Below are 56724 nucleotides of genomic sequence, written 5' to 3' on the forward strand. Positions count from 1 at the left end.
TGAAGAGGGACTTAGAGTGCCAATTTTCGGAAAGAGAACGGGTCATCTACCCCTCGAAGGTGAGCTTACCCCCAGGTTAGTTAGAAACGCCCTCCTTAAGCTTTTGGGCAAAGAAGAGGAGGAACTAAAACTCCCTAAAGAGGTCGAAGATGCCCAAGCTTTAGCTCCTAAAAGGCCCCCAGTTATGTGTCCAGGATGTCCGCACAGAGGAAGCTACAGAGCGTTACTCGACGCTCTCAGGGAATTAGGCTATGGGAAGTTTGACATCCCAATCCATGGGGATATAGGATGCTATGCTCTGTCCTTACTTCCCCCATTAGAGGCCATATGGACAGAGTTCGTTATGGGAGCAAGCATAAGTTTGGCCAATGGCCAAAGCGTCGCCCTTGGAAAGAAAGTAGTAGCTACAATTGGAGATTCCACATTCTTCCATAATGGAATACAGCCTCTTATCGATGCAGTTTACAAGAACTTAGATGTTCTCGTTCTAATATTAGACAACAGAACAACGGCAATGACTGGCCATCAGCCACATCCAGGAACAGGTGGAAGCGAAACAGGAAGGAATTTTACTGAAATTGACATAGAGGCTCTTGTTAGAGCTATTGGGGTCAAGTACGTTAAAACAGTAGATCCATATAATCTAAAGGAGACAAAGGAGGCAATAAAAGAGGCAATGAGGGTTAAAGGACCTGCGGTGATAATAGCAAGAAGAGAATGTGTAATTCCAGTTATAAGGAGAGGTGAAATTGGAGAAATCCCAGTGGTAATTGAAGATAAGTGTACTGGATGCAAAGCGTGCATACTCCTAACCGGATGTCCAGCATTGGTATACGACCCAGAAACTCGGAAGGTCAAGATTGACAACTTAATATGTACAGGGTGTGGCCTGTGTAATCAAACCTGTCCATTCGATGCAATTAAATTCCCAAGTGAACTCTAAATTTTTTCGGTTTTTGGTGTTTTGGGTTGTTTTTGGTTTTACTCTTCTCTAAGCCCTTCACTTCAAAATTAACTCCTCGAGAGTGGATTGGAGGGCTTTAGTAATCAATCGTTAGAATATTACAATCCGTAATAATTAATCCCAAAAACCATCACGAAATTTTTTCAAAATTTTTAGAGGAACCACTAGAACCCTCCAAAAACCCTAAACATTATGGAAACCTAGAGTTTTGGAAAGTACTATACTCCCGTGCCTTGATTTTGAGTTTACTCTTATGATTGACCATTGGAGTTTAACACTGTTCAAAACTTACTTGAGGGTAGAGGATTCACAAGGCGTTGTTTTGGATGATAGAACTGTTTAGAGTTCTCTTCTCTAGGCATTCATCCAACCCTAAAAAGCCCCCTCCAGCAAAAACCTTATAAAAAATCAAGAGAATAATGTAAAAACAAAAAACACCAAAAAAGCCCCCTGTTCCAATAAGACTAAAAAAGAATTGAAAGGGAGTCAATGTTGCACTCAATACGTGACATTAGACACGGGTTCCAATAAGACTAAAAAAGAATTGAAAGGGTATCCAAATAGCTTGAAAAACCGACAAGCCATCCTGTTCCAATAAGACTAAAAAAGAATTGAAAGTACATCGACACGAGCGAATACTACCACATCGAGGCAAGTTCCAATAAGACTAAAAAAGAATTGAAAGCCGTGTCCTCTGTAGTAGTATAATAAACCTGGGCGTCGTTCCAATAAGACTAAAAAAAGAATTGAAAGATGAGCCCTCCTTTTGACGGCTTGGTACTTTGGTACGCCCCGTTCCAATAAGACTAAAAAAGAATTGAAAGTCTTCAATCATGTTCTCAATGGAATAGACGTCTATAAGTTCCAATAAGACTAAAAAAGAATTGAAAGGAGGAGGTAGCAAATGCGATTTGGAATGTGAAACTGAGTTCCAATAAGACTAAAAAAGAATTGAAAGCGTGGTTCTGGAGTATCTTACCCTCGAGCTGCGGGTTTGGTTCCAATAAGACTAAAAAAGAATTGAAAGGCCGATTCAGTTCGAGACTGTGAGGCAGTCAGGAACTGTTCCAATAAGACTAAAAAAGAATTGAAAGGAATAAAAGGGCTACAAAAGGGGGAAGGTTTCAACAAGGCTAAAGGAATTGATTGAGTTAAAAAGCATCTTGATAGTAAACTTTATAAATCCAGACCAAAGAAGAAAATGACGGACGGTGGGCCGGTAGCTCAGCCTGGTATGAGCGCCGCCTTGGCAAGGCGGAGGCCCCGGGTTCAAATCCCGGCCGGTCCACCACAAATTTGGGCGGGCCCGTGGTCTAGACTGGTTATGACGCCACCCTGACAAGGTGGAGGTCCGGGGTTCAAATCCCCGCGGGCCCACCATTCAACTTAAAAATATTCCCCAAATTCTGAAATATAAGGCGAACCTTAAATAACATGAAAGAATACAAAATTGGGAATTATCAGCTTTTGGATAGTGTATGCTATCTTATTTTGTCAGAGGAAGTGTTATGAATGAGCCCAGCTACCCTCCATACTGAGTTACAAAATGAGCTTGTCCAATTGGGAAACAAATTCGGGTTTTTAGCTACAAAGGAGTATCCTCTAGAAAACCTCTATCCTGGATATTCACCAATAATCGATGTAGTATGGTTCTATCCGCTCTCAGAAGCACAATCCTCAGCTATATACAGAGTATATGACTTGTGGCCTTACTGGAAAGGTTCAAAAGCATTGTATCCATATGCAGCTTTTGAAATCACCTCTCTGGATGCCACTTCGAAAACAATCATGAGCGAAATCTGGAATCTAAAGCTTGCTGGATTTAGATACTCCTTTAACGTTGTTCCTAGTAAAAACCCAAAACATCCAGATTACATGCATAAAGAAAGAGCCGAAAGAATAGCAAGAACTTTAAAACATTTCTCTGGAGTGAGTGATGCTTTTGTTATCTCAATTAAAGAGCTTCAAAAAGTCATTTATAACATGAAAAACTCTCATAGTGATGTGTCCCATATCAAGGAACCATTACTGTTCAAAACTCCACGTTTGAGGGATAATCTCCACAATAATGTAATGCAGAAGTTGACAGAATTCGGGAAGAAACATGGTTTTATTTCTGTGATTGAATACACTCCAAAATGGCTGAAAAGGTTTGAGAGGAGGGTAACTTTTATTCGTCACGATGTTGTATGGCTTCTAGAATTGCCTGCTAATACTGAGATCCAGTTTAAGGAGTTTTTGAACTCCTTAGGAGTTACCCCGATTAGAGACATTAGCCCAATTGAAGTGTTGGCTTTTGAAGTTGAATTGGGAACTTTTGATAAGCACAGTATTGGTAGTGTCCTTAATCTCGCTAAAATTACTGGAAGAGGAGTTTTAGTTATAGAAAACAAAAAACCTAATCTTGTAGAGACTGTAAGACTTATCTCCTCTAACAGAGTGGATGTAAAGAGTATTGCTGAATGTGAAGAGTTGTTCAGAAAATTAAAGTGACAAAGCTTTATCTCAGAGTTATCAAGTCCTGTCTGTAAACATAATTTAATTTATTTCATATAATGGTCAGATACTACCGATAATTATAAAAGGCCTATGCTAGGCAGACATTATTCTGGAGATAGCAATGTTCTCTATAAAGTATATTACACAAAAGATCGTAAAATTCAGAGATGAGAGAGATTGGAAGAAATATCATACCCCAAAGAACCTAGCTATTTCATTGATAATTGAAATTGGAGAGCTTTTTGAACACTTTCAGTGGAAAACTGACGATGAAATTCTCCAAGATGTTAAAAATCCTGAGAAAAAAGAGCAAATTGCAGATGAACTTGCCGATGTTGCCATCTATACTTTTCTGCTTGCTAATGAGTTAGGCATTGATCTGGAAGATGCCATATTGAGAAAGCTAGAGAAGAATAAGAGAAAATATCCTGTTGAGCTCGTAAAGGGGAAATTCATGAAATACACGGAGTTGAGGGAAAATGAGTATAGAGGTTGAAAAAATTCTTTCAAAACTTAAGAATGGAAAAGTTGAGAAAGTTCACGTCTTCCAGGGCACAAAGGTTCATTGGAGTTGGAGCCTGATCGACTGGATGTATGATATTAGTGGAAAAACCAGTAAAAAATGGGTGATATGGGGACTAAATGACTCTCATAGAAATTACTGGAGTACCCTAAAAGAGGGCGACGTTGTTCTGTTTAAGACAAACAAAAATGGTGGAGAGTATTATGGCGTCTTCATGATCGGGGTTGTGAGTGACACCTTCCAAGAAAACCAAGAATACTGGCCAGGCGAAATGCCCCAGAAAGGGGGTTCCATAGCGGGAATATGGAGATATCGTCTGAAAGTAACACCTATAGCTGTAGTTCCAGACGTTCTAAACCGACTTAAAAGCGTTTCTACAGAGCAACTCGCAGAATTAAAAAACGCATATAACTCCAAAGATGGCAGGAAGATGACGTTGATTATCTCAAATCTAGGGATTTTAGAGAGTCCAGACATAATTAAATATGACTTTGGGCGGGGGAGTGTTATGAGCAAAAAATATGAAGATATAAAACAGATAGTGGATTTAATGCTTTCTCAAACTTCGAAGCTAACTTTCCCTGCAAACTCCTCTGAGGGTTCAACTAAAGTTCCAGTTGATGAGTACCAAGCAATAACTAAGCTTCTTGAAAATAAAGGACAGGTAATCTTATATGGACCACCTGGTACTGGAAAGACGTGGTTTGCTCTTAATTATGTTAAAACAGTTACGGGGGATGAAAAACCTGGAGACAAATGGGAGATTATTACTTTCCATCAGTCCTATAGCTATGAAGAATTCATCGAGGGGTATAGGCCAGTTAGCAAAGGAGAGAATATTACTTATGTTGTTGAAGATGGGATCTTCAAGAAGATAGCTCTTAGAGCTGTAGTTGAAGCCCTCAAAGAAGCCCTCAAAAATGCCAACAAAAATGACGAGGGATCGCTTCCAGAGTTTGTCGAGGAGCTCTCTGCCTATTTAAAGCCAAATGCTAAAATTGAGGATTACACAAAATATCATGAACTTAAAGAGAAGTTGTGGGAATTCTTGCTGTCAAAAGAAAATAGAAAAGGTCTTTTCAAAGGAGCTCCAAAGTTCTATCTCATTATTGACGAAATTAACCGTGGCAATATAAGCAAGATCTTTGGTGAACTAATAACACTTCTTGAGAAAGACAAGCGTATTGGAGGAGAAAATGAATTGATCGTAACGCTACCGTACTCTAGAGAGCCGTTTGGCGTGCCTCCCAATCTTTATATCATAGGAACGATGAACACTGCTGATAGAAGCATAGCTCTTCTCGATGTGGCACTGAGAAGGAGATTTGCTTTCTTTGAATTTGAGCCAAAACCAAAGCTTTTGTCTAAGGACAAATTGTTAGAGCTATGGGAAAAGTCCGTCTCGAAAGAGGAGTTTGAAAAAATCAATGCCTCAATAGATGAGTTATTTAAAATATTAGGAGACAATGAGATTCTTAAGGGTCTGCTAGAAGAGTTAAATCTCCGTATTGCTGCTCTCAAGGACAGGGATCATAGGATCGGCCACAGCTATTTCTTGAAAGTCAAAAGCCTAGATGATCTCCGCTTTGTCTGGTATAATGAGATTATCCCACTACTTCAAGAGTACTTCTACAACGACTGGGACAGTCTAAAAGAGATCATTTCACCGTTTATTCAGGAAGTGGGTTCATTTAACGGGACACGTATTTACGACATAAAGAAAAACCTCAGTAATAAAGAGTTTGTCGAGGCTCTAAAAGAAATAGCAGACCGAGGACAGTCTAAGCGAGGTAGTGAGGGAGGTTAATGGAGCCGTTGACTATTTTTGAGCACGACAGGGTTTATTATTCTACAAGAAAAGAACTCCAGGATCCGCGTGTAATTCAGAGAATAAGGGAGCTAAATAGAAGCTATAATTTCAAAAATGAAGATGATGGGATTTTTACCCTTTATGCAGATTATTTAAAGGCAAAAAGCTATGTTGGGTTTGCATTTCTGGATTCGCTACAAATTCAGGTACTACCCAAGATATACCGGAATGAACAGGAGCTAGAGGAGAAAAAGAAGGCAGAGGCTCTTGCAGTATTCTTGAAAATGCTGGATATAAGTTATAATCTTGGAATTAAAGAAAAAGAACTAACAAAGCTCCTCCAGATGGGTCTTCAAAATGGTCTTCATGAAGTTTTTATCTATCTTTTTGCCAAAACTCTCTGGAAGGAAATAGAGAGAGGGTATTATCGCGAATACGTGGAGGTACAAAGCGAGGAAAAGTTCTTTAGGGGAAAACTTCTACTCACACGCCAAATTAGAAAACTTCCACATCAGATACATACGTTTAGTGTTGAATATTATGATTTCACAGAAGATAACCTTCTGAATCGGATTTTCTATGCTACTACCCTACTAGCCTTACGAAAGACTAGGCTTAACATTAACAAAAAGTTACTAAGCCAGTTAATTTTAATATTTAGTGACGTCATTCCAACGAAAATATTGAAATCTCATGTGGAGAGAATTCATTTCACCCGCCTTAATGAGAGATTTAAGGTGCCTTTTAACTTGGCTGTTATTTTATTATTTGGATTTGGTGGAATTTTTGGGGAAGAAAAAACTTTTGGATTCTTTGTAGACATGAACCATTTATTCCAGAAATATGTTTACGAAGCTATTAAAAAGGAATTTTCACAATATGAGGTCAAGGAAGAGGAGTACATTGGGAACTTAGTACCAAACAAAGGTATTTCTGTAAGGCCGGATATCGTGATTAAGAAGGATAATAAGATAAAACTAATAGTTGAAGTGAAGTATAAGGAAATTTCAGAAGATGAGTTAATCAAAAGTTGCGACTTATATCAAATTTATGCATATTCTCGGAGGGCAGATACAGATGTTGTTCTTATATATCCTAAGAGAGAGAATTTCAATGAATGGCTAACCAAGGAAGAGCTTGAATTTTTTGATAATCATAAAATCGTTATTCTGCCATTTGATCTCTCAGAAATTCCCAAACAAAAAGATAGGGTAGTTCTGCCTAGGGAGATAAAAGATACAATAGAAGAAATTCTGAAAACATTTTCATAAAGCCAACTTTAAAAACTAAGATCATCCAGTGAAATAGTCCGGCTCCTTCACGCCTTCACCACTCACTTTCTTTCTTGTCTCTTCAAACTGTCTATAGTATTCCATCATATATTTCGTAACGCTTGGTTTAACTTTCTTGAGGGCTTCTTCAAAGTCCTTCTTGGTAACAACTAATTTGTTGAGGAACTCCTCTTTCTCTTCTTCCACGATTTCTTTAGGGAGGGTACTCACTGCTCTCTTCAGAGCGTTCATTGCAGCTTCTCTAACTAGTGCAGCTATATCAGCTCCTGTGTATCCCTCTGTTCTCTTGGCAAGTTCTTTGAGATCGACATCCTTTGCGAGGGGCATTCCTCTCGTGTGGACCTTGAATATCTCTAGTCTTGCCTTCTCGTCCGGTGCAGGCACAAGTATCAGCCTGTCAAACCTGCCCGGTCTCAGCAATGCCGGATCTAGTATATCAGGCCTATTAGTGGCTGCAATAACAACAACCCCGCTATTTTCTTGAATTCCATCCATTTCAGTTAGAAGTTGATTAATTAACCTATCTGTAACTCTTTCGCCTTCTGTTGTTCCTCTAGCTGGAGCTATCGCGTCAATTTCATCTATGAATATTATGGATGGAGCAGCTTGCCTAGCTTTTCTGAAGATCTCCCTTATTCTCTTCTCGCTCTCGCCGACCCACTTGCTCAGCACTTCTGGACCCCTTATCGCGATGAAGTTTGCTTGGCTTTCTGTTGCTATTGCTTTGGCCAACAGTGTTTTTCCTGTTCCCGGTGGACCATAGAGTAAGATACCTTTAGGCGGGCTGATACCAAGCTTTTTGAACGCCTTGGGAAACTTTAATGGCCATTCTACTGCTTCTCTTAGTTCTTGTTTTACGTCTTCTAGGCCGCCAATGTCATCCCAGTGGACATTAGGCACCTCAATAAGCACCTCCCTCAAAGCAGAAGGCTCAACCATCTTCAAAGCCTCATAAAAGTCCTGCTTCGTGACCTTAAGTTCTTCAAGAACTTCTCTTGGTATTGTCTCGGCTTCTGGGTTTATCTTTCCTTCTTTGATTAATCTCCTTAAAACCACCATTGCTGCCTCTCTTGCGAGGGCGGCAAGATCAGCACCCACGAAACCATGAGTGACCTCAGCGAGCTCGTCGAGTAATTTATCTATCAACTTGGCTTTAACATCAACGTATATCTTCCCCTCCTCTTTGAGGATCTGCCTTATTTCATCCTCACTTGAAGCTTTTGAGATCTTCTCGATTATCCGTGATATTAAGCTTTTATCGTATCTCTCTTCTTTTTCAAGCTCTCTTAAAACTTTTATAACACTATCCTTGTCGAAATCGGGCTCTATTGGCATTCCTCTTGTGTGGATTTGTAGGATTTCTTTTCTTCCTTGCTTGTCTGGAACACCGACCTCAATCTCCCTATCAAACCTACCCGGCCTCCTCAAAGCCGGATCAATAGCATCAGGCCTGTTCGTCGCTGCTATTACTATTACTTTTCCTCTACTCTTCAATCCATCCATTAGGGTCAATAGCTGTGAGACTACGCGTTTCTCAACCTCTCCCACAACTTCCTCTCTTTTTGGTGCTATTGCATCGATTTCGTCAATGAATATTATTGCTGGGGCATTCTCCTCAGCCTCCTTGAATATCTCTCTCAGTCTTTCTTCACTCTCCCCATAGTATTTGCTCATTATTTCTGGACCGTTGATCGCTATGAAGTAGGCGTTAGCCTCATTAGCAACGGCTTTGGCCAGTAACGTTTTCCCAGTTCCCGGCGGACCATACAACAAAACACCCTTAGGAGGCTCAATACCCAATCTTTCAAAGAGCTCTGGGTGTTTTAATGGAAGCTCAACCATTTCTCTTATCTTCTCGATAGCATCTTTGAGACCACCTATGTCTTCGTATGTAACTTCTGGTACTTTCTCTTCTCTTACCTCAACAGCCTGTGGCAGTACTTCAACTTCGGTATTGTAAGTTATTTGAACTATCCCTTTGGGAACCGTGTTCACGACTACGAACTTGAGCTCTCCAAACCCTACTGACATCGCCTCGAAGAATCCCCGGAATATCTCATCTAAGGGATTTCCAGAATAGAGCTCGCTCCTTCCGCTTGCAACTATGATGTCTCCCTTGACAACGGGTCTCCCGAGAAGGTTGCCTTTTATAACATCTCCTGGGATTTGAATAATTACTCCTCTTTGTGCCGGTGCGAGGACTACTTTCTTGGCCTCTTTAACCTGGGCCCTCCTTATGGTTACATAGTCTCCTATGCTTACTCCAGCGTTCTTTCTTATGTATCCGTCCATTCTAACTATGTCCAGTCCTCTGTCATCTGGATGAGCATTCGCAACTATTGCTGCAGTAACTCTTTCACCTTCTATCTCAACTATATCTCCAGAACTTACTCCAAGTTTTCTTTGATATGATCTATCAAATCTTACTATCCCTCTACCAACATCCCACTTCAAAGCTTCAGCAACTCTTAACTTTATTTCGTCTACCCTTTCATCTCCTCTTCCTAGGATCATTTTCCCACCTCATTCTTTTCTTCTGTATTTCAATAGCTTCTTCTATTGTAATATTTCCGAGGGCAACTTCTCTCGCTAGTTCGGATGATATCGTTATTTTACCCCCACTTAATATTCTACTCCTTGCCTTTATATTCTCTATCTCTCCTTTGGTAACTTTGTCTCCCTTTATTAGCTCTCTGATCTTAACCTCTCTTCCTTCTCTTAGCCCTATGTTTATCGATGCCACTATGTCTTGGATTGCCCAGCTCTCAACTCCACCAACTCTGGGTGTTGTTCCCTTCTCGTTGACCAGTATTATCGGATAGTCTTCTCCTAGGATTTTTGCAAGGCTTTTGAGCATCATTACTCTATGTCTCTTTGCTCCGTGCCCAATTTTGATTTTGGCTCCTGGGTATTTTTCTAATAGTTGAATTATTACGTCGATGTCTTTAGGACTTTTCAGATGATATACTTCTAGAACCCGGTTATCAGCCACGACGCTAACTCCGGGTCTTTCTCCAGGATCTATTGCGATAAAAACTGTCTTGAATTTCTTTTTTCCTTCTAATTTGAGAAGAAGTTCGTCGATAAATGTCTCGTCCCTAACTATTATCTTAACTGGAAAGTCTATTTCTTTGCTATCTTTTTCACTGGTTACTATAACTTCAACATCGAAGGGAATTTTGTCAGTGATCTTTAGGCTGTAAAATGGGATCTTGTTCTCTTTCAAAACTCTCGAAGCTATATAATACACCCTTGGGTCACTTGTCATTATTGCTACTCGCATCGATAGGAAAATGAAAAGAAGAGAATAAAAATGTTAAGGGAGAAGTCACTCCTCAGGCTTTGGAAGGATTGCTTCAACTCCAAGAACTTTCCACATGGCCTTAATTTGATTTCTGAGTTCCTCTATGGCTTCGGGTCTCTTGAACAAGTGCTTGAATCTTCCCTGTAGCTTAAGATACTCCTCAATGGGCTTCTTGAATTCTATTCTAACTACCCTTCCACCTTCTTTGTGAACCTTTGCGCCTCCTCCTGGTGGTTGGATCTTTATGTTCCAGATGTCACCGTTTTCGATCTCAAAGAGCGGCCACATTCCGGTTTCAATAGCTAATCTAGCAATCTCAATACCTTTCTCGAGTGGGGTTCTCCATCCTGTTGGGCAGGTACAGTGAACCTGCACAAATGCTGGGCCATCTACTTTTGCTGCCTTCTTAACTTTCTTTATAAAGTCAAACGGATTACCTATGCTTGCGGTAGCAACGTAGGGTATCTGGTGTGCGGCTGCAATTAGGGCTACCCACTTCTTCGGCTTGTCTTCACCAACTGAGTACTTTCCAGGTGGTGAAGTGGTAGTCCATGCTCCGTAGGGGGTCGAGCTTGACCTCTGAATACCAGTATTCATGTAAGCCTCATTATCATACATCAGATATACAACGTTATGCCATCTTTCAAGCATTCCAGAGAGAGCTTGAAGACCTATATCTGCAGTTCCACCGTCTCCACCTATTGCAAGTATTTTGCCCTTAATCCCCTTTTTCTTCCATGCTGCTTCAATACCACTGGCTACTGCGGCAGCATTTTCGAATGCTACATGCACCCATGGAACCTTCCAAGCAGTGTATGGGAAGACCGCACTAACAACCTCCATACATCCAGTAGCCTGGGCTATTGCGAAGGCATTAGGATCTCCATATTTCTCCTCCATTGCCTCACTAAATGCCTTTGTTGCAAGCCTTAATGCTGTTGCACATCCACATCCAGCACATGCAGCGTGACCGGGAGCCCAATACTCACGAAGTGTGACAGGAGGTTTCCTAGCTGCCATTTTTACCACCTCACTCCAAAAGTTCCTTTCTCAATCCGATCCAACTAATTGGCTTCTCAACCTTACCCTCTTTGAGAGCCTTCTCCGCTATGCTGAGAGCCTCATCAAGCTGGGCAAAGGTCACGTCCCTTCCACCAAGACCAGCTATGAAGTCGAGAAGAATTGGTTTCTCGGTTTCGTTAATTAGGGCGGCTGAGGCGTCGATAAATACAGCTCCATAAAGCCCCATACTAATATCCTTTTCTATGAATGCGAGGACTTTGGTCTTCTTTGCAAGTTCTCTTATCTCCTCAATTGGGAACGGTCTGTAAACTGTCATTTTTGCGGCTCCAACCTTGTAGCCTTCTTCCCTCTTCTTGTCAACCCATTCTTTGAGTGTTCCTGCGAGTGACCCCATTGTTACAAAGATAATATCTGCGTCCTCGGTCTTGTACTCTTCAATCTTCTGATACCTCCTTCCAAATGTTTTTTCAAATTCTGCGAACACTTCATCAATGACTTTTCTGGCTCTTTCCATGGCCTCCCATACTAAGTACCTTGCCTCCATGTAGTGAGCTGGGAATGCTAGGCTTCCCTGAGTTATTGGCCTCTGTGGGTCGAGATACGCATGTTTGGGCTCGTATTCTCCCAAGAACTCGTCAACTACCTCTTGGTCAGGAATCTCAACTGGTTCAACTGTGTGAGTTAGTATAAATGCATCGAATCCAACCATGGCTGGGAGAAGAACTCTCTCATCTTCTGCAACTTTGTAAGCTGCTAAGATTAAATCTAAGGCTTCTTGGTTGTTTTCTGCATAGAATTGTATCCATCCTGTGTCTCTCTGGCTTATGGTATCCTGCCAGTCGTTCCATATGTTAATTGGGGCTGAAAGTGCTCTGTTTCCAATTGCCATAACTATTGGCAGTCTCATTCCAGCCGCAATGAAAAGAATTTCATGCATTAACGCCAAACCTTGTGAAGCTGTTGCTGTGAACGTTCTAACTCCCGCTGCGGCGGCTCCAACAAGAGCTGAGATTGCTGAATGCTCGCTCTCAACTTTGATAAATTCTGCGTCCAGTTCTCCGTTTGCTACGAATTCACTAATTTTCTCAGGGACGAGAGTTGAAGGTGTGATTGGAAATGCTGCTATAACCTTAGGCTTAGCAAGCTTGGCAGCCCAAGCGGCTGCTTCATTAGCCTTCATAACAGTTCTAATCGGCATCACACACCACCCCACATCACTTCACTTCTCTAACCATTTCAATAGCATTGGTTGGGCACTCATTTGCGCAGATTCCACAACCCTTACAATAGTCGTAGTCAAAAACTGGGTACCCTTCTTCATCGAGGTATATTGCGGGCTCTGGACAGTAGATGTAACAGAGGAAGCACCTTACACACTTGTCTTTGTTAAATTCGGGCTTAAAAACTCTCCAGGAACCAGTCTTGTTAATGACGCTACTCCCAGGAAGATAGACTATTGCTCCCGGCGTCATTTTTTCTGTTAGCTCTTTTTGTGCCCTTTCTATATCCGCCTTAAACGGACTCTCAGCCATACCTACCACCTCAAGTGAGTTATCCCACGAGACTTAAATATATTAAGGAGGAATCAACCAAACACTTCGGCCAGTTTCTTTAACCTTTCCCACTCTTCAAGAACCCACTTTTGAAGTATTTCAATGTCCTCCTTAGTCATGTACTTAAATCTGCCCTGAAGCTTTAGGAATTCTTCGATTGGTTTCGGTTCCTTCTTTGGATTTGGCATATTGATCTTGTACTTTCCGTTCTCGTATTCAAAGAGTGGGAAGTATGCAGTCTGAACCGCGAGTCTCGCTATTTCTATTGTCTTGTCTGTTGGGGATCTCCATCCAGTTGGACAGGGAGCAAAGAGCTGGATGAAGCTTGGGCCTGGAATCTTCTGAGCTTTTTTCAGCTTCCTTATGAAATCTTCAGGATATGCAACGCTTGCAGTGGCTGCATATGGAATTCTGTGTGCTATAACTATGTCAATAACCTTCTTCTTGTGCCTCTTTTCAAGGAAGTGTCTCTTCCCTCCAGGTGTATTTGTAGTCCATGCTCCGTAGGGGGTCGAGCTTGACCTCTGAATACCAGTATTCATGTAAGCCTCATTATCATACATTATATAGACTGCATCGTGACCCCTCTCGAGGAATCCGCTTAGTGCTTGAAGGCCTATATCTGCAGTTCCACCGTCCCCGGCCCATCCTACAACCATAATCCCGTCTTCTCCTTTGACCTTGTAACCTAGTGCCTTCAAAGCCGCCTCGATTCCACTTATAACAGCTCCCGTAGTTTCGAATGCTGTATGGAAGAGATTAGCGTCTAAGGCTGAGTATGGCCAAGGACCAGCAATAATTGTTGAACAACATGCAGGAATTGCAACTATGGTCTTCCTTCCATAGGCCTTTAGGACATATCTAAGCCCCAGGGAAGCACCACATCCTTGACATGCAGTGTGACCAGCGTAAAAATGCTCTTCAAATGGAATGGTGAGCCTCTTTTTAATATTCTCAGGAACCTCCATCTTTCTCACCTCTTAAGATGATACCACTCAACTTCCTCCTCAACTTTACCCTTTTCAATAATCTTCTTCATGTCCTCGGCTATTGCCTTAACATCCTTTACCGTGAAGTCTCTTCCTCCTAGCCCGACTATATAGTTCTTCATGAGCGGGTGAGCAGAGGCGTTATAGAGCGAACCCTTTGCCTCATTGAAGAGTATGCCTTCCTGGCCAAAGGAGTAGTTTCTGTCTAGAACAGCTATACCTTTCACGCTCTCGGCAATTTCAATTAGTTCCTCCTTTGGGAATGGCCTGAACCACCTAACTTTAGCGTACCCAACTTTGTAGCCCTCCTTCCTAAGCATGTCGACGGCTTCCTTTACCGTTCCCATTAGGGATCCCATTCCCATGAAGACAAAGTCAGCGTCATCTATGTAGGCCTTCTCAATCATCTCACTATAGTCTCTGCCAAACTTTTCTCCAAATTCCTTACCGACTCTCTTTATAACGTCCTTAGCCTCCTCCATTGCCTTTGCTATCTTATACCTGAACTCGTAGTAGTCGTTTGGAGTTGCTAGGCCACCAACTGCAAATGGTTCCTCAAAGTTCGCTAAGCTGTAAAGGGGCTTTCTGGGTGGTAAGAACTCATCAACGAGTTCTTGTGGTATCATCTCAACTATATCGTAGGTGTGACTCAAAATGAAGGCACTCTCGACGATCATTGCAGGAAGGTTTACTGTTTCTGCAATTTTGTATGCCATGAGAACACCATCGTAAACTTCCTGGTTATTTTCCGCATAGAATTGCATCCACCCAGTATCTCTTTGAGCAAGGCTGTCAGTTTGGTCATCCCAAACGCTCCAAGGAGGAGCCATCGCCCTGTTAACATCGACCATGACTATTGGTAACCTAGCACCACTTGCCCAGTGAAGCATCTCATGCATGAGGGCCAAACCTTGGGCGGAAGTAGCCGTGAAGACCCTTGCTCCCGTTGCTGATGCTCCTATACATGCGGCCATTGCGGAGTGCTCACTCTCCACGGGAATATATTGGATGTCAGCCAGACCATTAGCTATGAACTCTGCTATCTTCTCAATAATGCTCGTTTGAGGTGTGATGGGATAAGCTGCAACTACCTGAACTCTTGCATGAAGGGCTGCATAGGCAGCCGCATAATTACCGCTTACAACTTTCTTAATCGGCTTATACTCCATGTCCTTACACCTCACTTCTCTTCTCTCACCATAGCTATTGCCTTCGTTGGACATTCATTTGCGCAAATTCCACAACCCTTACAATAATCATAGTCTATTGCAACCATACCATCTGGTTTTATGAATATTGCAGGCTCAGGACAGAATTTCCAACATATATAACACTTCACACACTTAGATTCATCGATTACAGGCATAAAAGTTCTCCAATCTCCAGTAAAGTTCACTAAGGTTGTTCCCAAACTAATGGGAGCTTCTGGATATTCTTCTACAGACTTAGGAGAAATCGGTTTTGCTTCCTCTTTTGTCTTCCCGAAGAGTGTATTTACGTCTACCACTTTCCAAACCTCCCGGAAGAGGGTTATAAGAGAGCAAAAACTAAAGGACGTTAAAGCTCAAACACTTGTGTCTTCTCAAAAGCTTCTTGGGCTGCTCTAGCGTTCTTTTCACCAAGCTCTCCGGAGAATGTGTCCTTGATTGCCTCCTTGATGCTCTCAATCTTAACTAGTCCAGTAGCCTTTGCAATTGCACCAAGAATTGCCGTGTTTGTAATTGGGAGGCCAAGAACTTCTAGAGCTATTGTTGTTGCATCCACTAGTGCAAGCTTCTTTGGCTTCTTTTTGAGCTTTTCAAGGACTTCTTCCTTGCTTTTCTCGGTGTTTATGATAACAATTCCATCATCCTTAAGGCCAGCTGTCACGTCTACAGTTTCGAGAAGAGAAGGATCAAGGACTACAACAACATCTGGTTCATAGATTTGGGTCTTAATCCTGATTGGTTTGTCATCAATTCTTGTGAATGCTGTAACAGGAGCACCTCTCCTTTCGACTCCAAAGAAGGGGAATGCTTGAACATACTTCCCTTCTAGAAATGCAGCCTCTGCGAGAATGTTTGCGGCTGTAACTGCACCTTGTCCTCCTCTACCGTGAAAACGTATCTCTATCATCTTCAATGCCTCCTTAAAATTTTTCAATTGATCTGGCTCATTTTTGGTTTGACCGAGTCCTATTTATTTAGTTTTCGGTGTATAGTGAAAACCTTCACGTCAATTGTCAAACCTTTCGTTGAAAAATGTTTATTTAACATTTCGATAATTAACGAAGGTCGATTTGGCTTTCACCGAAAGCCTTTTATAATTTTCAAGCCCTCCACATACGAAAGTTAATTCTAATGAAAGTTTGCGAAGGTGGTGGTCAATGAGCAAACTGCTAAAGCCAGCTAAAGAGATTGGCATCGTTGGTTATGGAGCCTATGTCCCCATGTACAGAATAAGGAATGAGGAGATAGGGAGAGTTTGGGGAGTTTCTAACTTTCCTATTGAAGAAAAAGCTGTACCAGGTCTTGATGAAGATGCTGTGACAATTGGGATCGAAGCAGCTAGGAATGCTTTAAAGAGAGCTAGAATCGATCCAAGAAAAATTAGGGCTATTTGGTTTGGAAGTGAGAGCAAACCGTATGCGGTGAAGCCTTCCTCAACCATTATAGCAGAAGCAATTGGGGCAACACCAGACCTCGAGGCGGCAGATTTTGAGTTTGCATGTAAAGCCGGAACCGAGGCGTTACAAGCTGCTATAGGTTTCGTAGCCTCGGGAATGGCAGAATATGCAATGGCCATAGGAGCTGATACAGCCCAAGGAAGGCCTGGGGACCATTTGGAGTTTACAGCTGGTGCTGGAGGTGCTGCATTCATAATTGGGGAGAAGAGTTCAGAAACTGTTGCTTACTTTGAGGGAAGCTATTCATATGTTACAGACACCCCTGACTTTTGGAGGAGGCAACATGAACACTATCCAAGACACGGAAACAGGTTTACTGGAGAACCCGCATATTTCCACCATGTAATTACCGCAGCAAAAACACTGATGGATGAACTAGGACTAACCCCCAACGACTTCGATTATGCAGTCTTCCACCAACCAAACGTCAAATTCCCCCTTACAGCTGCAAAAATACTTGGAATACCGAAGGAGAAAGTCCTACCTGGACTTCTAACTGGAAAGATAGGAAACACTTACAGCGGGGCAACGATGGTTGGCATTTCTGCAGTCTTAGACATAGCCAAGCCAGGAGATAGGATTCTCTGGGTGAGTTTTGGCTCTGGGGCAGGAAGTGACGCCTTTAGTATAGTTGTCCAAGATGCAATAGAGGAAAAGAGAGATCTTGCTCCAAAAGTTCAGGACTATGTAAAGAGGAGGAAAGTAATAGACTACGCACTGTATGCGAAGGCGAGGAGAAAGTATATCCTATGAGGTGGTTGAAATGAGAAAGGCCATAATAATTGGCGTTGGAATGACCCCCGTTGGAGAGCATTGGAAGCTTGCCTTAAGGGATCTTGCCGTCGAGGCAATTTTGAATGCAATGGATGATGCGGGTATAGATAAGGTAGATTCATTATACGTCGGGAATATGGCCTCTGGACCATTCATTGAACAAGAAAATCTAGGTGCTTTAATAGCTGATTGGGCAGGACTTGGAAACATTCCAGCAGTAAAAATCGAGGCGGCTTGTGCTTCTGGTGGGGCAGCCGTCCAAGAAGGTGTTAAGGCAGTACTTAGTGGATTGGAGGATGTAGTTCTTGTAGTTGGAGTTGAAAAAATGACCGATGCTTGGCCAAGCGATGCAACTAGGTATTTGGCATATGCTAGCGATGCAGAGTGGGAACTCTTCCACGGAGCAAGCTTCGTTGCTCTTAATGCCCTAATAATGAGGCACTACATGAATACATATGGCTATACCGAGGAGGATCTTGCATTATTCGCAGTAAATGCACATGCAAATGCAGCGAAAAATCCCTATGCAATGTTTAAGAGGCCAATAACAGTTGAAACTGTTATGAAGAGTCCGTACGTAGCTGATCCGCTTAAGTTATTCGATGCTTCTCCCGTATGTGACGGTGCTGCGGCCGTTATAATAACAACTCCAGAAAAAGCAAAGGAGCTTGGAGTTCCAAAGGATAAATGGGTTGAAGTGGCAGGAATGGGTAGAGCTGTTGACACAATTAACTTGGCAAATAGAGAGGATCTCCTAACTCTGAAAGCTGCTAAAATAGCTGCAGAAAAGGCATACAAGATGGCAAACATTACTCCAGAGGAAGTAGATTTCTTTGAGGTTCACGATGCCTTTACAGTAATGGCCGCATTAAGCTTAGAGGCTCTCGGAGCTGCAAAGAAGGGAGAAGGTGCTAAATTAGCCAAAGAAGGACAAATAGCAATTGATGGAGACTATCCAATCCAGACCATGGGCGGTCTTAAGGCCAGAGGACACCCTGTTGGTGCGACGGGGGTATACCAAACAGTAGAAGCTGTTCTTCAGCTAAGAGGTGAAGCTCCAAACGGAATACAAGTTCCAGACGCTGAGATTGGTATAACTCAAAATATAGGAGGTACGGGATCGAATATAACTGTCACAGTTTTAAGGAGGGTCTGAAATGGGAAGGCCAATGCAGGTTTCCCGATACTGGAGACACTTCAAAGAGAAGTACAGGCTTATAGGTGGAAAATGTGAAAATGGACATGTTTTCTTCCCTAAAAGACCTGTATGTCCTGTATGTGGCAGTAGGAATGTTGAGGATTTTGAATTCAGTGGAAAAGGTAAGGTAATATCTTGGACATTGGTCAGGAACCCCCCAAGTGGTTTTGAATACTATAAGCCCTATCCAATTGCCCTTATTCAGCTTGAAGAAGGGCCAGTTATACTAGCCCAGCTAACTGATGTAGACCCTGAGGAAATAAAAGAGGGTATGGAAGTTGAAATGGTTACCAGGAAAATAAGGGAGTTTGAGGAAGATGGCTTGATTTTGTATGGCTACAAGTTCAGACCTGTTCTTAAATGACCTTTTTTAATTTTTAAAACGCAAGTATTTAGGAGGAAGGTCAGCTTTTTAATACCTTTTATTCAGTACTTTTTGATGACCATCTTAATAGTCTCCCTAGGAAATGAAGTTATGGGAGATGATGGGGTGGGAATTAGAGTTGGCAGAGAGCTCAAAAAATTAGGATACAGAGTAGAAGAACTTGGAACGGATATATTTTCACTTCAGCGAGTCTATAGAGGAGAAAGGAAGATAATAATCATCGATGCAATTTTGTCTGATACCCCTGGGGAGATAATTCACTTAAAAGGAAAGGAAATATTTGAGAAGCTTAAGGCAGAAATTAGAAGTGCTCATTTTATGGGAGCCATTGAAGGTCTTAAACTTCTCATGTCAATTGATGAAAGGCTAAAAAATGCTGAACTTCATTTTGTAGGGATAACAATTAGAGAAATAAAACTTGGACTTAACCTCAGCCCTGAGGTGGAGAGAGCTGTTCCAGAGGCAATAAAGGTCATAAGGAGGATAGCAGAATGAACTTTTTAGTGCCCTTAATTTTTGGGATTCTCATTGGTTACATACTAAGGGATAGGGGAAGGTTAAATACTGAAATGCTGATGTCAATTGCAGTAATAGTTCTAGTGTTCTTAATGGGCATTAAAGCTGGGAATGTTAAAATAAATGCAATAAATGCACTTTTGATTTCCATGGTTTTGGCGATGTTTACAATTGCTGGTAGCTTAAGTCTTGCACTAGTGCTTTGGAGGGAACGTCAATGAAGTTCATGATAGCTGTTATAATAGCCTTAATATCTGGATACATAGCTGGCAAGTTTGGAATAAATGCTGGTAACCTGTATGAAATTGCTCTCTACATCCTGGTCTTCATAATAGGGCTTGACATTGGAATGAACGGAAAGCTAAAAGAATTGCAGAAAAATTTATCCTGGAGAGGACTCCTCCTCCCCATAGCTACTCTGATAGGGTCAATATTTGGGGGAGTGCTAGCATCTCTCATCCTCAACCTCGACATAAAATGGGTGATTGTTGCGAGTGCTGGAGTTGGGTGGTATTCTTTTACTGGCCCATTCATTGGGCAGTATTCAGCCTTTTACGGAGTTGTTGGATTCCTTTCAAATTTTCTCAGGGAAGTGGCCACAGTTGTACTATATCCAACCTTATCAACAAAACTTGGTAGAGAGGTCACGATATCAATCGGTGGGGCAACAACGATGGATACAACACTTCCAATTATCGTAAAATTTGGAGGAAAGGACATCACAATGCTAGCTTTTATCCATGGGTTCATACTTAGCCTATTAGTCCCATTTCTAGTTCCCCTTCTCGCAACACTAGCGGCAGGTGGGTAGAGTGAATAAGATTTTGGCATTCATTGTTGTGATCATTGTACTTTCCTCCGGATGTTTGGGCATAATAAGTCCTCCAACTAACTCTCCCGTAACAAAAGTAGTAGCCCCTGAAGAATGTACAACATCCAACCTAACACAGGCGTTGGAATGCTATATAAAGCAAGATTGGCCAATACTCCTAAACCTTTCTGAAAAGTTCAACAGTTCTAGCAAAGCTCAGGTAATCTGGGATTTGTTAAAGTGGGAAGGAGAATATTTTGAATATGATAACGAAAAGAAGTCTTCGATTATATTGAGACCATCAGAATTTCTAAAAAGGAGAAAGGGTGTATGCACGGACTATACTGTCTTAACAGCTGGAATACTGTTGGCATTAAATATAACCCCAGTATATGTTCTCCTTATTCACTTCGCAGAGACCCCAATAATGCACTCAGCCGTCGCCGTGAAAATTGATAATACCACCTTTGTTCTTGACCAAAGATTGCCACCTAAAGATTTGGGAAGTTACTGGGTTGAATTTGCGAAAGAGGGAAAAATAATCACCGAAGCTGAGGTATATGAAGTTCAAAAACCAGGAAATGTTCTATATACAGGTTTGCTTACTGTGCCAGATTTTAGAAATGAAGATTATAACCCCACATATTTTGATGCATATAAACTGAGCAAGATACTAGTTGGAATGTTCAAAAATAAAACCCTTCTATTTCCAAGAGAAGAACTCAGAATATCTATTCCTCCAGGATTCAAAGAAAGAAAAGTATGGATATTCAGATTTAATGACCTTAAGGTTGTTTATCACCCAACTTTTAGCAAACAATATGCTGAGATGATATTGGAGGAAATATTATCTGAAGAAGATGTTAAGGAAGACGTTAAAAAACATAGAATATTTTGGATATACACTTACTGGGAAGACCAAGATCTTGTAGTTAAGCTTTTCTTAGGAAGATGAAACTTAATCTTGGCGATGGGACATGAAAGTCACGACAAAAGTTGGGGATAAAGGAACAACAAGGCTTTTTGGTGGAGATGAAGTTTGGAAAGACTCTCCAATAACGGAAGCTAATGGGACACTCGACGAACTCACGAGCTTCTTGGGAGAAGCCAGGCACTACGTTGATGAGAATATTAGGGAAATAATAGACACTATCCAAATTCATATCTACAAGATAATGGGTGAGCTTGGAAGTAAGGGAAAAATAAAAGGGATAACAGAAGAAGAAGTAAAATGGCTTGAGAAGCTAATAGAAGAGTACGAACATAAAGTCGAACTAAAAAGCTTCGTACTCCCTGGAGGGTCTTTAGCAAGCGCCAAGCTCGATGTATGCAGAGCAATAACAAGGAGAGCAGAGAGAAAAATTGCCACAGTTCTTAGAGAATTTGGTATTGGTAAGAAAAGCTTAGTATATCTCAACCGCCTAAGTGATCTCCTATTCCTCTTGGCTAGAGAGATTGAAATAAGAGAAGGAAAACTGAGGGAGGTAAAATGAAGATCATCGGAATATTAGGTGGAATGGGACCCCTAGCTACTGTGGAGCTTTTTAAAAGAATAGTGGAGAAAACCCCCGCGAAAAGAGACCAAGATCACCCAAAGATAGTGATATACAACAATCCACAAATTCCTGACAGAACTGCATTTATACTTGGCAAAGGCGAGGATCCAAGACCCTACCTTATTTGGACTGCTAAAGAACTCGAGGAATGTGGAGTTGACTTTATAATAATGCCGTGTAATACTGCCCACGCTTTTATTGAGGATATTCAAAGAGAGATAAAGGTCCCGATTATTAGCATGGTTGAGGAGACAGCAAAGAAGCTCAGAGAAATTGGCTGTAACAAGGCTGGCCTCCTAGCTACTACTGGAACCATAGTCAGTGGAGTTTATCACAAAGCCCTCAAGAAATTTGGAATATCCCTTTTAATTCCAAGTGAAAAAGAGCAAGAAATCGTTATGAAAGGCATTTATGATGGAGTAAAGGCAGGCAACTTGGAGCTTGGGAGAGAACTTCTCTTGGGAATTGCAAAGACTTTAGAGAAGAGAGGAGCGGACTGTATAATTGCTGGATGTACTGAGGTTAGTGTTGTTCTAAAACCAGAAGACTTAGATGTTCCTCTTATAGACCCGATGGATGTAATTGCTGAAGTTGCAGTCAAAAAGGCTCTAGAAGAATGAGGTGGTGGGGGCGCGGGGATTTGAACCCCGGTCCGCGGGTTTCTCCGGCCCTCGGGGCTCCAAAGGTTCATCACGCCCCGAGGTCAGCAAACCCGCCTGTCCTCATGGCCTCTGGAGCCCGCGATGATGGACCAGGCTACACCACGCCCCCACTCGATTAACCTTTACCCTCCGATGAACTTATAAGCTTTACCCCCATTATGGTCATTAGCTAAACGTTTAGAGGGTGAGCTAAATGAAAGCAAGAGAGGCAGTGGCGCTACAGGGAATCAGAGAAAAAGCCAGGAAAATCAAAAAGAAAAACATCACAAGACGAAATATAATATTCTTTGCGATAGCCATGTTTTTTGCGAACTTATCTTGGGGAATAGCGTTTCCTTACTTAACTGTGTACATGAAGATAATAGGGGGCACGGTTTTTCTTGTAGGGATGCTGAGCGTGGTGTTTAACTTAACCTCCACAGTGTTCCAGTACCCTTTTGGATATCTATCTGATAGCGTTGGAAAGAGAAAGCCCTTTATAGCCCTTGGAATCTTGTCATCTGCAACAACCTACATCATAGTATCTTTCATAACAACCCCACTCCTTCTCCTTGGATTTAGGGCTCTTCAAGGTGCTTTAAGTGCTTCTCTAGCCCCTGCTCATTCAGCGTTGATATCAGAGCTCTCAACGAAGGTTGGTTCTGCTTTTGGGTTCTTCAGTTTCATTGAGAACATGGGATATATGGTAGGGAATTTTATAGGGAGTTACGTTGTCAAGAAGATGGATGTAAGAAGTGCATTCTTTGTTGCATCAATATTCTCAATAATAGCGATTTTATTTCTGATCCCCCTAAAGGAAAGAGAAAGACCAAGACGTAAAATTGAGAGGCTCATAATTGTGCAAGAAGCTCGGGAATCTGAGAGAGTTGAACTAACAAAGCTGGCTTTTAGAGAGCTTATGAAAGGTGAGTTAGGCCTCTTTTATATTTCTGTGTTCTTAGCTATGATAGCATCTGGTGAAGTTTACTCCACCGTTTCTGTATATTTCCAGGAAAAGTTTGGAGAAGAATTTGTGGGCCTTTTCTTTGGCGTTGACTCTCTAGCAGCAGCCTTGAGCTCCCTAATCATCGGGAAGTTAATAGATAGGTATGGAGAATCACTATTCTACAAAATATCCCTGGTAGGTTATATATTCACTTTCATAGGCTATGCTCTTGCCAAAAGTGTTCTAGTAATGACATTAGTGTGCATAGTTTCTGGGGTAAAATGGGCAATGATAATAAGCTCATCATCAACATACATAGCCAAAAGAACTCCCTCTACCCAGAGAGGCCAAGGAATGGGGTTATTAAATACCATGATGAGTCTCGGATGGGTTATAGGGCCTCTACTGGGAGGATATCTTGCTGATATAAGTTTCGAACTTATGTTATATTCGACGACTCTGCCTCTAATCCTAGCCTTATTACTAGTTCTAAAGGCTTAGTGTTATTCTATCGGCTACTTCTCTCTTTACAAGAACGTTCCCTATTGATCTGGGAAGAGTTACGAGGTCTCCCGCCTTAAATGGTCCATATTCTCTGAGTTTTTCATCAAGAATTTTTGGAATGTCGATTCTTATTAGATACAAGTCAACAATGCCATGTCTCCTTTTCACTTCTTCCTCAGAAGGTTCCTGTATTTCAAGTTCTTTGCTTTCTAAGGGTAGGGGTTCTCCATTTATAAAAGCCGAGATTATGGCAAATATCTTCTTTTCTTCACCAACGAGATTGCGAGGAACTCCCTCAAAGGCCATATCAACTATCTTGTGCAACCTTATTTTCAAGATTTCTCGTATAAGGTTTTGAAGGAGCGACAGTTGGGCCAGATATAGCCTTCTTTCTATTTCTTCTCCTCTTTCTTCATGCCTCTCTGCACTAATTTCCAACGCCTTCTTGAAACTCACTATGTCCCTATAAAAGTCCTCATCAATCTCTGTTAATTCCAGGGAAGAAAGCTCCTTTTCAAGAAGCTTTCTTAAAACTTCAATATCCATTCTAAACACCTAAAAAGGGGATAGAAAGGAGATATCACTCCTCAACTCTTGGAGCAAGTAGGAATGTTAGCCTACCCTCGTCCCTGATATAGTACTCCATCTGCATGGGCATCTCATTTCCGAACTTTATAGTTACCTCGTCTGCCTTTCCAATTCCCTTAACCATATCCGCAAGGTAGCTGACTCCATATGCACTCTTTGTTTCCTCTTCAACTTCTAAATCAAGCAAACCCTCGTCCTCTAGAGTCAGCTTTATTTCAACTTCCTGCGTCTCTCCCTCTGCCCTCATTGTGAACTCATTCTCCTTGGCTATGAACTTAAGGCTGTCACTTACAAGGGATGCATCTTTTACTGCCTCTTTAAGAACGTCACCAAGAACTACGACTTTGGCCGTGAATGGAAGCTCGGGAAGATCTACTTCGACTTCTTCCACATCAATCAAAGGAAGTCTAAACGTTCTGGTGGCTGTTCCCTGAAGGCTTATTTCAAGAAAGTTCTCCTCTCCCTTCTTTAATATAAGAGTATCTTTAGCCTTTCCTCTTTTGAGGACTTTCTTTAAGTGATCCATATTCACTCCAATAGTTTCCTCTCCATCAACCTCGTACTTAGAGAATATACTTGCAGGGAGGTTAAGATCTATTAGAACGACCCTGCTTGGATCCATTGCCCTCATGCTTATTCCTTCTTCAGTAACTCTGAAAGCAGCCTCGTCTATTAGCCTGCTTGCTGTTTCTATAAGCTGAGCGAATTCTTTTGCTCCCTCAAAGACTATTTCAAATGGCATTCCATTACACCTCCTTTAGAATATTGAGCATGAGTCTAACCCTTTCTTTACCTCTCCATAAATAAGTCTTTCCGTTGTTGGTGTCGGGTATCCTTTTATAAGCCTCCTCCAATTCCTTCAGAGCTCGTTCAGCCAGTCTCCTTAGCACTTCTACTCGTAGCTCCTCCATACATAACCACACTTCTTGCACTTGTAGAATATTGTACTTGGCTCATCTCCGGCTCTTGTCTGCAACTCCCACCACCATGCTTCGTTGTGACCACATCTGGGGCATGTAACCTTGGCTGTTGGGAGAGTTGAGAAATCTTGTTCAACTACTATAACTCCCTCATCTGGCTTGTGTTTAACTTCCTCCGTTCTTCTATAAGCCTTGGCATCTTCTGGGTTTATTGGTTCCTCGTAACCGCACTTTCTGCACACGAAAACTCCTCTCTTTTTATCGGGGATCATGATACTCCCACACTTAGGACAAAACTTCACCATTTTCTCACCCCCACACTAGCCGAGGGCAAGGTTAGACCGTTCAGGATAAAAACTTTTGCCCAGATACATCTTGGGGGAAGAAGATGAGGATAGAAGATATAATTGGGGCAATTAAGAAAGAACTCGACGAGAAAGATACGCTAAGGGAAGAGGCCCTTCAAATTAGCAGGGAAATTGTAAGATTAAGCGGAGATTCAATAAAAGCGATGCACAGAGGGGATATGGAACTCGCCAAGGAAAGGCTTACAAAAGCTGGCATCCTTGTGAAGCAGTTAAAAGAGAAACTTGTTAATCATCCAGATTTGTATTACACAGGCCATGTGCAAACTGCAAATCAGGAATTTGTTGAAGCCACTCTGATGTATCACTATCTTACAGATAGAGACTTTCCAAGCCATGAAGAACTTGGCATACCTCCTCAGGACTACATCCTTGGCGTCGGGGACTTTATTGGCGAGCTTAGAAGATACTTTCTAATAAACTTAATGCAGGGAAACATTGAAGTCGCAGAGAGCACTTACAGATTCATGGAAGAGGTTTATGAAGAACTAATGACCCTGGAATATCCTAAAGGGCTTGTGAACGTCAGGCAAAAACAAGATCAAGCGAGATACATTCTTGAAAGAACTCTAGAAGATATAACTAGGGCAAAGCTCAATATGAAGCTTCAACAGAAGATGGAGGAAGTTCTCAATGCTAGAAAAGATAGCGGAAGCTCAGATGAAGCTAAGTAAAAGGATAGTGGAGCAGAAGCTTAAAACGGTCAAAACGGTAGCCGCCGTTGACGTCTCTTATAGGGGAGAGAAGGCACGAGCAGCTTACGTACTAGCTTCATTTCCTTCGGGTAATATTTTGAAAACAAAGGTTGTTGAGTGCACCGTTTCTTTTCCCTACATTCCAACATTTTTCTTTTTGAGAGAAACAAGGCCTATCTTACTCTCAATAAGAGGAGAATCGTTTGACGTCTTACTCGTTGAGGGGCACGGAAAAGCACATCCAAGAGGATATGGGCTGGCTTCGCACATTGGAATTCTAATAAAGAAGCCCACTATAGGCGTTGCAAAAAAGCCCTTAAAAGGTGTTCCTAGAGAGCTTTACAGAAAGGTGGGGAAGGTTTATGTAAGTGTCGGAAATTTGATAACTCTAGATGATGCTGTTAGGATAGTCAGAGAATTATTAGATGAAAAAGGTTATCCGAAACCATTAAAATTTGCCGATAAACTTTCAAAGGGGAAGATAAAATGAAAGTTAAAGCCCTTTATTTACTCATAAGTCTCGCTAAGAGAGGGGGGATAGGGAAACAAGTCTTCATAACCCTAAGAGAGCTTGGAAATGAACTTGGTGTATCCCCTCAAACAGTATTAAGATGGCTCGAGGAGCTTGCTGATCGCGGCTATATACTCAAGCAGGAATCAAGGAAAGGAACTTTGATAGAGATAACTGATAAGGGCATTAAACTTCTTGAAAGTTTATACGAAGAGTTGTCCTCTGCCCTTTATAGCGGGGTTATAGTGGGGGAGGTGGTCTCTGGTATTGGTGAAGGAGCTTACTATGTTCAGCAGTATGCCCCTCTAATTAAAGAATATCTCGGCTTTGACCCGTATCCCGGAACATTAAATGTTAAAGTCATATTTCCTAAGACGATATTCGATGCTCTTTGCAACTCAAGACCCATAATAATTCCTGGTTTTGTGAAAGATGGACGAACATTTGGAGATGTGAGGGCTTATAGAGTTAAAATAGATGGAATTGAAGGAGCTATAGTCATACCCTCGAGAACAATCCACCCACCAAAAATAGCAGAAGTCATAGCTCCAGTAAACTTGAGGATGGTTTTAAACCTTAAAGATGGGGATAGAGTAAGGATTGAAGTAATATAGGCCCGGATTATCCGCCCGCCCTCATTGTCCGCCATTCTCGGCTTCCTCAGGCGGCCCCGGAGACCGGGCCCTGTCCGCCCGGCGACGTCGCCTCGTTCATTGCGCGCCATTCCCGGCGCGCTCCCTCGGTCGGGCCACCCGGGCGGGGTCGGACAGTAATAACTAACCAAAAAGCATTTTTAAATATATGACCCTTACACCACGGGGTGTGAGTGGGAATGCTAGGTTATAACGAAAAGCTTGTCCTTCTAAAACTTGGCGAATTAAAAAAGGCATCAATTGAAGACCTTACAAAAGCAACTGGTTTGGAGCAAGTAGCCGTTATGAGGGCTATATTGACACTCCAAAAGGAAGGACTCGCAAAGCTTCATGAGAGAAGGATAAAGGTTGTTAAATTAACAAATGTGGGAGAGAAGTATGCTGAAATAGGCCTCCCAGAGATAAGAGCTCTTAAGGTTTTACAAAAGAAGAAAAGAATCAAACTTGAGGATTTAAAAGAAGTTCTTACAGAAGACGAAATAAAGCCAATTGTTGGTCTTTTAAGGAGAGAAGGATGGGTAAAAGTTGAGAAAACTCCAGAAGGTCTGATACTAGAGATAACAGAAAAAGGGGAAAAACCAGAGAAGAGGCCAATAGACCAAGCACTCGAACTTCTCGCTAGAGAAAAAGAACTGCCTCTTGAAGATGTTGAAAAGGTCATAAGCATAAAGGAACTCAAAAGGAGAAAAGTCGCCCAAGAAGAAGAAGTTACTGAGAGAGAAGTTGAAATAACAGAGAAGGGGCTTGAGATAATAAGGAAAGGAATAGAGCTTAAAAGAGAGGTAAGCATTCTAACTCCAGAACTAATTACCTCAGGAAAGTGGAGAGAAGTTGAATTTAAGCCATTTAACATAAAAGCTCCGGTAAAAAGAATATATCCTGGCAAAAAGCAACCATACAGGGTTTTCTTGGATAAAATAAGAAGAAGGTTAATTGAAATGGGATTCATTGAGATGACCGTGGAAAGCCTAATAGAAACACAATTCTGGAACTTTGATGCACTGTTCCAGCCTCAAAACCATCCCGCCAGAGAGTGGACAGACACATATCAACTTAAGTACCCTGAGAAGGGCTTTCTCCCAGATGAAGAGCTAGTTAAGAAAGTAAGAACTGCCCATGAGAGAGGGCTTGCTGGATCTAGGGGATGGGGCTATGTATGGTCACCAGAGAGAGCCATGCTTTTAATGCCAAGAGCCCATGCAACGGCCCTAAGTGCAAGACAGCTCGCAAAAGGGGTTGAAATTCCCGGAAAGTACTTCACAATTCAAAGGGTATTCAGGCCCGATGTCTTGGATAGAACACACCTGATAGAATTTAACCAAATAGACGGATTCGTTGTTAGTGAAGATTTAACATTCAGACATCTCCTCGGAATACTTAAGAGGTTCGCCATAGAAATAGCCGGAGCAAAGAAGGTAAAGTTCTTCCCAGATTACTATCCCTTCACAGAACCTAGTGTTCAACTTAGCGCATACCATCCGGAACTCGGATGGGTAGAATTTGGTGGGGCGGGAGTATTCAGGGAGGAAATGACTGAGGCTTTAGGAATTAAAGAGCCAGTTATAGCTTGGGGGATTGGAATAGATAGGCTCGCAATGTTTAAGCTCGGAATAGATGACATAAGATACCTCTTCAGCTACGACCTAAAATGGCTTAGAGAGGCAAAGCTGATCTGGTGAGGTGATAACATGCCAAAGTTTGATGTTTCGAAGTCAGATTTGGAAAGGCTCATCGGAAAGTCTTTCACCATTGAAGAATGGGAAGACTTGGTACTCTATGCAAAATGTGAACTTGATGACGTGTGGGAGGAAGATGGAAAGGTATACTTCAAGCTGGATTCCAAGGACACCAACAGACCTGATCTCTGGAGTGCGGAGGGTGTTGCAAGGCAGATAAAGTGGGCACTTGGAATAAAAAAAGGATTACCAAGATATGAAATTGAAAAGAGTGATGTCGTTGTATATGTGGACGAGAAGCTCAAGGACGTAAGGCCTTACGGAGTTTATGCTATAGTCGAAGGACTGAGGCTTGACGAGGATTCATTAAGCCAAATGATACAGCTTCAGGAAAAAGTAGCCCTAACATTTGGAAGGAGGAGAAGAGAGGTAGCCATAGGAATTTTCGACTTCGATAAAGTTAAGCCCCCAATCTACTATAGGGCCGCCAGGAAGGATGAGAAGTTTGTTCCTCTAGGCTTCAACGAAGAGATGACGCTTGAAGAGATACTTGAGAAGCATGAGAAAGGAAAGGAATATGGTCATCTAATAAAAGACAAGCCCTATTATCCACTTTTAGTTGATAGTGAAGGTAATGTCCTTTCAATGCCTCCGATAATAAACTCCGAATTCACTGGGAGAGTTACCGAGGAAACTAGAAACGTCTTCATAGATGTCACGGGATGGGATCTAAGGAAGGTCATGCTAGCCTTAAACGTCATGGTTACAGCATTAGCCGAGAGAGGTGGAAAAATAAAGAGTGTTAGGGTTGTCTACAAGGATTTTGAGATAGAAACGCCAGATTTAACTCCCAGAGAATTTGAGGTGGAGGCAGAGTACATAAAGAGGCTCTCTGGTCTTACCCTGAGTGAAGAGGAAATCAAAGAGCTACTTGAGAGAATGATGTACGAAGTAAAAATCTATGATGGCAAGATTAAGCTTAAGTATCCAGCGTTTAGAGATGATATAATGCACGCTAGGGATGTCCTTGAAGACGTTCTAATAGCGTACGGATATAACAACATAGAACCTGAAGAGCCTCAGTTGGCTGTCCAGGGGAGAGGAGATCCATTTAAAGATTTCGAGGATGCGATTAGGGATTTGATGGTAGGATTTGGCCTGCAAGAGGTAATGACATTTAACTTAACCAATAAAGAGGCTCAGTTCAAGAAGATGAACATTCCAGAAGAGGACATCGTAGAAATTGCGAATCCAATAAGTCAGAGATGGAGCGCTCTGAGAAAGTGGCTCCTTCCAAGTCTAATGGAGTTCTTAAGCAATAACACTCATGAAGAGTATCCTCAAAGGATATTTGAGGTCGGTTTAGCAACCTTGATAGATGAATCTAAGGAAACCAAAACTGTAAGCGAACCCAAGCTTGCAGTTGCACTGGCGGGCACGGGATATACCTTTACAAACGCAAAGGAAATTCTTGACTCTCTAATGAGGCACCTGGGAATTAAATACGAAATAGAAGAGACAGAGCATGGAAGCTTTATACCCGGAAGAGTAGGAAAAATCCTTGTAGATGGGAAAGAGATAGGTATCATAGGAGAGATTCATCCACAAGTCCTTGAAAACTGGAATATTGAAGTTCCTGTAGTTGCCTTCGAGTTGTTTTTGAAACCTCTTTACCGCTAACCTCTTTTACATATTTTCTCATGATTGTGATCATAATATCAAAGTTTTCTAGATTAATAATCAACTCAATGTCCATTTTTCTCTCCCGCCAATATGTTACAATAGTAATATCCTATAAACATTTGGCAAAGAATATTGAAAAAGAGCCAAAAAACTTTACAAAAGTAAATGTACTACTTTAGCATGAAAACAACTTTTCCAGTTTTGCCAGCCCTCATAAGCTCAAAGGCTTCTTCATACTTATCGAATCCCTTATACTTGTGGGTTATTATTGGGTCAATGTTAAGCTTTCCACTCTGGAGAAGTCTGGAAACAGTATACCAAGTCTCCCAAAGGTGTCTTCCAGTTATGCCGTACACAGTCAGAGCCTTGAAGATTATTAGGTTGTTGAAGTCTATACTAACCTTACCTGGGAAGAGACCTAGTAAGGAAACCCTACCAGCGGGGGTAACAGCTTGTAGTCCCTGTTCTAATGCTTTTGGAGCCCCACTAAATTCTAAGAAGACATCAACTCCATTTCCGTCAGTTATATCCATTACCTCTTTGACAACATCTTCTTCAAATGGATTAATAACATAATCAGCGCCAACTTTCTTTGCTAAGTTTCTCCTGAACTCACTGGGTTCTGAGACTATTACTGGATATGCACCGGACGCCTTCGCAACGGCTATTCCTAGAAGTCCCAGGGGGCCAGCCCCTGTTATTAAAACGCTCTTACCAGCTATTGGTCCTGCAAGAACAGTGTCTACAGCGTTTCCTAGGGGTTCTTGGAGGGTGGCATATTCGGGTGGTATGCTCTTTGGATTCTTCCAAACATTCTGAGCAGGAATTATTGCGTACTCAGCAAATACTCCATCTGTGTCAACACCAAATATCTTCGTGTTCTGACAGACGTGATACTGTCCCCTCCTACAAGCATAACACTTACCACAGACTATGTGAGTTTCAGCGGAGACGTAGTCACCGACTTCTATTCCCTCAACCCCTGGGCCAACTTCCACAACTTCGCCGGCAACTTCATGACCCATTATCTGAGGAGGCTTTATCCTGCTTTGTGCCCATTCGTTCCACTCATATATGTGCAAGTCAGTTCCACAAATGCTGGTTGCTAGAACTTTTATCAAAACTTCTCCCGGCCCTGGCTTTGGAACATCAACTTCGACAAGTTCAGCCCCGTACTCTGGCTTTGTCTTCATGATAGCTACCATTTTTTCTGACATCGAATTCACCCCATTAATATTTGACAATTTTACATATTAAATATAGATTTAAACGCTTTATGGGGATAAAATTAGACTAGAATCCAATCTTAACCTGCATTCCTGCCCAAAATACTGCCCCTGCCATCATTGAAACAAGGATTCCATACTTTGCACCAGCTGAAAATTTTCCCTCTCTTATTATTCCAATTCCCAGTCCTGTTATAAATCCTTGGATAATTGAGAATAGCCATAAGATTATTCTCAGTTCATTAACTGGTATTTGAACCTCCATTCCAGAGTACGTCATCATAGTTGCTATGTTCGAAATTACAGCAACAATAAATGGACCGACAAACCCTCCAGAAGTTATGAAGAACATCATTTGCATTCCGGTAGACGCCTTTCTCTCTTTCTTTATCCTTAGGACTTCCCTGACATCATTACCCACGGCTACAAGAACGTCTGCCATTGGGGCACCTCTTTCAAGGGCTTCAATTATTATCATCATTGCCCTGTATATAACCTCGGATTTTTTATTCCTCAGTGCAAATGCCCTTAAGGCATCTATAGTTGGTCTACCCCTCTTAATTTCTGCTACGGTTCTTCTAAATTCTTGGGTTAGAGCTCCGAATTTTGCGTTTGTTAACTCTTCAAGAGCTTCGGAAAAAGATACACCTGCTCTCAAAGAGCCTGCAAGGTAAAAAAGAGCATCCGGAAGAGCTTTTTCCATTTCATCAATTCTTCTTGAAATTCTAAGGTGAGGATAGGCGTATCCTATTCCAAGGCTCCCAAATAAAAATCCAAGTGCCAGGAGAGTGATATTATTACTAAAAATGAATAGTATCGCACCAATGATGATCCCTATTATTAGTGACAATACTATATATTCAGATGCCTTGAAGTCAATACCAGCTGAATATAACAGAATATCATATCTTTTAAGTGCCCTCCTTGGCACGATTCTTTCTATGATTCTCGTTAATATTGGAGTTATTACTCCTTTCTTTGCCTCACCACGTCTTTCCAATAATATCACCTCGGCTCAGCTCTCTTTATCATAATTATCATTATTACAGAAAGCATCGGAAATGCAAATAGCATTAGAACTACAAGGCCAGATATTGTAATTACGAGCCTTTTAGCTAGTAAAGATCCTGCCAAAATTGCCACTATCAAAAGTGTAGGCATGACGACAGACATGAACATATATACGAACGATAAGCCATTTATTTTCTGCACATAGTCCATTAGCTTGATTCTATACTCAAATGCAAACTCATCTGCCATTTTATATAGGATATCTGCAAGATTTCCTCCAAACTTTATTGCTCTTAATATCTGTTTAGTTACCTTAACTACGTTATCAGAAGCCATTCTCTCCTCGAATCTTGAGAGAGCATCCTCAAAACTTGCACCTTTATGCATGTCCTGGACTATCATTTGAAACTCCTCTGAGATAACCCCATAATCAGCCTTCGCAACGGAAACCATTGCCTCTGCTATTCCAACACCAGCACTTAATAGAGAGGCCATATGCCTAAGGACATATGGAAGGGCCCTCTCAACCTCTTCAACTCTTCTCCTCCAAACGAGCTTTGGATATATCCTCATGTAGAAAAAGCCCAGGATAAAGCCAAGAAAGGCCAATAAAATAGCTAAATCCCAAGGAAGATATATTATTATTGCAAAAGCTAGGCTCATTAGGGAGACTATTATACCAACAGCCAACATAAGGGCTACGTACTTTTCTTTGGACATTGTTATATTAGCTCTGTATAGATCAATTTCAAGACCCTTGATTGACTTACTTAACGATTCAACGGGACCTCGGAAGTATTTAAGAAATCCCTCAGCAATTCTCTCTGAGAGAGGTGTCTTCTCAATAACTTTCTCACGCCATTCAATTGTCTCCTCTATTAACTTCTCTTCCTCTTTGGCCTTCTCCTCCTCTATTTGCTCCCTCATCTGTTTAAGATATTCGAGCCTCTCCTTTATTGATACTCCCCTCTCTGGGATTTTTCTTACTGGAACTTCAGCTACCTCTAGGGTTTTTCCCCCAAGCTTTTCCAGGAATTCTAAAAATGCGGAAATGATCCCCATCACTGTTCCCCCTCTGCATCATATGAACTCTTTAACTTTCTTGCTCATTTCTATTGTTGCTGCTTCTCTCTCAATTTTCTTTAGGAATTCTTCTTCATCAATGTAAAATTCTCTAATCTGAGCTCCAACTTCTTCAATTTTCCTTATTCCCTTCTCAATCATCCAATCTAATATTAGTTTTCTCTTTTCAATTTCAAGCTTGAGCTCCTCAATAGACATACCTGTGTGATAAGACAATGTTGTAATGAACCTACTTGGCACTTCGGTTCTTATAAGTTCGTCCTTCGCTGGGTCATACTTATAAAGGAAGTTAAGCTGAACGCTTTCACCCTCAATGCCAGAAACTTCCGCTATCTCCGTAATTCTTCTTATAGTGCCTTTTTTCCTAGTATGGTACCTGACTTGCATTATGATTATATCTAAGGCAGGAATCATAATCCTCGGAACATTCATCGGTGGGCTCTCAAGTCTGACTATTGTCTCCCTAGCTGAATTTGAGTGTATTGTTCCCATACAGTTTGAGACTAGGATCCCATTTGCAATGTAGTTGTGATATCCTTCAACAGTTAGATCATAGAGGTATTTTACTCCAAATGCCTCGGGGTCAATTTCTTGTACACTAACTACCTCGTCCCAGTAAATGTCACCTTTGCTAATTATCTCCAACTTCTTTGCTAGAATTAAGGACTCTTTATCTCCAATATCTTTAGCTATCCTTTGGAATGCCAAAGAAATTCCTCTTAGTATATCTCTTCCAATTTCTCTTGTTTTGCCATCTTCTATGGACTCTATGACGTGCTCTGGAATATTCTCTCTTACATAGTATGAAACCAGCTTTGAGAGTTCAGCCCTAGTGAGGTTTAGTCTTTCTCTCAGCGTCTTCATTACAAGTGGAGGCACGGGAATGCTGTCTCCAATGAATGACTCAGCATTAACATTTTCATACCCTCTAGAAATTTGAGGAACCCCAATCTCATGTCCCATATTTGCCATTACGGCTGAATTGTCTCCAATTCCACTTACTTCAATCCCTAGACTAGTGAAATCTGAGTACTCATATGATCTCGAGGGAATGCTTCCATACGAATCAGAATGTACGCCGATTGAGAGGAGCATTGCTATTCTATCTCCGGGTTTTAGGTTCTCGGCTTCTTTTCTGAGGATATCTCCATGCAGGAAGGTAAAGACGGGGTGATCTTTCGTTAGAATTATCTCGTTTCCGGCCTTTGTTTTGATTAGGATAAGCTTCTCTCCCCTCTTAACCTTCCTTCTCCAGACCCTCGTAACCCTGCGCTTTCTGGCCTTTAAATCGGGCCCAACACTAACAACTTCAAATACGTCTTTCTCTTCAAGCTCGATGAACTCGAGGTCTTTGTACTTTCTGACTTTGTTGGAATATTTTTCAAACAGTCTGTCCACCAAGTTCCCAATAAACTCAACCCTTCCATCAGAGAGTTGGATTACAGAGAATCCATACAGGGCCCCATCGTGTCCAGTGTTCATAGCTGTGAACATTGTCCTCGCTTCTGGTCCTCTGACTTCACCTACGATGATTCTGTCCGGACGCATTCTAAGGGTGTTTTTAACTAGGTCATCCATGGTAATTTCTCCTTTGCCCTCAACGTTTGGAGGCCTTGTTTCAAGCCTTACCCAGTGTTCTATTGGCAATTGAAGCTCTGCAGTATCCTCTATGCTAATTACTCTCTCACTTGGGGGTATGAACATCGCTAATGAGTTTAAAGTAGTGGTCTTACCCGAACCCGTTCCACCAGCAACCAGGATATTGGCTGGCTTAACACCGAGTCCATCGACAAGGAGCCAAAGAAATGCTGCAACTTCACTGTTCATTGTTCCATATTTTATTAGGTCTATTATTGTGAGTGGATCTTTCTTGAACTTTCTTATCGTAAGTGTTGGTCCATCGAGACTTATTGGTGGTAGTGTGGCATTAACTCTGCTTCCATCAGGAAGTCTCGCATCTAAAAGGGGATTCTGTTGATCAATTCTCCTTCCAACTTCTCTTGCAATTCTTTCAATGATGTTAAGTATCTCACGTTCGTTTGAGAATGAGATGTTAGTTTTACACATTCCAAAACGTCTGTGCCATACATAAACGGGTTTATATAGTCCTATTACCATAATCTCTTCTAAATTGTCATCTCTTACCAGTGGGTCAAGCTTTCCATATCCTATCATGTTCTGAACTATTAACTCTGCAAGAAGCTCAACTCTACCTTCAGATAGTGTTGGAGCCATTTCTTTAACCATCTTTCTGACTTCTCTCATGAAAACCCTTCTTCTCTCCTCGTAATTTGGTATGGATTCTGGGTCAATTTGTATTTCAACTATAGCCCTGTCTCTAACCATCTTAAGCAGCTTTTCTTCTTCCTTACTTAGCTTTGGTAAGTTTATCTCATATATTGGAACGGCTTCTCCTTTAACTTTTAGTATTCTAACATTTCCATAAACATCCAGAACCTTAACTTCTCCAATATACCTCCCTGGTTTTCCCGTTGGGGATAGAATCTCTTGAAGAGTTGGTCCTATTGGTCTTCTTTCTTCAGGCTGTGGTTCGGGCTTTTTTAGAATTTCCTCAAGTTTTGGGGCACTTGGTTCCTGGATAAATGCTAATGGTAGTGCTGGTTTTTCTTCCTTTGCGGGCCTTGTTTCTTTAGTGAGGGATTTCCCCATCAATATGTCTCCAAGTGTTACAGATTTTGACGTCTCTAATGTCTCCTTTTTTTCTTCTTTCTTTGGAGGTGTAGCTCCTTTCTTAAGAATAGCCTCGAGAGTTAAATTATCACTACTTAAGATCTCATCAATCCATGAACGTTTTTTCTTCTCTTCCAAAACTCTCACCTCACCCTCTAGACCATTTAAACTTGTACTCTATTTCAATGGAATTCTTATCCCCTAACCATATTATCCATATTGGATAATCTATTTTCTCAAACTTAACGTTTTCTTCTTTCTTAGCTTCAAAATTTGTAGAAAGCAAGCTGTCTGTTATATCATATAGGACTATATCTTCAGATATCTCTTTCTCTATGGGTGTTTCGTGCGGTATCATATTCCAAAATGTTCCACGAATGTAGGAGATATAATCTGAATAATTCATTGTTGGCTCGGGATAGAAATCATACATTTTTGCATTTGGGAAGAATATTGGAATAGCAACGGCAAACCAGTCTCTTCCTAGGGTGACATTTTCTATTCCCTTGTCATGGGTGATATTTAACTTAACGAGTCCTTCATAGCTGTAAAGAACTATATTCTTTTCTCTATACTGGAAGAATGTCTCTGGCTTGAGAAAAATTGGGGAGTTGATGAGTTGAGGGTATAGGATATCACAAAATGGCCCATTATCTAAAGTGCCGTAGGGAATGTCTATCATGGGAGTTCCAGAGATAACCCTAACTTGTCCGGCACATGGAAGGGTTGTATAATCCCTTAATTTAATCGGAAATTTTGTTGGTGTATCAATAAAGAATTTTACCTTCAAAACTTCATTGGGGTATATCCAAAATCCGATTCTCGAATTTAAGATGTTAAGATTGGGAGAGCCTATATACCCTGTATCGCCACTTATGTGGTGCAAAACCTCACTCTTGTCTTCCCTAATAACTTCAAATTGATATCTAGGATTTACTATAATGAACTTTGGCTCATCTCCTGTATTTATAAGCGTGAAGTTTATTTCTAAGCTGATTAAAGCTGTTAAATACATATTGTTGGGTGCAATAACTTCTTGGGCAGATGCTGGAGATGTTTGGATGACCAAACTACCAACTAATAATAAAATCAAAAAGAGGGGCCATTTCATCTTAGATCACCCCGAGATTTTGCCTATAACTAGAGAATTCTCTGCCTTAAGCACTTCTTCCATAAACTCTGAAGGTATTTCAACGATCACAAGGACTCTAGTTCTATCTGGATCCAATGCCAGGAGGTTAGTTTGTTCTTCTAAATTCAAAACCCTCCATCCATAACCCTCTAATACCTCCTTAACTGTATCAGGGCTCTTAATTTTTCCTGCTGCTATTGCTTTGAGTACTTCCCCAAGATTTACATTGTAGGAATACCCCGCAGACAGGGATTCAGAGATCGTCTGTTGGACAGATGTCTGAGAGCTTATACTCTGAGATTCTTGATAAGAGGTCTCTCCGGGGGAATAGTTTGTAGTAGAAGATTGCTGTGAAGACTTTGTTTCTGAGTAGCTTTCACTCTTACTCTTAGATTGAGTCTCGGCTAAGTTTATTTGGCTCGCATCTACTAACACGAGAACTACGTATCCTTCTGGAACTAATCTTTTTCCGGTTCTTTTGTCATATATTTCGATTTTGTCTCCTGGCTTTAAAAAGCCTCCACTCGCATCTTTTCTGGATAATACGAGAGCTATTTGAACGAATTTCACTTCCCGTACTTGGTACTGAAGCAAGTCTGCAAGGCTTTCGACTTTACTTATAACCTCTTTAGCTTCACTCTTTGTATAAATATTGGTTACATTGCCTTTAACTAGGATAACTTTTGTAGTTGGTATAGAATCAATTCTGTAGTAATAGACTTTCTTCCATAGGTCTAGCAGATAAGGATTAGGATCAATAGATAGTACCTCTTCCTTTGTCTTTGCTTCATCTACTTCTTTCAAGAGCATGTTTAAGGTATCTACAATCTCCTTTCTAAGGGTGTCTGGAACTTGAACTTGCAATAATGGTTCAAAAGCTATTTCTATGTTCTCTTTCGTCTTATTCTTAATTTCTGCTAATTCTCTAGCTAATTTTTCTTCTTCTGCTTTACGTTTAGCTTCTTCATATGCTTTCCACCTTTCTTGGCATACTTCCTTCACATTTATTTTTTGTAATTCCTCAAGACTATTAGCGGCCATTATGGCATTTATTAGTTGAATTTTAGCAGTATCATTAGCTAATGGTCCTTTAAAACATGCATTAACTTCTGCAATTTTAGCTTTTTTTGCATTTTCTAACTCCCTTGCGGCTTTATTTTCTAAATAGATGTAAACACTTATTATCGCACCAATAATAATTATTGCTAACACAAGAGCACCGATAATTATCCTTTTTCGTCTTTCTCTCTCCCTAAGCATACCAACTCTTGATATTCTTCTCCTCGGAGGTCTAGGAGGGGCAGGAGTAGGGGGTTGTTCTTCACTTTCACTTACGGCTCTCCCTAACTCTCTAAGCCTCCTTATCTTTGCCTCAATATCCTCGGCCACCGTTGACACCACCATTGGGTTATCTGTAAAAATAATAATCATCCAGCAAAATATCCTACTATTCATCCATGTTCTTATGTGTTTATTTAGATTTCGCCACTATAATTTTATCCCAAATATTATTAAACTTCCTCTAGGTGATCACACGTGGAACGATTAGTGATAAAGGTTGTAGAGATCAGGGGAAATTGTCCTGTATTTAAAATTGGAGATAAAATTACTATAGAGGGTCCAGAAGTAGTGCTGGAAGAAACAGACGCAATTTGTACGCATGCATTTGCATCGTTGCTACCATATATAGTAGCCCTTAGGAAAGGCATAAAGCCAAAAGATCTTGGGCTTGGAAAAGGTGAAAAAGCTTACGTTCAGTGTCTAGATCCTGGTCCTCCTTATACCAACGGAGGCACTGTAATATTTGAAATAACGGTGGTCAGAGATGAAACAAAAGAAAGCGTGGAAAATAGTAAGAGAGGTAATTAACGAGGCAGATATTGTCGTTGAGGTAGTTGATGCTAGAGATCCAATAGGTACCAGAAATAAGAAACTCGAGAAGATGGTAATTGAAAGTGGAAAAAAGTTACTAATCGTTATGAACAAGGCTGACTTAGTTCCCAAAGAATGGGCCGAGGAGTATAAACAAAGAAGTGACGTCCCGATAATATTCATTTCTGCAAGGGAGAGAAAAGGAACAGGAATCCTTAGAAAAGAGCTAAAGAAGATTGCAAAATCAATTGAGAAGGAAAAAGTTAAAGTCGCTCTAATTGGCTATCCAAATGTTGGGAAGAGTACAATAATTAACGTGCTCAAGGGAAAACACGCTGTTGGCACTGCCCCAATTCCTGGATATACAAAGGGCAAACAACTGATTAGGCTCACAAAAAGATTATGGCTTTTGGATACTCCCGGAGTGGTTCCAATTGACGATTTTGATGAGCTGGTCATAAAAGGGGGATTTCCCGCGGATAAAATAAGAGACCCAGTTAAACCAGCGCTAAAGCTAATTAAGAGAATACTTGAAACAAGAAAAGAAGCCCTAACCGAAAAATTTGGAATAAAAGAATTCGAGAATGAAGAGGATATTTTGAGGATGATAGGAGAGAAGAGAGGTCTCTTTAGAGAGGGAGGAGAAGTCGATATTGAAGAAACTGCAAGATGGTTCCTTAGGGAATGGCAAACTGGGAGATTTACGCTATTTAGTCAGGAAGAAAAGAAAGAAGAAACCTTCATTCCCAGCTTTGATGATATACTAAGTGAAATAAAAGCAAATGAAATTACGGAGCCAAGAATGATACTATGGAGGTATGAAAATAAGCTGCATGAATATCTAGGAAGCGAAAAGAGATTTGGGATGGTAAAAGTTGGGGAATTTACAATAGCAATAGCAACTGGTTTTAAGAAATGTCCCAATGCATTAAAGTTTATTGAGAAAATTACTGGTAAGAATGTCGTTATGAGTGAATGTTTTGGTAAAAAGTGGAAAGGAATAATAGCAATATTGGAGGACTGAAAATGCCGAAATTCCTTCTAACTACCGCTCAGGGAATTGAGGATATAGCAGCGAAAGAGATAGAGAGAATACTTTCAGATTTAGTTCTGAAAATTAAAATTAGACCTTGGGGGATAGAAGGTAGAATTCTCTTAGAGACTAAAGAGGGATATTACCTTGACGAAAAAGGGAAGAAAAGACCAATAAGCATTGGAGAAGTTTTAACAAAAAACTCAAGAACGTTACATAGAATAATTTCTCTCCTCACAGTTTCTCGTGCAAGGAATTTAGAAGAAATTGAGAATGTGACAAGAGAGGTTGATATAGAGGCTTACTTAAAGGAAAAAGAGAGCTTTGGAGTTAGGGCCGAGAGATTTGGAAGTCATGAATTTAGAAGCGTAGATATTGCAAGGGTAGTTGGAAGGATTATTCAGGAAAAAACTAAAGCTCCCGTTAACCTTGACCATCCAGCCGTGATAATCAGGGCAGAGCTCATTGGGGACATTTTCATACTTGGGGTTGACATTACAGGGGATCATTCACTCCACAGAAGGCCATGGAGAGTCTATGATCACCCAGCTCATCTGAAGGCAAGTATAGCAAACGCGCTAATCGAGCTTTCGAAGCCCGAAGGAATTTTTGCTGATCCATTCTGTGGCTCGGGAACAATTCCGATAGAACTTGCCCTTAGAGGGTACAAGAACAGGATAATATGCCTCGAAAAGTTTAGGAAACATCTCACAGGGGCAAAAATGAATGCAATTGCAGCCGGCGTTTTTGATAAAATAGAGTTTGTTCTCGGAGATGCTACGAAACTTAGCAAATATGTTGAAGAAGTAAATACAGTGGTCAGCAACTTACCTTATGGTTTGAAAATTGGAAAGAAGGGTATGATACCAAAGCTGTACTCAGAATTCTTCTCGGAGCTATCCAAGGTCTTAAACGGAAGAGGGGTGTTCATTACTACAGAAAAAAATGCAATAGAAAAAGCAATTGAAGAGCATGGATTTAAAATACTAGAGAAGAGGATAATTGGTCATGGTGGCTTAGATGTTCACTGCTACGTCATAAGGTAGCAAGGAGATCCACGTGAGAAGAAATGCCACAGATTTCTTTATTTTGAAGTTCTTGAAAATGCAAACGCTTGAGCTGCTTATGAGGATGAGGGATTAAAAAACCAGAAATAAAATGTAACCCTTCGAAGATGTTTGAAATGGTGAGGAGATAAGTTCAGCAAAGAATTGAATCTTCACTTAAGACATCAAACTCAACTTTCCCTATCCCTTCGATCCAAGCTTCAATTTTGTCTCCATGCCTTAAAGGTCCAACTCCCGGCGGTGTTCCGGTGGCTATTATGTCACCTGGCTCTAACGTCATTATTGAGCTTATGTATTCAATTAACTCTGGAATCTTGAATATCATCTGACTCGTTCTTCCAATTTGCCTTAATTTGCCGTTTACCTTAAGTCCTATCTCGAGGTCACTAGGATCGAGTTCCCTTTTATCAACCACTCTGGGCCCAACGGGAGCAAATGTATCAAATCCTTTGCAAACCGTCCAGGGGTGTCCTTTCTTTCTTGCCTCATCTTGTAAGTCTCTGGCAGTAATGTCCAGGAGAATCGTATAGCCAAGAACGTACTCAAAGGCCTTTTCGGCAGGGACTTTTCTCGCTCTCTTTCCAATAATTACTGCAAGCTCAACTTCGTGGTCAACTCTTTTGCTTTTCCTAGGGAGTATAATAGGGTTTCCTGGCCCTATGAGGGCAGAAGGGGGCTTTAAAAATATTATGGGTTCGTCTGGAGGCTCATCATTCATTTCTTTGGCATGCTCAACGTAATTCTTTGCCAGAGCAACTATTTTGGTAGGCCTCACTTCATAATAGCCATCCCTAAATGGCAATCTAACATACCCCATTTTAGCAACCCTTCTTAATTTGGTGGATTCTGAGTTTAAACATCTTATTATCTTTACATGAAATAATACTCGGGCCTTCTATCTTTGAAGATATCGTTAAGCTCATTAATTCTCTTATTCCTGACTATATGTACATCAATATCAGCTATCCCAACTTCTTCCTCAGTTTCAGAGGCTATGGAGAGCACTTCTGCTTTTGGAGAAGCTATAAGACTTTTCCCTATGAATTTTAGACCTCTTTCTTCACCTACCCTATCTGCTGTTATGGTATAGACTCTGTTTTCGAGGGCTCTAATTGGCATTGCTCTAGGTGCGTAAGGCATTACAAGATTGGCTGGATGAGCTATGACGTCAGCTCCCTTTAGTGCTAGTGTTCTTGCACTTTCCGGAAAGAACCAGTCAAAACATATCATAACCCCTACTTTAAGGAAGCCCAAGTCAAAAACTCGAAATCCCAAGTTTCCAGGCTCAAAGAAGTATTTTTCTCGGTAGAATAGATGAACTTTCCTATATTTTCCCACGTATCCTCTTGGCCCAACAACAACAGCTGAATTATACAAACTTTCTCCTTCTTTTTCTGCAGTTCCAGCTACTATATATACTCCAAGATCTCTAGCAACATCCATAAGAAAAGTCGTCGTTTCTCCATCTGGAATCGGTTGAGCTATTTCAAAAACCTCATCCCTATTTTCAAAGTTATAACCACTATCAAAAAGCTCTGGAAGAACTATCAATTTAGCCCCTTTTTTTGCTGCTTCTTTTATTAGCCCTTCGGCCTTTGAATAGTTTTTATCAGGATTTAGGAGAAGTGGTTCCATTTGGACATACGCCACTTTTACCATACTCTCACCGAGGGTTGTTTTAATTTTGAGGCTAATTAAGTTTATGGGGTATCTTTTATCAGATAATATAGCTCTTATCTTGTAAAAAGTTGCTAATTCAGTATTTTTATGCGATTTCGATAAAATAAATATCACATTATCAAATTAAAGCTAAAAACACTCTTATTCCCTCTGAAATCCACAGATAACTTAGATAAAAATTTTGATTGATAAAACTTAAAAGATAAGGGTCTGCCCTTAAAACTGAGAGATTGGGAGGTGACGCTCATGAAGAGGAGGCCAAGGAAATGGAAAAAGAAGGGTAGAATGAGGTGGAAGTGGATTAAAAAGAGAATTAGGAGACTCAAGAGACAGAGAAAGAAGGAGAGGGGACTTATCTGACCATGGACTTTTCTTTATATTCTTTTGAATTTGAAAGTTCCAAAGGGAAAGTTTTAGTTTTTGCAGATCCCCATCTAGCCTTTGAACCTTTTAGAGGGGTTCAAATAAGGTCGAGGCTAGAAAGTAAACTTGCAGAATATATCTTGAGTGTAGACCCAGACGTTTTGATAATTCTTGGAGATGTTAAGGAGGAGCTTGGAATTTCCAAATATACGCAAAGGATACTACTTGAATTCTTCTCTAAGATTAGAGATATTGAGGTTATCATAACCAAGGGAAATCACGATGGTAAGATCGAGGAAGTTACAGGAAAGTTTGAGAACATAGAGGTTGTCGACTACTACATCCTGGATGATATCCTATTTATTCATGGGCATAGGGACCTTCCAGAAGACCGCGACTTCAAGAGGGCTTTCCTGGGTCACGTTCATCCAACGGCCTTGATCGATTTTGGCGGAGTAAAAAGAAAAGTTAAATGCTTTGTAAAAGTGGGAAAGTTCATTATATTCCCTACAATAAATCCGTACTTGGAAGGAATAAGGGTGAATGAGGGAATAAACATGATACCGTTTTTAAAGAATGTTAAGGAAGTCTCCCTAATTCTCCCCCCGGGAATATATATTGATAAATATTTTATATAGAATATTTTGGAGTCTATATTATACTTCGGCAAGATATTTATATTTAAAAGGCAACGTTTAGCCGGGTGAAATCGCCGTGATAATTGGCGATCCTTGGGTTCTGTTCACGATAATTTTGGGGCTTGCGATGGCATGGGCAATTGGTGCTAACGATGCCGCAAACTCCATGAGCACCGCTGTTGGAGCAGGTGCAATAACTCCTAGACAAGCCGTTCTAATAGCTGGTGTTTTGGAGTTCACAGGTGCGTACTTCTTTGGAAAGAGTGTTACAGAAACCATAAGGAAGGGAATAATAGATCCCTCTAAGATTACTGACCCGAACGTTTTAATATATGGGTCAATAGCTGCCCTCCTAGGGGCTACAATCTGGCTTGTAATAGCAACGAAATACGGTCTCCCCGTATCAACAACACACTCAATTATAGGGGGTATAGTGGGTTACGGAATAGTTTATGCTGGAACATCTATAGTGAACTGGGGCAAAATGGCGAAAGTTGTTATGAGCTGGATTCTTTCGCCAATAGTTGGAGCAATATTTGCATTCTTTATTTTCAAAGCAATAACAAGAACTGTCTTACAAAGCCAAGACCCAATAAAAAGTGCAAAAAGATGGTCACCATTCTGGATTGGGCTGGCATTCGTTGTTATAGGAACGATGTTCTACCTAAAAGTTCTTCACGGGAAATCTCTCTTCGTCGGCATTGTAAAGTTTGGGATACCTGTAGGAATAATTACGTTCATAATAGTTACCTTGATACTAAAAGTCAGATTCCCCAAAGTTGATCCATATCTAGGAGCGGAGGCTATATTCAGAAGAGTCCAAGTAATAACTTCAGGATACGTGGCTTTAGCCCACGGAGCTAATGATGTTGCGAACGCCATAGGTCCAGTTGCTGCTGTGTATACAATAGCAACTATGGGAATGGCCGGAGCAAAGGTTCCAGTTCCGAGGTGGATTTTGGCCTTGGGTGGTCTTGGGATAGCTATTGGAGTCGCCACTTATGGATATAGAGTTATGGAGACTGTAGGAAAGAAGATAACAGAATTAACAAACACCAGAGGATTTACGATAGATTTCTCTGCCGCTACTGTTGTTCTGATAGCAAGCTGGCTCGGAATGCCTATTTCAACAACCCATACGGTTGTAGGAGCTGTTATTGGAGTTGGACTTGCCAGGGGGATAAAAGCAATAAATAAGGATATTGTTAAGGATATAATAATCTCATGGTTTGTTACTGTTCCCACAGCAGGAGTTATCTCAGCGATTATTTTCAAAGGCCTAATGCTGATTGTGGGGTGATATCATGCAGGTTTGGACCAAGTTATTTGCGAAAAGTCCGTTTAAGCCCCTAATAAAGCATGCAGAGGTTGTCGTTCAAACCGTGGAGACACTCGAGAAGGCTCTTGATCTTTGGGCCAAGGGGGATTATGAGGAGATGGCAAAATATGCTATTGAAGTAGATAGATTAGAGGATGTTGCCGATAGAATAAAGATGGAGCTCAGGAATAGTATCACTTCAAAACTTCTAATGCCAGTTCAAAGAACAGACATATTGGAATACCTCCACATGCAGGATAAGGTGGCCGATGCCGCTGAAGACACTGCAAAATGGCTCATAGTGAAGAAAGAACCCCAGATCCCAAATGAGATAAAAGAAGTGATTTTAAAAATGGGCAAAGAAAGCATAAAGGCTGCAAAGCTAGTTTATGAGGCAATAAAGCAGATGGATACTGTTGTTGAAAGTGGGTTTTCGGAGAAAGAAATAGAGAAAGAGTATGAGATTATAAGGCAAATAGAGGAAGTTGAAAACAAGATAGATGGGCTTGATACAAAGCTTATGATGCTTGTATTTAATAACCACCTAGACTGGACTGATGGTCTATACATACTCAACATTGCAAGGACTCTTAGTAATATCTCTGATAAAGCGAAAGATGCTGCTGAAAGGATAAGAATAATGATGAACAAATGACCTGGTAAAAGGTTAGAGAGCCAATAACTTCTCACTCTCTTCGACTTAGCCTACTAGCCTCTCTGAGTCCATTATTACATTTAAAAAAGAGTTTACGTGGCTCAAATGTTGTATCTTCAGTATGAACAGTGAGACTTCCAAAAGAAAAAAGCTAAAGGCTAAATTGCTATCATCGTTGACGTCATTTGAATCTCAGGCATCTTTCTAATTCTTTCAGTTATGAATTGATCGAGGTCTTTTAGTGTATCAGTTTCAACTTTAACTATTAGATCATACTCACCATAGACTACATATGCCTCCTTAACCTCAGGCATCGCTAAAAGTTTCTCCATGACTTCCCTCTCCTTACCCGCGGCCGTAACCATCAGGATAAAAGCCGTCACCATTTTTCCATCACCAAATAGAATTATTTTCCGCTAGGTATTTAAAGGTTGTCTTACCATTACCGACACTCTAATAAAAGGATAATCGAAGGTTCTAGGCGGTGGGTGTCATGGTTCTAAAGGTTTACAATACCCTCACAAAAAGAAAAGAAGAATTCAAGCCTCTAAAAGAAGGAGAAGTTAGGATGTATGTTTGTGGTCCAACAGTTTACGATTATCCCCATCTGGGCCATGCGAGGACTTACATAGCATTTGACGTGATTAGGAGGTACCTTGAACACAAGGGGTATACGGTTCTCATGGTAATGAACTTTACGGACATTGATGATAAGATAATTAGGAGGGCAAACGAAACTGGGGAAGATCCAAAAGAATTGGCAGAGAAGTTCATAAAAGTATTCTTAGAGGACATGAGGGCTTTGAAAGTTAAACCTGCCGACATATATCCAAGGGTTACTGAACATATAGAAGACATAATAAGGTTCATCGAAAAGCTAATAGAAAAGGGTTATGCCTATGAGGGAAGTGACGGAGTTTATTTTGAAGTACAAAAATTCTCCGAATACGGAAAGCTAAGCGGAATAAAAATCGAAGAACTGAGGAAAGGAGCTAGAGTAGAGCCTGGTGAAGGAAAGAAAAATCCAGAAGACTTTGCTTTATGGAAAAAGGCCAAACCAGGAGAGCCCAAGTGGGAAAGTCCATGGGGAGATGGAAGACCTGGATGGCACATTGAATGTTCAGTTATGAGCAGCAAGTATCTTGGAGAAAGCTTTGACATTCATGGGGGAGGCAACGACTTAATATTTCCCCACCACGAGAATGAAATTGCCCAAAGTGAAGCCTGCTTTGGTCATGAATGGGTTCGTTACTGGCTCCATACTGGCTTTGTTATGGTGAAAGGAGAGAAGATGAGCAAGAGCCTCGGAAACTTTGTGACAGTAAGGGAACTTCTCCAGAGATATAATCCCGAAGTTATAAGATTCTTTGTCCTCCAGAAACACTATAGATCACCACTGGATTACACAGAGGAAGGCCTGCAACATGCCAAAAATAATCTCGAAAGGCTATACAATACTCTCGAAAACATAAGGACTGCAATGAAAGAGGCAGAACTGTCATATACTTGGGGGGAGGAAGAGTTTGAAGCATATGAAGCGATAAAAAGTGCAAAGAGGAAATTCTACGAGGCCATGGATGATGATTTTAACACTGCAGAAGCCTTGAAAGCCGTGTTTGAAGTTAGTAATGCAATAAATAGATATCTAACTGAAGTTGAAAGACCTAAGGAATCAGTGCTAAGAAAAGCGTGGGAATTCTTTAAGATTGTAAGTGAGATATTTGGAATCTTTGAAGACTACTTTAAGGAAGAGAAAGTTGGAGAAGAGGAGAAGTTGATAGAGCTACTGGTTGAAGTTAGGAGTCAACTCAGGAAAGAAAAGAAGTATGATCTTGCCGACAAGATTAGGGAAGAACTAAGAAAGCTTGGAATACAGCTTGAGGACAAGAAAGACAAAACAATATGGAAGAGAATAAATGTCTAATCCTCCGGCCCATGAATGCAAGAAAAGTTCATTGTTAAGAGAACATCTATTAATCCTTTCTCTATGTTCTCTTTTATCTTCGGCATTATTTCCTTTAGTTCTTCCTCTGTAAGTGGTCTCTTATCCTTTAACCTCTTTATCCTGCCGTCATTTTTATCCAACACTATTATCTCATCTCCTTCAAAGTATAGGGGAAGATAATTTATCTTAAATCCGTAAAATTTTTCGGTAAACTCCATTCTTGCCCTAACAAGGGTTAAATATTCTTTTATTTCTTCCATTTCCATCACTTTAACTTTCCTGGAGATGACTTATACACGTTTTGGTAGCTAAAGAACATTCAAGTATTTGTGAACTTGAAAGCTAAGTCCAACATTTTTCTTCCCCAAAATGTCAGATGCTACTTTGTAAAAGCTCATAAGCTTATCCATTGAAACGTCCATTGGTTCCTTTGGTTGAATTGCAAGCGGGGCTAATCCTTTTAGCAGAGATGCATACCACTTAATGTTTTCCGTTTTTGTATCCCTTGTAACAACTAGCTTTGCATACACTTCAGCCCCCGCTTCCCTGAGGATTTTTATGCTTCTAATTTCTCTAAGAACAAGGTCTCTCCAGTTTTTTGTAGCTTTGGCACTCTCATCCTTTATATCGACGCTAGCATAGTCAGTGAGGTCAGCAACCTGAGCTATTAACTCCGGAAACCCCCCATGAGTTTCCAGAAAATTGTCAAAGCCAAGAGACTTTAGTTTGCTCATGAGTATTCTAAGGCCCTTAACCTGGAGAGTTGGCTCGCCCCCAGTGTAACTTATTGAGTGTATATCTCCCGTATCCAACTTTAAAACAGCGTTAATAACTTCATCAACTTCAGCAGGATTGTTCTTATATTCAAATTTCCACGTAAAAGGCTCAACCTCTACCCGGTACTTCTTAACTTTTCTTGCATCCCAGAATTCCCTAGAATCACAGTACGAGCATCTAAGATCACAGCCTGCAAACCTAATAAATATTTGTCTCCTCCCAAATGCACTCCCAGGAACGCTTCCTCCTTCACCCTGCCAGCTATTGAATATCTCGGCCAATATTATCTTCACCACTCAAGCTCCACCCCATAGTCTTTTCCTTCCCACAATACAAGTCTCTTTAGACTTACGTTACCAGGTAGCTTTTCTTTTATTCTTTCAGCAATCCATAGTGCTATGTTTTCAGTTGTTGGATTATCGAAGAATTTGTTAAGATTCCTGTGATCTAATTCTCTAGTTACACTTTCCACAAGCTTTTGGAGCTTTACAAAGTCCATAATATATCCATGCTTTATAGAACCCTCAACTGTGACTTCCAAGAAAAACGTGTGGCCATGAAGCTCTTCCCAGTCTTCTTCAACTTTAACAGCATGAGCAGCATCGAAGCTAGTCCTGACTATTACCCTAGATTTCATGAAACCACCAAGAATAGAATGAATATGGAAATAGATAAAATTAATGGAAGGAAAATCAAATACCCTGGGAAAGGATCTTGGTTGTTACATCATTTCCATTCTTATCATAGATTCTGTAATAGCACTTACATGGGAACTTCATTGCGGCTCTTCTAGCTCCCTCAAGGGCAAACTTTAGGTGTTGCCTGTTTACTCTTATGCTCAGGATCTTCTGATCCTTCTTAAGCCTTGCAGCGAGTCCTATTGGTTTCCCAAAAGGTCTCCTCATTCCATTACCATAACGATCTGCCTTTCTTCCCGTAGCCATTGGGTTTTCTCTGAGAACCTGGAATGGGTAAACCCTTATCTTAAAGTGGTAGTTGCTTCTACCAACGTTCTTCTGGAGGTATCTATTTACTTGCTGCCTAGCAGCTTCAAGGGCATTTTGTCTTATCTGAACTGGTTCGGCCGTGTGAAGTGCCACTTCAAACTCAAAATCGCCTGCAGGGTTCCCCATATCAAATATAGTTATCTTTGGACCAGGGGCTCCTCTTATGTATTCCCTCCTTGTATAAGCGGGCTTGTCAACGTACCTATCTATCTTGGCAGGCCTTAGAGCCATAATCTCACCTCCTGATTATCACAATGAAGCCTATTGGCTAACCTGCTCTCAGTTTTATAAAAGTTTTGGAGCTATACTCTTCTCTTATTTTCAAACTTTCCAATTATATTATTTCTCAGATCGTACACGTATACTTTGTCAAACTTAATAAGGGCAAATCGTTCCATAATATCTCCAACTATCCTGGAATATGCCATAGCCGCTCCACCTAGAATATTGTATTCTGCCTGACTCTCAAATTTCAACCAAATTTTTAATGTATCACCTGAGACTTCAAGGGCAGCAACTACCCCCGAGTCAAGAATATTATCACCAGTTATCGGGTCTATAATGCGCTTAAGCTCTTCAAGCACCTCTTTATATTCTGGAGGCCAATCCCTATCTGGGTGGTACACTTTCATGGTCTTATCTTTAGACGACCCCATTTTAAACTTAATTTTTGAATATGCAAAAAGTTTAAATTTGCTTCTATTGTCAAAAGTAAGGGCAAGAAAAAGTGGAGCGTGATAATAGTGAGACAAGAGGTTTTAGAAAAAGCTAAAAATATTCTAAAATTGACTTTTCCCGCATTACTGGTATGTTTGCTTTTAGATTTTGTTGGTGGGACTGTGCTGGGGGAAAATTATTCAGAGATAGCAACAAAGTTTCCTATTTTACTAGTGGTACTCCCAGGACTTATGGACCTTAGAGGGAATGTTTTTGGGGCTTTAGCATCCCGCTTAACGACTAAACTCAATCTAGGTGTAGTCTCCAGTATCTTTGATAAAGAAGTTCAGAGGGAAATAATTAGGGCGGTGTTTTCTTCCAAGGTTCCTCTTGTATTATTGTGGATCGTAGGAGTGTTACATGTGGATAATTTTAGGTCTGCAATAGATTCTCTGATTGTTGTACTAATGTCTGCTCTCTCAATAGGCCTACTCCTCGGGTACTCTGCTGCCTTGATAACAGTAATTCCATACAAAAAGGGTTTTGACCCTGATCTACTCGCTACCCCATTAATAACCTCTCTTTCTGATATAATTACAATTCCAACGTTAATATTCTTCCTTCACCTTTACGAAGTTAGGAGAGAAGCATTCTACCTCATTTTCGCTTTTATGGTACTTCTCTTAGTTGTTCTTACTATAAAAACTGGTGGAACTTTTGACAGGAGCTTTCGGGAAATTTCTGGTATCCTAACTGGGTTAGTTATCTTGGAAGCATTTGCGGGTTCAATTCTTGAAACTTATTCATCGAGAATATCAAGGGCTATCCTTTTGGCTGTTTTGTACCCTTCTATCCTAGATAGCCTAGGGAATATTGGAAGTGTCGGAGTTGCAAAGCTTTCAACGTACTACCATCTTGAAGGAAGGAGCGGAGTTTTGAATTTTGAGGCATTATTGGAGGTTATTGTGTTAGCTCTCCTCGCAATTCCCTTGGGAATAATCGCAAACTTAGTTGGAATTGTAATAGTCGAGATTCTCCTGCATTCAAAGGCCGGAATAATTGTTCCTTTAATCCTTGGGTTTCCATTAATAACTGTAACTATCTTAGCTATTGGGATAAGTATGGTTCTTTTATCAGAGGCGATTCACTTGGATCCCGATAACCTTGGGGTTCCTCTTATAACTACTATAGCAGATGTCCTAGGGACAATATTCATTGTTAGTTTAGCCAGTTAAAGAAAGAAGTAGAAAAAGCTAAGCGATTTGGAAGATTTTTATTGAGTTCGTTCCTACGGTCTTTTCTATTGGCTTACCCTCCGTCATTAGCACCATGTCGTCGCTCTCTACCAGCCCAAGTCCCTTAATCAGCCTTACTATGTCTTTCTCATCAAATCCTTCCTCAAGGCAGAACGGATAAACCCCATAGCTGAACATTAAGTTGTTGCAGACTCTTTCGTTTGTTGAAAATGCTAGAATCCATTGTTTTGGCTTGAACCTTGAAATTAGCCTTGCCGTTCTTCCCGTCCTTGTCGGGGTCAAGATGAACTTAATATCTACGGTGGACAATGCGTCTATTATACTCCTAGTTATGGCCTCCTTTATGGTTCCCTTATGGGAGTTTGTCTCTAGCCATTCCCTAATTCTGCTCATCCCAAAGCTCTCCCTATATTCCTCAGTAACTCTAGCTATTTTTGCCATCATCTCCACTGCCTCAATTGGAAACTTACCTACTGCCGTCTCTTCTGAAAGCATGACTGCATCTGTACCATCTAAAATAGCGTTTGCAACGTCGGTAACTTCTGCCCTAGTTGGGACTTTTTCAGTGGTCATCGAAACGAGCATTTGGGTTGCAGTTATCACCGGCTTACCTTCCTGGTTGGCCTTCCTTATCAACTTTTTCTGAAGTATTGGAAGCCTTTCTATTGGAACTTCAACTCCCAGGTCTCCCCTAGCTATCATTATCCCATCGGCGGCATTTAATATCTCCTCGAAATTTCTCACTGCATCTGGTCTCTCTATCTTTGCTATTACAAATACATCACCAGCATTCCTTTTTTCCAGGAATCCCTTAACTTTTAGAACGTCATAAACGCTTCCAACAAAGCTTAACCCTATTGCATCTATCCCATGTTCAATCGCAAATTCTATTATTTCCATATCTCTTGGTGTAACTGCTTCTACTGGTAAGTGAGCCTTTGGGATGTTTATGCCTTTTCTTGAGAATAGTCTCCCCCCAGATACTACAACGGCTTCAACTTCATTTTCCTTTACATCTTCAACTCTAAGAACTATGTATCCATCACTGAGATAAATTGTATCCCCCTTTGACACCAGCTTTGGGAACTCTTTGTATTCCACTGGAATCGTTGTTTCATCTCCTTCAACATCTCGTGTTGTTAATACTATTTTTTCTCCCCTCTTTAAATCTACATATCCCCCCTTTATTTCTCCAACTCTTATCTTAAGCCCTGGAAGATCTCCTAATATTGCAACTCTCCTATCGAGCTTCCATGCAACTTCTCTGATCATTTCAATAACTTTTGCATGTTCTTCAAATGTCCCATGGGAGAAGTTTATTCTTGCAACGCTCATTCCGCTCTTTATTAGCTTCTCTATCATTCTCTTGGAGTTTGTAGCAGGACCTATTGTCGCTACTATTTTTGTCTTATGATTGGGCAACTTCACCTTTCCCCACCGGAAGTTATTTTGGTGAACTTCCTAATTTCCTTTACCATTATTAACGAGAGAATTGCTAATGGATAATACGGGAGAAAAGCCAAATGTAAAATCGAAAAAGATCCAAGAGAATACGCTAGTCCAAATATTATCCCTCCAATGAACGTCGATATATTTTGAATCCCATTAATGCCTCCTATTGCCAGAGAAGATCGAGAGTGCGAAACTAAGACTTTTCTAGAGATCGGCCTGAAGGAGTTCACAGAGACTAGTGCCAAGAATATCCCTATGATAATAGTCGGGAGGACTTTAATCGAAGCAAAAAACGGAGATAATCCGGCTAACACAGAGATCAGCCTCAATGCCTGAGTAGTTCCCATTGAATCTGCAATCCAAGACAACAAATACGAAGTCAGAGATGAAAGAAAGCTAACCGTTCCAAGCAAGACTGCCGTTTTTTCCTTGCTCATATCGAGTGATTCCGAAATATAAACATAGGTTACCTCACCAAATGCAAATGCCGAGAGGAAGGAAAACAATGCACCAAGTCCGAGAATTATTTTCGGATCAATTTCAAGCTCTGACTTTTTGTCTCCTGACACTTTTTTAACACTACCTATAAGGAGGTAGGCAAACAGCATCAAAAAGCCTGTGGAGACGTAAAAGAGACCTGATATTACCATTTGGCCTTTTATGCCTAGATTAGACGTAAAAGCGTAAAGATAGTTACCAGTGAGAGATGCTAAACTTCCAGCAAAAAAGTAAATTGCACTAATTCTGGCCCTTATATTCTTGGGGGAAGCATATGCGACGGCAAGTTGTGCTAGAGGCCAGCTAATTCCATTTAAAAACCCGTTAGCGAGTTTTATCCCAACTATTTCCATCCAACTTGTCGCGAGAGAATAAAGATACACCAGGGGGGCATTTAATGCCATTGCAAGGGCTCCAAGAAAAATAAGCCTAGGCCTCTTATCTACTACATAACCCCCTAAAACAGCGGCAAAGGCTCGAGCAAATATGAAAGAAGTTGATATTACAGAGATAGATACCATTGAAGCTTTTAGAACATCCCTGCTATAATAAGCTATTGCGGGAACGGCCAGCCTAAATGCCAACGTACCCGTGAATGCAGATGCTATTAAAAGGATGACCGCTAAGATGTTCTTCTTCACTTCAGACACCAAACTGAACTTTCAGATGAAAGTTTTTAAAACGATTGTCAAGCTTTTTAACCGAAAGTTAAGAACAAAAGGTTGGTGAAGAGAGATGAGAAAGACTGTAGTTGTTATCGGTGGAGGAGCAGCCGGTATGAGCGCAGCCTCTAGGGTAAAGAGGTTAAAGCCCGAATGGGATGTTAAAGTTTTTGAGGCGACAGAATGGGTAAGTCATGCTCCTTGTGGAATTCCTTACGTTGTTGAAGGCATATCTCCAACTGAGAAGTTAATGCACTACCCTCCAGAAGTCTTCATAAAGAAGAGAGGTATAGACCTGCACCTCAACGCCGAAGTAATCGAAGTTGACCAGGGATATGTAAGGGTGAGGGAAGGAGGCGAGGAAAGAAGTTATGAATGGGATTACCTTGTCTTTGCTAATGGGGCCTCGCCAAAGATACCCCCTGTGGAAGGCATTGAACTTAAAGGTGTATTCACTGCAGATCTACCTCCAGATGCCGTTGCAATAAAAGAGTATATGGAGAAAAATGAAGTGAGAGATGTTGTTATAGTTGGAGGGGGATATATAGGGGTTGAAATGGCGGAGGCTTTTGCTGTCCAGGGGAAAAACGTGACTGTTATAGAAAGAGGTGATAGAATCCTAAAAAGGTCATTTGATAAAGAGGTCACTGACATTCTAGAAGAGAGAATGAAGCAACACGTGAACTTAAGGCTTCAGGAAATTATAATGAGGATCGAAGGAAAAGATCGAGTTGAAAAGGTTGTTACCGATGCAGGAGAGTATAAAGCTGATCTCGTTGTTCTTGCTACTGGTATAAAGCCAAACACTGAACTAGCTCGTCAACTTGGGGTTAGAATTGGAGAGACTGGGGCAATATGGACCAATGAAAAGATGCAAACCAGCGTTGAGAACGTGTATGCTGCTGGAGATGTTGCTGAAACAAGACACGTTATCACAGGAAGAAGAGTTTGGATGCCTCTTGCACCAGCGGGTAACAAGATGGGGTATGTAGCGGGAAGCAACATAGCAGGCAAAGAAATAACCTTCCCAGGAGTCCTTGGAACTAGTGTGACCAAGTTCATGGATATAGAAATAGGAAAAACTGGGCTGACAGAAAGAGAAGCAATAAGGGAAGGATACGACGTAAGAACGGCATTCATAAAGGCAAGTACAAGACCACATTACTACCCAGGTGCAAAACCAATTTGGCTAAAAGGAGTCGTGGACAATGAGACTAATAAGCTCCTTGGAGTCCAAGTAGTTGGTTCTGAAATATTACCAAGAATAGATACGGCTGCTGCAATGCTAATGGCAGGATTTACGACAAAAGATGCCTTCTTTACAGATTTGGCATACGCCCCTCCATTTGCTCCAGTTTGGGATCCCCTTGTCGTTCTTGCTAGAGTCCTAAAGTTTTAACTTATTCTATTATCCTTTTCATCCAACTACCACTCAAAAACCAAGCCAGACCAATAATTGCCGAAATTACGTTACTAAGCCCCATCCCTATCCAAACACCAGCACTGTCTTCCAATATCCTTCCTAAAAAGTAGCTTAGTGGGATTCTTAGGCCCCACAGTCTTATTGTTCCTAGAACAAGATTTTTCTTTGTATGGCCGGCAGAGGAAAAAACGTTAGTGACTGCTGAAAATATCCCAAAGAATGGAAACGATGCGG

The 56724-nt window shown here is 41.0% G+C and carries 59 protein-coding genes, 3 tRNA genes and 1 CRISPR repeat array (2 of these 63 cut by a window edge); of the genes, 31 read left to right on the top strand and 31 right to left on the bottom strand.

The window, feature by feature from the left end; translation table 11 throughout:
* The 7 genes from iorA to PY04_RS05615 all read left to right on the top strand — a co-directional run.
* Positions 1-943: the 3' portion of an indolepyruvate ferredoxin oxidoreductase subunit alpha gene (gene iorA, locus PY04_RS05585; RefSeq protein ID WP_048056035.1), read on the top strand. Its footprint begins 896 nt before the window's first position; the window shows 943 of its 1839 coding nt (coding positions 897-1839); its start codon lies beyond the left edge, outside the window; the stop codon is at positions 941-943.
* Positions 944-1416: 473 nt separating this feature from the next.
* Positions 1417-2115: direct repeats of the CRISPR family, unit length 30 nt; unit sequence GTTCCAATAAGACTAAAAAAGAATTGAAAG.
* A 62-nt stretch (positions 2116-2177) separates the two neighbouring features.
* A tRNA-Ala gene (locus PY04_RS05590) sits at positions 2178-2255 on the top strand.
* A gap of 11 nt (positions 2256-2266) precedes the next feature.
* Positions 2267-2344, top strand: a tRNA-Val gene (locus PY04_RS05595).
* A 132-nt stretch (positions 2345-2476) separates the two neighbouring features.
* Positions 2477-3457, top strand: a complete 981-nt coding sequence (locus tag PY04_RS05600) for a hypothetical protein (protein WP_014734170.1) — start codon at positions 2477-2479, stop codon at positions 3455-3457.
* A gap of 127 nt (positions 3458-3584) precedes the next feature.
* Positions 3585-3959: a nucleotide pyrophosphohydrolase gene (locus PY04_RS05605; RefSeq protein ID WP_014734171.1), complete on the top strand. Its 375-nt coding sequence runs from the start codon at positions 3585-3587 to the stop codon at positions 3957-3959.
* Positions 3943-5793, top strand: coding sequence for an AAA family ATPase (locus PY04_RS09385; protein ID WP_014734172.1), 1851 nt, complete (start codon positions 3943-3945; stop codon positions 5791-5793). Before PY04_RS05605 ends, PY04_RS09385 begins: the two co-directional genes overlap by 17 nt.
* A gap of 8 nt (positions 5794-5801) precedes the next feature.
* Positions 5802-7067, top strand: a complete 1266-nt coding sequence (locus PY04_RS05615) for an McrC family protein (RefSeq protein ID WP_167884984.1) — start codon at positions 5802-5804, stop codon at positions 7065-7067.
* Between the two features lie 21 nt (positions 7068-7088).
* Here the strand turns inward: PY04_RS05615 and PY04_RS05620 are convergent, their stop codons facing one another.
* Genes PY04_RS05620 through PY04_RS05660 form a run of 9 tightly spaced genes read right to left on the bottom strand, consistent with a single transcriptional unit; the run spans position 7089 to position 16072 of the window.
* Positions 7089-9602 (bottom strand): CDC48 family AAA ATPase, encoded by a 2514-nt coding sequence (locus tag PY04_RS05620; RefSeq protein WP_014734174.1) that lies wholly within the window; start codon positions 9600-9602, stop codon positions 7089-7091.
* A complete protein-coding gene (locus tag PY04_RS05625) occupies positions 9580-10371 on the bottom strand; it encodes a hypothetical protein (protein WP_048056036.1) in 792 nt (263 codons plus the stop codon). The genes PY04_RS05620 and PY04_RS05625 overlap by 23 nt, the downstream gene beginning before the upstream one ends.
* Positions 10372-10416: 45 nt before the next feature.
* Positions 10417-11412: a pyruvate synthase subunit PorB gene (gene porB, locus PY04_RS05630; RefSeq protein ID WP_014734176.1), complete on the bottom strand. Its 996-nt coding sequence runs from the start codon at positions 11410-11412 to the stop codon at positions 10417-10419.
* 10 nt (positions 11413-11422) lie between these two features.
* Complete coding sequence (gene porA / locus PY04_RS05635) at positions 11423-12613, bottom strand: pyruvate synthase subunit PorA (protein WP_014734177.1); 1191 nt, start codon at positions 12611-12613, stop codon at positions 11423-11425.
* 16 nt (positions 12614-12629) lie between these two features.
* The gene (porD, locus tag PY04_RS05640; RefSeq protein WP_014734178.1) at positions 12630-12947 is read right to left on the bottom strand and encodes a pyruvate synthase subunit PorD; all 318 of its coding nucleotides are present in this window, start codon (positions 12945-12947) and stop codon (positions 12630-12632) included.
* A 53-nt stretch (positions 12948-13000) separates the two neighbouring features.
* The gene (locus PY04_RS05645; protein WP_014734179.1) at positions 13001-13936 is read right to left on the bottom strand and encodes a 3-methyl-2-oxobutanoate dehydrogenase subunit beta; all 936 of its coding nucleotides are present in this window, start codon (positions 13934-13936) and stop codon (positions 13001-13003) included.
* Positions 13937-13941: 5 nt separating this feature from the next.
* A complete protein-coding gene (gene porA, locus PY04_RS05650) occupies positions 13942-15126 on the bottom strand; it encodes a 2-ketoisovalerate ferredoxin oxidoreductase subunit alpha (RefSeq protein ID WP_014734180.1) in 1185 nt (394 codons plus the stop codon).
* A gap of 11 nt (positions 15127-15137) precedes the next feature.
* Positions 15138-15464 (bottom strand): 3-methyl-2-oxobutanoate dehydrogenase subunit delta, encoded by a 327-nt coding sequence (locus PY04_RS05655; protein ID WP_014734181.1) that lies wholly within the window; start codon positions 15462-15464, stop codon positions 15138-15140.
* A 50-nt stretch (positions 15465-15514) separates the two neighbouring features.
* Positions 15515-16072 (bottom strand): pyruvate/ketoisovalerate ferredoxin oxidoreductase subunit gamma, encoded by a 558-nt coding sequence (locus PY04_RS05660; RefSeq protein ID WP_014734182.1) that lies wholly within the window; start codon positions 16070-16072, stop codon positions 15515-15517.
* Between the two features lie 250 nt (positions 16073-16322).
* Between PY04_RS05660 and PY04_RS05665 the strand changes: the two genes are divergently transcribed.
* The 9 genes from PY04_RS05665 to PY04_RS05705 all read left to right on the top strand — a co-directional run bounded on the left by PY04_RS05665 (position 16323) and on the right by PY04_RS05705 (position 22482).
* Positions 16323-17375: a hydroxymethylglutaryl-CoA synthase gene (locus tag PY04_RS05665; RefSeq protein ID WP_014734183.1), complete on the top strand. Its 1053-nt coding sequence runs from the start codon at positions 16323-16325 to the stop codon at positions 17373-17375.
* 10 nt (positions 17376-17385) lie between these two features.
* Entirely contained in the window at positions 17386-18552 is a 1167-nt protein-coding gene (locus PY04_RS05670) for a thiolase domain-containing protein (RefSeq protein ID WP_014734184.1), read from the top strand.
* A 1-nt stretch (position 18553) separates the two neighbouring features.
* A complete protein-coding gene (locus tag PY04_RS05675; protein WP_014734185.1) occupies positions 18554-18958 on the top strand; it encodes a Zn-ribbon domain-containing OB-fold protein in 405 nt (134 codons plus the stop codon).
* A 75-nt stretch (positions 18959-19033) separates the two neighbouring features.
* On the top strand, positions 19034-19474 hold the full coding sequence (locus PY04_RS05680) for a hydrogenase maturation protease (RefSeq protein WP_014734186.1): 441 nt from the start codon (positions 19034-19036) through the stop codon (positions 19472-19474).
* A complete protein-coding gene (locus tag PY04_RS05685; RefSeq protein WP_014734187.1) occupies positions 19471-19716 on the top strand; it encodes a hypothetical protein in 246 nt (81 codons plus the stop codon). The genes PY04_RS05680 and PY04_RS05685 overlap by 4 nt, the downstream gene beginning before the upstream one ends.
* Positions 19713-20306, top strand: coding sequence for a lysine exporter LysO family protein (locus PY04_RS05690; protein WP_014734188.1), 594 nt, complete (start codon positions 19713-19715; stop codon positions 20304-20306). The genes PY04_RS05685 and PY04_RS05690 overlap by 4 nt, the downstream gene beginning before the upstream one ends.
* A 1-nt stretch (position 20307) precedes the next feature.
* Entirely contained in the window at positions 20308-21261 is a 954-nt protein-coding gene (locus tag PY04_RS05695) for a transglutaminase-like domain-containing protein (RefSeq protein ID WP_014734189.1), read from the top strand.
* A 22-nt stretch (positions 21262-21283) separates the two neighbouring features.
* Positions 21284-21799 (top strand): cob(I)yrinic acid a,c-diamide adenosyltransferase, encoded by a 516-nt coding sequence (locus PY04_RS05700; RefSeq protein WP_014734190.1) that lies wholly within the window; start codon positions 21284-21286, stop codon positions 21797-21799.
* Complete coding sequence (locus PY04_RS05705; protein ID WP_014734191.1) at positions 21796-22482, top strand: aspartate racemase; 687 nt, start codon at positions 21796-21798, stop codon at positions 22480-22482. The genes PY04_RS05700 and PY04_RS05705 overlap by 4 nt, the downstream gene beginning before the upstream one ends.
* Before the next feature lie 2 nt (positions 22483-22484).
* Here PY04_RS05705 and PY04_RS09585 read toward each other — a convergent pair.
* A tRNA-Trp gene (locus PY04_RS09585) sits at positions 22485-22633 on the bottom strand.
* 84 nt (positions 22634-22717) lie between these two features.
* On the opposite strand from PY04_RS09585, the gene PY04_RS05715 reads away from it, so the two are divergent.
* A complete protein-coding gene (locus tag PY04_RS05715; RefSeq protein ID WP_014734192.1) occupies positions 22718-23950 on the top strand; it encodes an MFS transporter in 1233 nt (410 codons plus the stop codon).
* Here the strand turns inward: PY04_RS05715 and PY04_RS05720 are convergent.
* Genes PY04_RS05720 through PY04_RS05730 form a run of 4 tightly spaced genes read right to left on the bottom strand, consistent with a single transcriptional unit; the run spans position 23939 to position 25766 of the window.
* Entirely contained in the window at positions 23939-24499 is a 561-nt protein-coding gene (locus PY04_RS05720; RefSeq protein ID WP_014734193.1) for a hypothetical protein, read from the bottom strand. The genes PY04_RS05715 and PY04_RS05720 overlap by 12 nt on opposite strands.
* A 34-nt stretch (positions 24500-24533) precedes the next feature.
* Entirely contained in the window at positions 24534-25283 is a 750-nt protein-coding gene (locus PY04_RS05725; RefSeq protein WP_014734194.1) for a DNA polymerase sliding clamp, read from the bottom strand.
* A gap of 4 nt (positions 25284-25287) precedes the next feature.
* Positions 25288-25452, bottom strand: a complete 165-nt coding sequence (locus PY04_RS09675; RefSeq protein WP_014734195.1) for a hypothetical protein — start codon at positions 25450-25452, stop codon at positions 25288-25290.
* Positions 25434-25766: a transcription factor S gene (locus tag PY04_RS05730; RefSeq protein ID WP_014734196.1), complete on the bottom strand. Its 333-nt coding sequence runs from the start codon at positions 25764-25766 to the stop codon at positions 25434-25436. The genes PY04_RS09675 and PY04_RS05730 overlap by 19 nt, the downstream gene beginning before the upstream one ends.
* 83 nt (positions 25767-25849) lie before the next feature.
* Between PY04_RS05730 and PY04_RS05735 the strand changes: the two genes are divergently transcribed.
* The 5 genes from PY04_RS05735 to pheT all read left to right on the top strand — a co-directional run bounded on the left by PY04_RS05735 (position 25850) and on the right by pheT (position 31041).
* Complete coding sequence (locus PY04_RS05735; protein ID WP_014734197.1) at positions 25850-26500, top strand: haloacid dehalogenase; 651 nt, start codon at positions 25850-25852, stop codon at positions 26498-26500.
* A complete protein-coding gene (locus tag PY04_RS05740; protein WP_014734198.1) occupies positions 26460-27011 on the top strand; it encodes an endonuclease V in 552 nt (183 codons plus the stop codon). The genes PY04_RS05735 and PY04_RS05740 overlap by 41 nt, the downstream gene beginning before the upstream one ends.
* The gene (locus PY04_RS05745) at positions 27008-27646 is read left to right on the top strand and encodes a DUF120 domain-containing protein (RefSeq protein WP_014734199.1); all 639 of its coding nucleotides are present in this window, start codon (positions 27008-27010) and stop codon (positions 27644-27646) included. The genes PY04_RS05740 and PY04_RS05745 overlap by 4 nt, the downstream gene beginning before the upstream one ends.
* Before the next feature lie 218 nt (positions 27647-27864).
* Entirely contained in the window at positions 27865-29364 is a 1500-nt protein-coding gene (locus PY04_RS05750) for a phenylalanine--tRNA ligase subunit alpha (protein ID WP_014734200.1), read from the top strand.
* Positions 29365-29373: 9 nt separating this feature from the next.
* A complete protein-coding gene (gene pheT / locus PY04_RS05755) occupies positions 29374-31041 on the top strand; it encodes a phenylalanine--tRNA ligase subunit beta (protein ID WP_014734201.1) in 1668 nt (555 codons plus the stop codon).
* Between the two features lie 173 nt (positions 31042-31214).
* On the opposite strand, the gene tdh is transcribed toward pheT, so the two are convergent.
* The 6 genes from tdh to PY04_RS05785 form a co-directional block, all read right to left on the bottom strand.
* Positions 31215-32261, bottom strand: coding sequence for an L-threonine 3-dehydrogenase (gene tdh / locus PY04_RS05760; protein WP_014734202.1), 1047 nt, complete (start codon positions 32259-32261; stop codon positions 31215-31217).
* A gap of 76 nt (positions 32262-32337) precedes the next feature.
* Positions 32338-33201, bottom strand: a complete 864-nt coding sequence (locus PY04_RS05765) for a type II secretion system F family protein (RefSeq protein WP_014734203.1) — start codon at positions 33199-33201, stop codon at positions 32338-32340.
* A 74-nt stretch (positions 33202-33275) separates the two neighbouring features.
* Positions 33276-34343: a type II secretion system F family protein gene (locus tag PY04_RS05770; protein WP_014734204.1), complete on the bottom strand. Its 1068-nt coding sequence runs from the start codon at positions 34341-34343 to the stop codon at positions 33276-33278.
* Positions 34344-34361: 18 nt separating this feature from the next.
* A complete protein-coding gene (locus PY04_RS05775) occupies positions 34362-37034 on the bottom strand; it encodes an ATPase, T2SS/T4P/T4SS family (RefSeq protein WP_014734205.1) in 2673 nt (890 codons plus the stop codon).
* A gap of 169 nt (positions 37035-37203) precedes the next feature.
* Positions 37204-38166 carry a hypothetical protein gene (locus PY04_RS05780; protein WP_014734206.1) on the bottom strand — a complete coding sequence of 321 codons (963 nt, stop codon included), beginning with the start codon at positions 38164-38166 and terminating at the stop codon, positions 37204-37206.
* Positions 38167-38172: 6 nt separating this feature from the next.
* Positions 38173-39576 (bottom strand): DUF515 domain-containing protein, encoded by a 1404-nt coding sequence (locus PY04_RS05785; protein ID WP_048056038.1) that lies wholly within the window; start codon positions 39574-39576, stop codon positions 38173-38175.
* 147 nt (positions 39577-39723) lie between these two features.
* Between PY04_RS05785 and PY04_RS05790 the strand changes: the two genes are divergently transcribed.
* Genes PY04_RS05790 through trm14 form a run of 3 tightly spaced genes read left to right on the top strand, consistent with a single transcriptional unit; the run spans position 39724 to position 42138 of the window.
* Positions 39724-40056, top strand: coding sequence for a TIGR04076 family protein (locus PY04_RS05790; protein ID WP_014734208.1), 333 nt, complete (start codon positions 39724-39726; stop codon positions 40054-40056).
* A complete protein-coding gene (locus PY04_RS05795) occupies positions 40013-41083 on the top strand; it encodes a GTPase (protein WP_014734209.1) in 1071 nt (356 codons plus the stop codon). Before PY04_RS05790 ends, PY04_RS05795 begins: the two co-directional genes overlap by 44 nt.
* A gap of 2 nt (positions 41084-41085) precedes the next feature.
* On the top strand, positions 41086-42138 hold the full coding sequence (gene trm14 / locus PY04_RS05800) for a tRNA (guanine(6)-N2)-methyltransferase (RefSeq protein ID WP_014734210.1): 1053 nt from the start codon (positions 41086-41088) through the stop codon (positions 42136-42138).
* A gap of 154 nt (positions 42139-42292) precedes the next feature.
* Here trm14 and PY04_RS05805 read toward each other — a convergent pair whose 3' ends face one another.
* Both PY04_RS05805 and PY04_RS05810 read right to left on the bottom strand, forming a co-directional pair.
* The gene (locus PY04_RS05805; RefSeq protein WP_014734211.1) at positions 42293-42976 is read right to left on the bottom strand and encodes a fumarylacetoacetate hydrolase family protein; all 684 of its coding nucleotides are present in this window, start codon (positions 42974-42976) and stop codon (positions 42293-42295) included.
* A 53-nt stretch (positions 42977-43029) separates the two neighbouring features.
* Complete coding sequence (locus PY04_RS05810) at positions 43030-43818, bottom strand: nitrilase (RefSeq protein ID WP_014734212.1); 789 nt, start codon at positions 43816-43818, stop codon at positions 43030-43032.
* 383 nt (positions 43819-44201) lie between these two features.
* Here PY04_RS05810 and PY04_RS05820 point away from each other — a divergent pair, with 383 nt between their 5' ends.
* From PY04_RS05820 to PY04_RS05830, 3 genes are all read left to right on the top strand, one after another.
* Positions 44202-44840, top strand: a complete 639-nt coding sequence (locus PY04_RS05820; RefSeq protein ID WP_014734213.1) for a metallophosphoesterase — start codon at positions 44202-44204, stop codon at positions 44838-44840.
* A 127-nt stretch (positions 44841-44967) separates the two neighbouring features.
* Positions 44968-46140 (top strand): inorganic phosphate transporter, encoded by a 1173-nt coding sequence (locus PY04_RS05825; RefSeq protein ID WP_014734214.1) that lies wholly within the window; start codon positions 44968-44970, stop codon positions 46138-46140.
* A 4-nt stretch (positions 46141-46144) separates the two neighbouring features.
* Positions 46145-46813: a TIGR00153 family protein gene (locus PY04_RS05830; RefSeq protein WP_014734215.1), complete on the top strand. Its 669-nt coding sequence runs from the start codon at positions 46145-46147 to the stop codon at positions 46811-46813.
* 158 nt (positions 46814-46971) lie between these two features.
* Here PY04_RS05830 and PY04_RS05835 read toward each other — a convergent pair whose 3' ends face one another.
* Positions 46972-47199, bottom strand: coding sequence for an Lrp/AsnC family transcriptional regulator (locus PY04_RS05835; protein ID WP_010868519.1), 228 nt, complete (start codon positions 47197-47199; stop codon positions 46972-46974).
* A 107-nt stretch (positions 47200-47306) separates the two neighbouring features.
* Between PY04_RS05835 and cysS the strand changes: the two genes are divergently transcribed.
* Positions 47307-48737, top strand: coding sequence for a cysteine--tRNA ligase (cysS, locus tag PY04_RS05840; RefSeq protein WP_048056040.1), 1431 nt, complete (start codon positions 47307-47309; stop codon positions 48735-48737).
* On the opposite strand, the gene PY04_RS05845 is transcribed toward cysS, so the two are convergent.
* The 5 genes from PY04_RS05845 to PY04_RS05865 all read right to left on the bottom strand — a co-directional run bounded on the left by PY04_RS05845 (position 48734) and on the right by PY04_RS05865 (position 51174).
* Positions 48734-49018 (bottom strand): hypothetical protein, encoded by a 285-nt coding sequence (locus PY04_RS05845; protein WP_014734217.1) that lies wholly within the window; start codon positions 49016-49018, stop codon positions 48734-48736. The two genes, cysS and PY04_RS05845, sit on opposite strands and share 4 nt — an antisense overlap.
* Positions 49019-49066: 48 nt before the next feature.
* Positions 49067-49828 carry a 7-carboxy-7-deazaguanine synthase QueE gene (locus PY04_RS05850; RefSeq protein ID WP_014734218.1) on the bottom strand — a complete coding sequence of 254 codons (762 nt, stop codon included), beginning with the start codon at positions 49826-49828 and terminating at the stop codon, positions 49067-49069.
* Entirely contained in the window at positions 49825-50172 is a 348-nt protein-coding gene (locus PY04_RS05855; protein WP_014734219.1) for a 6-pyruvoyl tetrahydropterin synthase family protein, read from the bottom strand. The genes PY04_RS05850 and PY04_RS05855 overlap by 4 nt, the downstream gene beginning before the upstream one ends.
* Before the next feature lie 55 nt (positions 50173-50227).
* Positions 50228-50773 carry a 50S ribosomal protein L16 gene (locus tag PY04_RS05860; RefSeq protein WP_014734220.1) on the bottom strand — a complete coding sequence of 182 codons (546 nt, stop codon included), beginning with the start codon at positions 50771-50773 and terminating at the stop codon, positions 50228-50230.
* A gap of 71 nt (positions 50774-50844) precedes the next feature.
* The gene (locus PY04_RS05865) at positions 50845-51174 is read right to left on the bottom strand and encodes an iron-sulfur cluster assembly protein (RefSeq protein ID WP_014734221.1); all 330 of its coding nucleotides are present in this window, start codon (positions 51172-51174) and stop codon (positions 50845-50847) included.
* 207 nt (positions 51175-51381) lie between these two features.
* On the opposite strand from PY04_RS05865, the gene PY04_RS05870 reads away from it, so the two are divergent.
* Entirely contained in the window at positions 51382-52434 is a 1053-nt protein-coding gene (locus PY04_RS05870) for a magnesium transporter (RefSeq protein WP_052306422.1), read from the top strand.
* 18 nt (positions 52435-52452) lie between these two features.
* Here the strand turns inward: PY04_RS05870 and pyk are convergent, their stop codons facing one another.
* Entirely contained in the window at positions 52453-53883 is a 1431-nt protein-coding gene (pyk, locus tag PY04_RS05875; protein ID WP_014734223.1) for a pyruvate kinase, read from the bottom strand.
* A complete protein-coding gene (locus PY04_RS05880) occupies positions 53880-55055 on the bottom strand; it encodes an MFS transporter (protein ID WP_237710113.1) in 1176 nt (391 codons plus the stop codon). The genes pyk and PY04_RS05880 overlap by 4 nt, the downstream gene beginning before the upstream one ends.
* An 85-nt stretch (positions 55056-55140) precedes the next feature.
* Here PY04_RS05880 and cdr point away from each other — a divergent pair, with 85 nt between their 5' ends.
* Positions 55141-56466 (top strand): CoA-disulfide reductase, encoded by a 1326-nt coding sequence (gene cdr / locus PY04_RS05885; RefSeq protein WP_048056043.1) that lies wholly within the window; start codon positions 55141-55143, stop codon positions 56464-56466.
* Position 56467: 1 nt separating this feature from the next.
* Here the strand turns inward: cdr and PY04_RS05890 are convergent, their stop codons facing one another.
* Positions 56468-56724: the 3' end of an MATE family efflux transporter gene (locus PY04_RS05890; RefSeq protein WP_014734226.1), read on the bottom strand. Its footprint extends 1093 nt past the window's final position; 257 of the gene's 1350 nt are visible here — the last part of the coding sequence; the start codon falls outside the window, past its right edge — the gene reads right to left on this strand; its stop codon occupies positions 56468-56470.

The organism is Pyrococcus sp. ST04 (assembly GCF_000263735.1).
Lineage (GTDB): Archaea > Methanobacteriota_B > Thermococci > Thermococcales > Thermococcaceae > Pyrococcus.

What these genes read in the sequence shown, in the direction of transcription:
- PY04_RS05690 (WP_014734188.1), top strand. Translation starts at nt 19,713, where the DNA reads ATGAAGTTCATGATAGCTGTTATAATAGCCTTAATATCTGGATACATA.
- PY04_RS05605 (WP_014734171.1), top strand. Translation starts at nt 3,585, where the DNA reads ATGTTCTCTATAAAGTATATTACACAAAAGATCGTAAAATTCAGAGAT.
- pheT (WP_014734201.1), top strand. Translation starts at nt 29,374, where the DNA reads ATGCCAAAGTTTGATGTTTCGAAGTCAGATTTGGAAAGGCTCATCGGA.
- PY04_RS05600 (WP_014734170.1), top strand. Translation starts at nt 2,477, where the DNA reads ATGAGCCCAGCTACCCTCCATACTGAGTTACAAAATGAGCTTGTCCAA.
- PY04_RS05855 (WP_014734219.1), bottom strand. Translation starts at nt 50,172, where the DNA reads ATGAAATCTAGGGTAATAGTCAGGACTAGCTTCGATGCTGCTCATGCT.
- PY04_RS09385 (WP_014734172.1), top strand. Translation starts at nt 3,943, where the DNA reads ATGAGTATAGAGGTTGAAAAAATTCTTTCAAAACTTAAGAATGGAAAA.
- PY04_RS05730 (WP_014734196.1), bottom strand. Translation starts at nt 25,766, where the DNA reads ATGGTGAAGTTTTGTCCTAAGTGTGGGAGTATCATGATCCCCGATAAA.
- PY04_RS05675 (WP_014734185.1), top strand. Translation starts at nt 18,554, where the DNA reads ATGGGAAGGCCAATGCAGGTTTCCCGATACTGGAGACACTTCAAAGAG.
- PY04_RS05715 (WP_014734192.1), top strand. Translation starts at nt 22,718, where the DNA reads ATGAAAGCAAGAGAGGCAGTGGCGCTACAGGGAATCAGAGAAAAAGCC.
- PY04_RS05740 (WP_014734198.1), top strand. Translation starts at nt 26,460, where the DNA reads ATGCTAGAAAAGATAGCGGAAGCTCAGATGAAGCTAAGTAAAAGGATA.
- PY04_RS05780 (WP_014734206.1), bottom strand. Translation starts at nt 38,166, where the DNA reads ATGAAATGGCCCCTCTTTTTGATTTTATTATTAGTTGGTAGTTTGGTC.
- PY04_RS05820 (WP_014734213.1), top strand. Translation starts at nt 44,202, where the DNA reads ATGGACTTTTCTTTATATTCTTTTGAATTTGAAAGTTCCAAAGGGAAA.
- PY04_RS05625 (WP_048056036.1), bottom strand. Translation starts at nt 10,371, where the DNA reads ATGCGAGTAGCAATAATGACAAGTGACCCAAGGGTGTATTATATAGCT.
- PY04_RS05680 (WP_014734186.1), top strand. Translation starts at nt 19,034, where the DNA reads ATGACCATCTTAATAGTCTCCCTAGGAAATGAAGTTATGGGAGATGAT.
- PY04_RS05670 (WP_014734184.1), top strand. Translation starts at nt 17,386, where the DNA reads ATGAGAAAGGCCATAATAATTGGCGTTGGAATGACCCCCGTTGGAGAG.
- PY04_RS05860 (WP_014734220.1), bottom strand. Translation starts at nt 50,773, where the DNA reads ATGGCTCTAAGGCCTGCCAAGATAGATAGGTACGTTGACAAGCCCGCT.
- PY04_RS05775 (WP_014734205.1), bottom strand. Translation starts at nt 37,034, where the DNA reads ATGGGGAAATCCCTCACTAAAGAAACAAGGCCCGCAAAGGAAGAAAAA.
- PY04_RS05805 (WP_014734211.1), bottom strand. Translation starts at nt 42,976, where the DNA reads ATGGGGTATGTTAGATTGCCATTTAGGGATGGCTATTATGAAGTGAGG.
- PY04_RS05810 (WP_014734212.1), bottom strand. Translation starts at nt 43,818, where the DNA reads ATGGTAAAAGTGGCGTATGTCCAAATGGAACCACTTCTCCTAAATCCT.
- PY04_RS05770 (WP_014734204.1), bottom strand. Translation starts at nt 34,343, where the DNA reads ATGGGGATCATTTCCGCATTTTTAGAATTCCTGGAAAAGCTTGGGGGA.
- PY04_RS05745 (WP_014734199.1), top strand. Translation starts at nt 27,008, where the DNA reads ATGAAAGTTAAAGCCCTTTATTTACTCATAAGTCTCGCTAAGAGAGGG.
- PY04_RS09675 (WP_014734195.1), bottom strand. Translation starts at nt 25,452, where the DNA reads ATGGAGGAGCTACGAGTAGAAGTGCTAAGGAGACTGGCTGAACGAGCT.
- PY04_RS05720 (WP_014734193.1), bottom strand. Translation starts at nt 24,499, where the DNA reads ATGGATATTGAAGTTTTAAGAAAGCTTCTTGAAAAGGAGCTTTCTTCC.
- PY04_RS05620 (WP_014734174.1), bottom strand. Translation starts at nt 9,602, where the DNA reads ATGATCCTAGGAAGAGGAGATGAAAGGGTAGACGAAATAAAGTTAAGA.
- PY04_RS05645 (WP_014734179.1), bottom strand. Translation starts at nt 13,936, where the DNA reads ATGGAGGTTCCTGAGAATATTAAAAAGAGGCTCACCATTCCATTTGAA.
- PY04_RS05700 (WP_014734190.1), top strand. Translation starts at nt 21,284, where the DNA reads ATGAAAGTCACGACAAAAGTTGGGGATAAAGGAACAACAAGGCTTTTT.
- tdh (WP_014734202.1), bottom strand. Translation starts at nt 32,261, where the DNA reads ATGTCAGAAAAAATGGTAGCTATCATGAAGACAAAGCCAGAGTACGGG.
- PY04_RS05835 (WP_010868519.1), bottom strand. Translation starts at nt 47,199, where the DNA reads ATGGTGACGGCTTTTATCCTGATGGTTACGGCCGCGGGTAAGGAGAGG.
- cysS (WP_048056040.1), top strand. Translation starts at nt 47,307, where the DNA reads ATGGTTCTAAAGGTTTACAATACCCTCACAAAAAGAAAAGAAGAATTC.
- cdr (WP_048056043.1), top strand. Translation starts at nt 55,141, where the DNA reads ATGAGAAAGACTGTAGTTGTTATCGGTGGAGGAGCAGCCGGTATGAGC.
- PY04_RS05705 (WP_014734191.1), top strand. Translation starts at nt 21,796, where the DNA reads ATGAAGATCATCGGAATATTAGGTGGAATGGGACCCCTAGCTACTGTG.
- porA (WP_014734180.1), bottom strand. Translation starts at nt 15,126, where the DNA reads ATGGAGTATAAGCCGATTAAGAAAGTTGTAAGCGGTAATTATGCGGCT.
- PY04_RS05845 (WP_014734217.1), bottom strand. Translation starts at nt 49,018, where the DNA reads ATGGAAGAAATAAAAGAATATTTAACCCTTGTTAGGGCAAGAATGGAG.
- PY04_RS05825 (WP_014734214.1), top strand. Translation starts at nt 44,968, where the DNA reads ATGGCATGGGCAATTGGTGCTAACGATGCCGCAAACTCCATGAGCACC.
- PY04_RS05865 (WP_014734221.1), bottom strand. Translation starts at nt 51,174, where the DNA reads ATGAAAGTGTACCACCCAGATAGGGATTGGCCTCCAGAATATAAAGAG.
- PY04_RS05735 (WP_014734197.1), top strand. Translation starts at nt 25,850, where the DNA reads ATGAGGATAGAAGATATAATTGGGGCAATTAAGAAAGAACTCGACGAG.
- PY04_RS05725 (WP_014734194.1), bottom strand. Translation starts at nt 25,283, where the DNA reads ATGCCATTTGAAATAGTCTTTGAGGGAGCAAAAGAATTCGCTCAGCTT.
- PY04_RS05750 (WP_014734200.1), top strand. Translation starts at nt 27,865, where the DNA reads ATGCTAGGTTATAACGAAAAGCTTGTCCTTCTAAAACTTGGCGAATTA.
- trm14 (WP_014734210.1), top strand. Translation starts at nt 41,086, where the DNA reads ATGCCGAAATTCCTTCTAACTACCGCTCAGGGAATTGAGGATATAGCA.
- porB (WP_014734176.1), bottom strand. Translation starts at nt 11,412, where the DNA reads ATGGCAGCTAGGAAACCTCCTGTCACACTTCGTGAGTATTGGGCTCCC.
- porA (WP_014734177.1), bottom strand. Translation starts at nt 12,613, where the DNA reads ATGCCGATTAGAACTGTTATGAAGGCTAATGAAGCAGCCGCTTGGGCT.
- PY04_RS05665 (WP_014734183.1), top strand. Translation starts at nt 16,323, where the DNA reads ATGAGCAAACTGCTAAAGCCAGCTAAAGAGATTGGCATCGTTGGTTAT.
- PY04_RS05830 (WP_014734215.1), top strand. Translation starts at nt 46,145, where the DNA reads ATGCAGGTTTGGACCAAGTTATTTGCGAAAAGTCCGTTTAAGCCCCTA.
- PY04_RS05795 (WP_014734209.1), top strand. Translation starts at nt 40,013, where the DNA reads ATGAAACAAAAGAAAGCGTGGAAAATAGTAAGAGAGGTAATTAACGAG.
- PY04_RS05660 (WP_014734182.1), bottom strand. Translation starts at nt 16,072, where the DNA reads ATGATAGAGATACGTTTTCACGGTAGAGGAGGACAAGGTGCAGTTACA.
- porD (WP_014734178.1), bottom strand. Translation starts at nt 12,947, where the DNA reads ATGGCTGAGAGTCCGTTTAAGGCGGATATAGAAAGGGCACAAAAAGAG.
- PY04_RS05685 (WP_014734187.1), top strand. Translation starts at nt 19,471, where the DNA reads ATGAACTTTTTAGTGCCCTTAATTTTTGGGATTCTCATTGGTTACATA.